General features: G+C 41.3%; 54 protein-coding genes, 1 riboswitch and 1 other annotated feature (2 of these 56 only partly in view). Of the genes, 30 read left to right on the top strand and 24 right to left on the bottom strand.

Going from position 1 to position 57671, the window contains the following annotated elements; all coding sequences use genetic code 11:
• From H605_RS0105970 to H605_RS0105955, 4 genes are all read left to right on the top strand, one after another.
• A protein-coding gene (locus H605_RS0105970; protein WP_029053389.1) for an SDR family oxidoreductase crosses the window boundary here: on the top strand, nucleotides 1-222 show its end. It extends 546 nt beyond the left edge of the window; the window shows 222 of its 768 coding nt (coding positions 547-768); the start codon falls outside the window, past its left edge; the stop codon is at nucleotides 220-222.
• A 390-nt stretch (nucleotides 223-612) separates the two neighbouring features.
• Nucleotides 613-849: a DNA-binding protein gene (locus H605_RS17420; protein WP_335695460.1), complete on the top strand. Its 237-nt coding sequence runs from the start codon at nucleotides 613-615 to the stop codon at nucleotides 847-849.
• A gap of 175 nt (nucleotides 850-1024) precedes the next feature.
• Nucleotides 1025-1429, top strand: a complete 405-nt coding sequence (locus H605_RS0105960) for a hypothetical protein (RefSeq protein WP_029053388.1) — start codon at nucleotides 1025-1027, stop codon at nucleotides 1427-1429.
• A gap of 102 nt (nucleotides 1430-1531) precedes the next feature.
• A complete protein-coding gene (locus H605_RS0105955; RefSeq protein ID WP_029053387.1) occupies nucleotides 1532-2017 on the top strand; it encodes a hypothetical protein in 486 nt (161 codons plus the stop codon).
• Between the two features lie 114 nt (nucleotides 2018-2131).
• On the opposite strand, the gene ahpF is transcribed toward H605_RS0105955, so the two are convergent.
• From ahpF to H605_RS0105900, 9 genes are all read right to left on the bottom strand, one after another.
• Nucleotides 2132-3670 (bottom strand): alkyl hydroperoxide reductase subunit F, encoded by a 1539-nt coding sequence (gene ahpF, locus H605_RS0105950; RefSeq protein WP_029053386.1) that lies wholly within the window; start codon nucleotides 3668-3670, stop codon nucleotides 2132-2134.
• A gap of 13 nt (nucleotides 3671-3683) precedes the next feature.
• The gene (gene ahpC, locus H605_RS0105945) at nucleotides 3684-4253 is read right to left on the bottom strand and encodes an alkyl hydroperoxide reductase subunit C (RefSeq protein ID WP_029053385.1); all 570 of its coding nucleotides are present in this window, start codon (nucleotides 4251-4253) and stop codon (nucleotides 3684-3686) included.
• Nucleotides 4254-4667: 414 nt separating this feature from the next.
• A riboswitch (guanidine-I (ykkC/yxkD leader) is annotated at nucleotides 4668-4765 on the top strand.
• A gap of 642 nt (nucleotides 4766-5407) precedes the next feature.
• Nucleotides 5408-6391 carry a GMP reductase gene (guaC, locus tag H605_RS0105935; protein WP_029053383.1) on the bottom strand — a complete coding sequence of 328 codons (984 nt, stop codon included), beginning with the start codon at nucleotides 6389-6391 and terminating at the stop codon, nucleotides 5408-5410.
• Between the two features lie 95 nt (nucleotides 6392-6486).
• Nucleotides 6487-7251, bottom strand: coding sequence for an ABC transporter permease (locus tag H605_RS0105930; RefSeq protein WP_029053382.1), 765 nt, complete (start codon nucleotides 7249-7251; stop codon nucleotides 6487-6489).
• Nucleotides 7248-8144, bottom strand: coding sequence for an ABC transporter ATP-binding protein (locus H605_RS0105925; RefSeq protein WP_029053381.1), 897 nt, complete (start codon nucleotides 8142-8144; stop codon nucleotides 7248-7250). The genes H605_RS0105930 and H605_RS0105925 overlap by 4 nt, the downstream gene beginning before the upstream one ends.
• Nucleotides 8128-8355 (bottom strand): PLDc N-terminal domain-containing protein, encoded by a 228-nt coding sequence (locus H605_RS0105920; RefSeq protein WP_029053380.1) that lies wholly within the window; start codon nucleotides 8353-8355, stop codon nucleotides 8128-8130. The genes H605_RS0105925 and H605_RS0105920 overlap by 17 nt, the downstream gene beginning before the upstream one ends.
• Entirely contained in the window at nucleotides 8352-9452 is a 1101-nt protein-coding gene (locus tag H605_RS0105915) for a helix-turn-helix domain-containing protein (RefSeq protein WP_029053379.1), read from the bottom strand. The genes H605_RS0105920 and H605_RS0105915 overlap by 4 nt, the downstream gene beginning before the upstream one ends.
• 149 nt (nucleotides 9453-9601) lie before the next feature.
• A complete protein-coding gene (locus H605_RS0105910) occupies nucleotides 9602-10198 on the bottom strand; it encodes an N-acetyltransferase (protein WP_029053378.1) in 597 nt (198 codons plus the stop codon).
• A 408-nt stretch (nucleotides 10199-10606) separates the two neighbouring features.
• Nucleotides 10607-11221, bottom strand: coding sequence for a DUF421 domain-containing protein (locus H605_RS0105900; protein ID WP_037561645.1), 615 nt, complete (start codon nucleotides 11219-11221; stop codon nucleotides 10607-10609).
• 118 nt (nucleotides 11222-11339) lie between these two features.
• Here H605_RS0105900 and H605_RS0105895 point away from each other — a divergent pair, with 118 nt between their 5' ends.
• Nucleotides 11340-12290 carry a hypothetical protein gene (locus H605_RS0105895; RefSeq protein ID WP_029053376.1) on the top strand — a complete coding sequence of 317 codons (951 nt, stop codon included), beginning with the start codon at nucleotides 11340-11342 and terminating at the stop codon, nucleotides 12288-12290.
• Nucleotides 12291-12296: 6 nt separating this feature from the next.
• On the opposite strand, the gene nhaC is transcribed toward H605_RS0105895, so the two are convergent.
• Nucleotides 12297-13715 carry a Na+/H+ antiporter NhaC gene (nhaC, locus tag H605_RS0105890; protein ID WP_335695461.1) on the bottom strand — a complete coding sequence of 473 codons (1419 nt, stop codon included), beginning with the start codon at nucleotides 13713-13715 and terminating at the stop codon, nucleotides 12297-12299.
• Nucleotides 13716-13958: 243 nt separating this feature from the next.
• Here nhaC and H605_RS0105885 point away from each other — a divergent pair, with 243 nt between their 5' ends.
• Both H605_RS0105885 and H605_RS0105880 read left to right on the top strand, forming a co-directional pair.
• The gene (locus H605_RS0105885) at nucleotides 13959-15200 is read left to right on the top strand and encodes a cytochrome P450 (RefSeq protein ID WP_232321186.1); all 1242 of its coding nucleotides are present in this window, start codon (nucleotides 13959-13961) and stop codon (nucleotides 15198-15200) included.
• Between the two features lie 316 nt (nucleotides 15201-15516).
• On the top strand, nucleotides 15517-16962 hold the full coding sequence (locus H605_RS0105880; protein WP_037561660.1) for a DASS family sodium-coupled anion symporter: 1446 nt from the start codon (nucleotides 15517-15519) through the stop codon (nucleotides 16960-16962).
• Between the two features lie 107 nt (nucleotides 16963-17069).
• On the opposite strand, the gene H605_RS0105875 is transcribed toward H605_RS0105880, so the two are convergent.
• Nucleotides 17070-18581, bottom strand: a complete 1512-nt coding sequence (locus tag H605_RS0105875; protein ID WP_029053372.1) for an APC family permease — start codon at nucleotides 18579-18581, stop codon at nucleotides 17070-17072.
• A 235-nt stretch (nucleotides 18582-18816) separates the two neighbouring features.
• On the opposite strand from H605_RS0105875, the gene H605_RS0105870 reads away from it, so the two are divergent.
• From H605_RS0105870 to H605_RS0105860, 3 genes are read left to right on the top strand one after another with little or no spacing between them, the layout of a single operon-like run.
• On the top strand, nucleotides 18817-19638 hold the full coding sequence (locus tag H605_RS0105870) for an amino acid ABC transporter substrate-binding protein (RefSeq protein ID WP_029053371.1): 822 nt from the start codon (nucleotides 18817-18819) through the stop codon (nucleotides 19636-19638).
• A complete protein-coding gene (locus H605_RS0105865; RefSeq protein WP_029053370.1) occupies nucleotides 19628-20344 on the top strand; it encodes an amino acid ABC transporter permease in 717 nt (238 codons plus the stop codon). Before H605_RS0105870 ends, H605_RS0105865 begins: the two co-directional genes overlap by 11 nt.
• Nucleotides 20341-21078 (top strand): amino acid ABC transporter ATP-binding protein, encoded by a 738-nt coding sequence (locus H605_RS0105860; protein WP_029053369.1) that lies wholly within the window; start codon nucleotides 20341-20343, stop codon nucleotides 21076-21078. The genes H605_RS0105865 and H605_RS0105860 overlap by 4 nt, the downstream gene beginning before the upstream one ends.
• 400 nt (nucleotides 21079-21478) lie before the next feature.
• Here H605_RS0105860 and H605_RS0105855 read toward each other — a convergent pair whose 3' ends face one another.
• Complete coding sequence (locus tag H605_RS0105855) at nucleotides 21479-21793, bottom strand: MGMT family protein (protein WP_029053368.1); 315 nt, start codon at nucleotides 21791-21793, stop codon at nucleotides 21479-21481.
• Nucleotides 21794-21916: 123 nt separating this feature from the next.
• On the opposite strand from H605_RS0105855, the gene kynU reads away from it, so the two are divergent.
• From kynU to H605_RS0105835, 4 genes are all read left to right on the top strand, one after another.
• On the top strand, nucleotides 21917-23188 hold the full coding sequence (gene kynU, locus H605_RS0105850) for a kynureninase (RefSeq protein ID WP_029053367.1): 1272 nt from the start codon (nucleotides 21917-21919) through the stop codon (nucleotides 23186-23188).
• Nucleotides 23185-23817: an arylformamidase gene (gene kynB / locus H605_RS0105845; protein WP_029053366.1), complete on the top strand. Its 633-nt coding sequence runs from the start codon at nucleotides 23185-23187 to the stop codon at nucleotides 23815-23817. Before kynU ends, kynB begins: the two co-directional genes overlap by 4 nt.
• A complete protein-coding gene (gene kynA, locus H605_RS0105840) occupies nucleotides 23814-24632 on the top strand; it encodes a tryptophan 2,3-dioxygenase (RefSeq protein WP_029053365.1) in 819 nt (272 codons plus the stop codon). Before kynB ends, kynA begins: the two co-directional genes overlap by 4 nt.
• 65 nt (nucleotides 24633-24697) lie before the next feature.
• Nucleotides 24698-26338, top strand: a complete 1641-nt coding sequence (locus H605_RS0105835; RefSeq protein WP_037561643.1) for an S-layer homology domain-containing protein — start codon at nucleotides 24698-24700, stop codon at nucleotides 26336-26338.
• 101 nt (nucleotides 26339-26439) lie between these two features.
• On the opposite strand, the gene H605_RS0105830 is transcribed toward H605_RS0105835, so the two are convergent.
• The gene (locus H605_RS0105830; RefSeq protein ID WP_232321187.1) at nucleotides 26440-27672 is read right to left on the bottom strand and encodes a dicarboxylate/amino acid:cation symporter; all 1233 of its coding nucleotides are present in this window, start codon (nucleotides 27670-27672) and stop codon (nucleotides 26440-26442) included.
• Between the two features lie 186 nt (nucleotides 27673-27858).
• Between H605_RS0105830 and H605_RS0105825 the strand changes: the two genes are divergently transcribed.
• Both H605_RS0105825 and H605_RS0105820 read left to right on the top strand, forming a co-directional pair.
• A complete protein-coding gene (locus H605_RS0105825) occupies nucleotides 27859-28278 on the top strand; it encodes a MarR family winged helix-turn-helix transcriptional regulator (protein ID WP_029053362.1) in 420 nt (139 codons plus the stop codon).
• Between the two features lie 12 nt (nucleotides 28279-28290).
• Nucleotides 28291-29475 (top strand): MFS transporter, encoded by a 1185-nt coding sequence (locus tag H605_RS0105820; protein ID WP_029053361.1) that lies wholly within the window; start codon nucleotides 28291-28293, stop codon nucleotides 29473-29475.
• Between the two features lie 50 nt (nucleotides 29476-29525).
• Here H605_RS0105820 and H605_RS0105815 read toward each other — a convergent pair whose 3' ends face one another.
• From H605_RS0105815 to H605_RS0105805, 3 genes are all read right to left on the bottom strand, one after another.
• The gene (locus H605_RS0105815) at nucleotides 29526-30470 is read right to left on the bottom strand and encodes a GGDEF domain-containing protein (RefSeq protein ID WP_029053360.1); all 945 of its coding nucleotides are present in this window, start codon (nucleotides 30468-30470) and stop codon (nucleotides 29526-29528) included.
• A 3-nt stretch (nucleotides 30471-30473) separates the two neighbouring features.
• Complete coding sequence (locus H605_RS0105810; protein WP_029053359.1) at nucleotides 30474-31286, bottom strand: alpha/beta fold hydrolase; 813 nt, start codon at nucleotides 31284-31286, stop codon at nucleotides 30474-30476.
• A 127-nt stretch (nucleotides 31287-31413) separates the two neighbouring features.
• Entirely contained in the window at nucleotides 31414-32604 is a 1191-nt protein-coding gene (locus H605_RS0105805) for a coenzyme F420-0:L-glutamate ligase (protein WP_029053358.1), read from the bottom strand.
• Between the two features lie 112 nt (nucleotides 32605-32716).
• Here H605_RS0105805 and H605_RS0105800 point away from each other — a divergent pair, with 112 nt between their 5' ends.
• A complete protein-coding gene (locus H605_RS0105800; protein ID WP_029053357.1) occupies nucleotides 32717-33601 on the top strand; it encodes a LysR family transcriptional regulator in 885 nt (294 codons plus the stop codon).
• A 382-nt stretch (nucleotides 33602-33983) separates the two neighbouring features.
• On the opposite strand, the gene H605_RS0105795 is transcribed toward H605_RS0105800, so the two are convergent.
• The 5 genes from H605_RS0105795 to H605_RS0105775 form a co-directional block, all read right to left on the bottom strand.
• Entirely contained in the window at nucleotides 33984-36041 is a 2058-nt protein-coding gene (locus H605_RS0105795; RefSeq protein WP_029053356.1) for a catalase, read from the bottom strand.
• 70 nt (nucleotides 36042-36111) lie between these two features.
• Nucleotides 36112-37788 (bottom strand): ABC1 kinase family protein, encoded by a 1677-nt coding sequence (locus H605_RS0105790; protein ID WP_248681198.1) that lies wholly within the window; start codon nucleotides 37786-37788, stop codon nucleotides 36112-36114.
• A 105-nt stretch (nucleotides 37789-37893) separates the two neighbouring features.
• A complete protein-coding gene (locus tag H605_RS0105785) occupies nucleotides 37894-38463 on the bottom strand; it encodes a manganese catalase family protein (RefSeq protein ID WP_029053354.1) in 570 nt (189 codons plus the stop codon).
• Nucleotides 38464-38499: 36 nt separating this feature from the next.
• Nucleotides 38500-38763 (bottom strand): spore coat protein CotJB, encoded by a 264-nt coding sequence (locus tag H605_RS0105780; RefSeq protein WP_029053353.1) that lies wholly within the window; start codon nucleotides 38761-38763, stop codon nucleotides 38500-38502.
• The gene (locus H605_RS0105775) at nucleotides 38763-38978 is read right to left on the bottom strand and encodes a spore coat associated protein CotJA (protein ID WP_029053352.1); all 216 of its coding nucleotides are present in this window, start codon (nucleotides 38976-38978) and stop codon (nucleotides 38763-38765) included. Before H605_RS0105775 ends, H605_RS0105780 begins: the two co-directional genes overlap by 1 nt.
• Before the next feature lie 250 nt (nucleotides 38979-39228).
• Between H605_RS0105775 and H605_RS0105770 the strand changes: the two genes are divergently transcribed.
• The 8 genes from H605_RS0105770 to H605_RS0105740 all read left to right on the top strand — a co-directional run bounded on the left by H605_RS0105770 (nucleotide 39229) and on the right by H605_RS0105740 (nucleotide 47857).
• Complete coding sequence (locus H605_RS0105770; RefSeq protein ID WP_029053351.1) at nucleotides 39229-40476, top strand: EAL and HDOD domain-containing protein; 1248 nt, start codon at nucleotides 39229-39231, stop codon at nucleotides 40474-40476.
• 185 nt (nucleotides 40477-40661) lie between these two features.
• Complete coding sequence (locus H605_RS0105765) at nucleotides 40662-42347, top strand: BCCT family transporter (protein WP_029053350.1); 1686 nt, start codon at nucleotides 40662-40664, stop codon at nucleotides 42345-42347.
• Between the two features lie 64 nt (nucleotides 42348-42411).
• Nucleotides 42412-43188 carry an ABC transporter ATP-binding protein gene (locus H605_RS0105760; protein ID WP_029053349.1) on the top strand — a complete coding sequence of 259 codons (777 nt, stop codon included), beginning with the start codon at nucleotides 42412-42414 and terminating at the stop codon, nucleotides 43186-43188.
• A 123-nt stretch (nucleotides 43189-43311) separates the two neighbouring features.
• Nucleotides 43312-44757, top strand: coding sequence for a phospholipase D family protein (locus H605_RS0105755; RefSeq protein WP_232321290.1), 1446 nt, complete (start codon nucleotides 43312-43314; stop codon nucleotides 44755-44757).
• A 111-nt stretch (nucleotides 44758-44868) separates the two neighbouring features.
• Nucleotides 44869-45486: an NAD(P)-dependent oxidoreductase gene (locus H605_RS0105750; RefSeq protein WP_029053347.1), complete on the top strand. Its 618-nt coding sequence runs from the start codon at nucleotides 44869-44871 to the stop codon at nucleotides 45484-45486.
• Between the two features lie 139 nt (nucleotides 45487-45625).
• Complete coding sequence (locus H605_RS19365) at nucleotides 45626-46645, top strand: cache domain-containing protein (RefSeq protein ID WP_232321188.1); 1020 nt, start codon at nucleotides 45626-45628, stop codon at nucleotides 46643-46645.
• On the top strand, nucleotides 46603-47196 hold the full coding sequence (locus H605_RS19360) for a GGDEF domain-containing protein (RefSeq protein WP_051210475.1): 594 nt from the start codon (nucleotides 46603-46605) through the stop codon (nucleotides 47194-47196). Before H605_RS19365 ends, H605_RS19360 begins: the two co-directional genes overlap by 43 nt.
• A gap of 49 nt (nucleotides 47197-47245) precedes the next feature.
• A complete protein-coding gene (locus H605_RS0105740) occupies nucleotides 47246-47857 on the top strand; it encodes a hypothetical protein (RefSeq protein ID WP_029053346.1) in 612 nt (203 codons plus the stop codon).
• 27 nt (nucleotides 47858-47884) lie between these two features.
• Here the strand turns inward: H605_RS0105740 and H605_RS0105735 are convergent, their stop codons facing one another.
• From H605_RS0105735 to H605_RS0105725, 3 genes are all read right to left on the bottom strand, one after another.
• Nucleotides 47885-49186 carry a uracil/xanthine transporter gene (locus H605_RS0105735; RefSeq protein ID WP_029053345.1) on the bottom strand — a complete coding sequence of 434 codons (1302 nt, stop codon included), beginning with the start codon at nucleotides 49184-49186 and terminating at the stop codon, nucleotides 47885-47887.
• Between the two features lie 186 nt (nucleotides 49187-49372).
• Nucleotides 49373-51784 carry a bifunctional diguanylate cyclase/phosphodiesterase gene (locus tag H605_RS0105730; RefSeq protein WP_029053344.1) on the bottom strand — a complete coding sequence of 804 codons (2412 nt, stop codon included), beginning with the start codon at nucleotides 51782-51784 and terminating at the stop codon, nucleotides 49373-49375.
• A gap of 256 nt (nucleotides 51785-52040) precedes the next feature.
• Entirely contained in the window at nucleotides 52041-52745 is a 705-nt protein-coding gene (locus H605_RS0105725; RefSeq protein WP_029053343.1) for a pseudouridine synthase, read from the bottom strand.
• A gap of 174 nt (nucleotides 52746-52919) precedes the next feature.
• Nucleotides 52920-53139 (top strand) — a binding site (T-box leader).
• An 88-nt stretch (nucleotides 53140-53227) separates the two neighbouring features.
• On the opposite strand from H605_RS0105725, the gene H605_RS0105720 reads away from it, so the two are divergent.
• The 5 genes from H605_RS0105720 to trpB all read left to right on the top strand — a co-directional run.
• Entirely contained in the window at nucleotides 53228-54610 is a 1383-nt protein-coding gene (locus tag H605_RS0105720) for an anthranilate synthase component I family protein (protein WP_029053342.1), read from the top strand.
• Between the two features lie 65 nt (nucleotides 54611-54675).
• Nucleotides 54676-55707, top strand: coding sequence for an anthranilate phosphoribosyltransferase (gene trpD / locus H605_RS0105715; RefSeq protein ID WP_029053341.1), 1032 nt, complete (start codon nucleotides 54676-54678; stop codon nucleotides 55705-55707).
• Nucleotides 55704-56492, top strand: a complete 789-nt coding sequence (gene trpC, locus H605_RS0105710) for an indole-3-glycerol phosphate synthase TrpC (RefSeq protein WP_029053340.1) — start codon at nucleotides 55704-55706, stop codon at nucleotides 56490-56492. The genes trpD and trpC overlap by 4 nt, the downstream gene beginning before the upstream one ends.
• On the top strand, nucleotides 56489-57121 hold the full coding sequence (locus tag H605_RS0105705) for a phosphoribosylanthranilate isomerase (protein ID WP_029053339.1): 633 nt from the start codon (nucleotides 56489-56491) through the stop codon (nucleotides 57119-57121). The genes trpC and H605_RS0105705 overlap by 4 nt, the downstream gene beginning before the upstream one ends.
• Nucleotides 57105-57671: the beginning of a tryptophan synthase subunit beta gene (gene trpB / locus H605_RS0105700; protein ID WP_029053338.1), read on the top strand. 624 nt of this gene lie beyond the right edge of the window; the window shows 567 of its 1191 coding nt (coding positions 1-567); the start codon lies at nucleotides 57105-57107; its stop codon lies off the right edge, out of view. The genes H605_RS0105705 and trpB overlap by 17 nt, the downstream gene beginning before the upstream one ends.

Below are 57671 nucleotides of genomic sequence, written 5' to 3'. Positions count from 1 at the left end.
GGCATTCGCGTGAATAGTGTTGCGCCTGGGCTGGTATACCCGACAGATGCAAGTAAGAATACGAAGGAAGACGTAAAAGAGATGATTATCTCGCAGACACCTTTGGGGCGAATCGCCATGCCGACTGATATTGTGGGTCCCGTCTTATTTCTCGCTTCCGAATGGGCCGAATTCGTCACTGGACAAACAATCTATGTGGATGGTGGATTTGTGATGAATTGATAAGTTTTCTTAACTGAGATGTAATGAAACAAAAATATGCGTCAATTTGTAAAAGAATAAGAACAACAAAAAGCACATTTTAAGAAAGATGTGCTTTTTATGTTAGTTTTTCAAGAGATTTTGTCATTGTAACGACTATAATTTTAATTTCATTTGGATTATGGATGAATTCCTCCCGGCTGATTTCATACCCAATGGCATGGGCGGTTATCAAAACAAAAAACTTTGGGCAGGACGGGTGTCTCACCAAGTCTCGGATGTTCTAATCGATTCCAGTATTCATTAATTTTATATTAACAAACTGAATGCAGATTTTTCATATTTACATAGGTGTTCTGTTACTATTGAACGCTTTAATTGATTTTAAAAAACAATGAGGATGGTATCAATATGGGATTTGATTTAATTTTGGTTGCTTTAGGAATTGCAGCTGCAGGGTATTTTATAGGCAATGGTCTTAAAAACTTTAAAAACCCGGATGCAAAAGATAGTCTTAGTGAAATCTTTAGCAATGATGATGAACACGAATTGATCAAAGAAAATAATGTCCATTATTTGATGGGGATTTCTAAAGAAGACGCGAAAAGCTTAATTCAAGAATATCCAGCATACCGCACGTCCATATAAATAATAAAATATATTACCCCAAGGCAAAATTGCGTAACTGGTTATCTAATTTAGGAGAGTAAACTGTACTGCGGGTGCATTAACGGAACAAGAACCTACGCCCTTATTACATATTAGAACCATTTACTTGAATAAACCTATCAGTAGAAATAAGGATGGAAATGTGGTGCTCAAAATGTTTAGAAAACAAAGTAGTATTGATTTTAATTATTTTTTTGGACAAAGTGTTATTGAGGTGAATACAGAAAAAAACTTACCATTGGGATTGGGGTTTAGTAGTGGTGGGTTAATAATTGAATGTCCTTGGAGATTACTAGTTGCTAATCAAGTCTTAATTGGGTTTTCAGATTGTACCCAAGCCTCTGATAAATTCACCTATAAGAATGTTGAAAGTATTCTTATGGGTAAAAAGGTTATGAATGTCTATCATTTTGAAGAAATATCTGACTTAGTTTTGGAATTTGAAGATAATACTTTTCTTGAACTGTTTCACGATAGTAGTTTTTTTGAAGGGTGGCAGTTAAGAGGAGATAATGGATTCTATTTATTTACATTACCAGGAGGTTCTTATTCAGACTAAGTAAGCAATTTGCTTATTTCACTAATGGGTGCAATTCTTGAATAAGGATTATGCCGTTAAAGGGCCATTTTGCCACGTAAGTAATTTTAGGAGGGAATACGTATGAAAAAATTTATTTTCATGCTATCACTAGTAGGAGTATTAATTCTAACGGCGTGTAATTCAACAAATCAAGAAGGGCTTGCAGAAGGTGATTATACGGACAGTGAAACAAAGAACATTGAAGCTGCAAAAACAGATTTAAGTGCCTCAGAGTTTGATCAAGCAATTGAGGATTTTAACAAAGCAACTGCGGAATTAAATAATGACGAAGATGTAGATATGCTTAACGGTGCTACTTACGAAGCTTATTTGCTGGTAAGAGCAAATCTATCAGAAGAACATTATGAAGCCGTACAAGAAGAAAAGGTTTTTGCTACCGAAATCACATATGAGGAGTATAAAGGTGTTGCTGATGGATTCAATAACCGTGAAGAATTTGAAAAGACAATGTTAGAGGATGACGAAAAAGAATCTGCCGCTTACGCTTACGGTGCGTATGCTGCCAAGACTACACAATACTTAACTCCCGAGGGATCTATTAATTAAATTCAACTTTAAACAATCGGGGGCGATTGTTGCACAAGGTTTCTGCTAATTCGTAAGAGCAAAATGCAAAAAAAGATGCAGAAGGGCGTATAGCCTTCCTGCATCTTTTCGTTATTAGACTTCCACTTTACTGCGTACGAGATAATCGAACGCGCTGAGGGAAGCGGTTGCGCCGGAGCCCATAGAGATGATGATCTGCTTGTAAGGGCTGTCCGAGCAGTCGCCCGCCGCAAATACGCCGGGTACGTTCGTCGTACCTTTTTTATCGACCACAATCTCGCCGAAGCGGTTGCGTTCAATTGAATCGCCGAGCCAGTCCGTGTTCGGCACGAGCCCGATCTGGATGAATATGCCGTCCAGTTCGATATGATGTTCCTCACCGGAATCACGGTCTGTATACGTGACGCCGTTTACTTTATCAGTGCCGGTGATTTCCTTCGTTTGGACGTTCGTCAACACCTTAGCGTTCGGCAGGCTGTTCAAGCGTTCCTGCAAGACCGCGTCCGCTTTGAGTTCTGATGCAAACTCGAGCACTGTGACATGACTTGCGATACCTGCCAGGTCAATCGCTGCTTCGATACCGGAGTTTCCACCGCCAACTACTGCCACGTCCTTGCCTTCAAACAAAGGGCCGTCGCAGTGCGGACAGTAGGCAACGCCTTTGTTGCGGAATTCGGCTTCGCCTGGCACGCCGATGTTGCGCCAGCGCGCACCCGTCGACAAGATCACAGTCTTGCTCTTGAGAACTGCGCCGTTTTCTAGTTCGATTTCAATGAGATCCTTTTTCTCTAGACGTTTCGCTGTCTGCAGGTTCATGATATCGATATCGTATTCCTTCACGTGTTCTTCAAGGCTTGCCGCAAGCTTCGGTCCTTCCGTGCGATTGACGCTGATGAAGTTCTCAATTGCTGCGGTATCCAAGATCTGACCACCGAAACGATCAGCGACGATGCCTGTGCGAATCCCTTTGCGGGCAGCGTAGATTGCTGCGCTTGCGCCGGCTGGTCCTCCACCGACAACGAGCACGTCAAATGGGTCTTTGTCTTCGAAGTCGGATGCATCCAGGCCGCTTCCCATTTCCGCAAGGATCTCCTCGATTGTTTTGCGGCCGTTCGTGAATGGTTCGCCGTTTAAGTACACGGTCGGAACCGCCATGATGTTTTTGCTTTCCACTTCATCCTTAAAGGCTGCTCCGTCGATCATCGTATGCGTGATATTCGGATTCAGTACGCTCATGATGTTTAGCGCCTGTACGACTTCCGGACAGTTCTGACAGCTCAAGCTGATATAGGATTCGAAATGATGCACACCTTCAATGTTCTTCACTTGCTCGATCACCTGATCATTGACTTTAGGCGCTCTGCCGCTCACATGGAGCAAAGCTAGGACGAGAGAGGTGAATTCGTGACCAAGCGGAATACCGGCAAATACAATGCCGGTATCTTCGCCAGGGCGGTTGATGCTGAAACTTGGAGTTCTTTCCAATTCTGCTTTTTCTACTTTGATGAGAGAAGACATGGAAGCCAGTTCATCCACTAGCTCTTGCATGTCCTGTGCTACTTTGTCGGAGCCCACGCTGATCTTTAGCTGGACTTCCTTTTCCATCATCTCGAGATATTGGGCTAACTGCGCTTTAATATTCGCATCTAACATATAAACCGTCTCCTTAAATTTTACCTACAAGATCCAGGCTTGGCTTCAGTGTTTCGCTGCCTTCCTGCCATTTAGCCGGACATACTTCGCCCGGATTGTTGCGGACATATTGTGCTGCTTTGATTTTATTGACTAAAACGCTTGCGTCACGGCCGATTCCGTCTGCGTTGATTTCTGCTGCCTGCACGACGCCGTCCGGATCGATGATAAATGTACCGCGCTGTGCAAGACCTGCTTCTTCGTCTAGCACGTCGAAAATACGAGAGATTTTCTGTGAAGGGTCACCGACCATGATGTAGCGTAAGCTGCTAATGGCATCTGAGTGGTCGTGCCATGCTTTGTGTGTGAAGTGTGTGTCCGTTGAAACGGAGTATACTTCTGTATCGAGGCCTTTCAATGTTTCGTATTGGTTCTGAAGGTCTTCGAGTTCAGTAGGGCAGACAAATGTGAAGTCAGCTGGGTAGAAGCAAACTACGCTCCATTTTCCCTTAAAGTTTTCTTGGGTTATTTCGATGAATTCCCCGTTACCACTGTTGTACGCATTTGCTGTAAACTCTTCGATTTGTTTTCCGATCATTGACATGAATGATTCCTCCTAAAGTGTTTTTGATGACTAATGCAGTCATCTGTTTAAGTTATAGAATATAATAATTCTAATTACGTAATCATTATTATATAAACCTGAAGAGTTGTCAACCATATTGATTTCGTCTAGTAAAATGTCATTATATATTATCCGGGGAGATGATAGTATACGACCCGCATTCTCCTTTATTCTCAATTAAATTGAATGATTACCAGTTGGCTCGAAAGCAGTGGAAGGGATTAAACTAAGCAATTGATGGATAAACCAAATTGGAAAAGTCAAATTGAGGGTGAAGAACTAATCTGTACAACTGCGGGGCGTGTTAATGTAAGAGACTTTGTGCGGGATCCAGACCAGATCATTGTGGAAATATGTTACATTTTACTGTAACGTAGTGATTAAATTGAATGACTAAATGCTATCTAGGGTTCCGCAGCAAATTGTTGGACTGGTCCTAGAGAAAACTCATAGATCTTTCTATGTCACGGAAGGATAAGAGCCTGGAATATACTATTAAACAGTGTTCTCCTAAGCTTTATAATTTACAACTGATTGTGAAGGGTCATTACATGAATCGAAATTGAATTAAAGGTTTTATAGCGGCTTTTTTAGGTGATTGGATTAACACACGCTTATGATTTTTGGACATGGGCTGGAACGATGATTTTGATCATAGTGAGCAACTATTTAATGATTACGGCGGCACATGTGCTTCCGGTTGCAGCGCAGACCAAAGGGTTCCAACCACTATCCCGTTACAAATACTATCTGGTGTAAATGATCCTCGCCTATGCATTCAGAGAAACAGGCTGTTAAGTTAAAAGTTATCAGAAAGGAGCAAACGCAATGGATGTATGGTTTGTGATTAAAGAGCGATACATGCTTCTTTCTATTTTTTTAATCATTCTATTAGTCAACATGTTTTTACTTATAGCTATTTGGAAAAACCGTTCTGATATGCCCAAAAGCTTAACCTTGGTCATAACGATAATCTGTTCAATTATCATTGTCTTATCCATATTTGCGTTCGTGTTTGCAGTTTCGTTTGGATATAATTCTTAAAAACACCTCAATGACCTCTATGTTCAATATAAATACACTACAACGTAAAAAAAACGGTTAGAGACTAATCTCTAACCGGTTATACTTCATTAAAATACTTTATCACCATTAAAAATCGAGTTCTTCACAATAACATAATCTACATTGCGTATGGAACTCAGTGTCTTGCCGCCGGAATAAGAAATAGCAGACTGAAGATCTTGTTCCATTTCAATCAACGTATCTTTCAATGGACCTTTATATTCCACAAACATTTTCTTGCCCTCTACATTCTTCTTTTCACCTTTTTGGAATTCAGAAGCTGAACCGAAGTATTCTTTATACAATTGACCATCTTGTTCTACAGTCTGTCCAGGAGATTCTTCGTGACCGGCGAATAATGAGCCGACCATGACCATACTTGCACCAAAACGTACAGATTTTGCGATGTCGCCATGTGTACGGATTCCGCCGTCTGCAATGATTGGTTTGGAAGCAGCTTTCGCACATAAGCGAACAGCCGCAAGTTGCCAGCCACCTGTTCCGAATCCTGTTTTGATCTTCGTGATACAAACTTTACCTGGCCCGATACCTACTTTTGTCGCGTCAGCACCGGCGTTTTCGAGCTCACGGACAGCTTCAGGTGTACCTACATTGCCTGCAATGACAAAGCTCATTGGCAAATGCTTTTTGATGTGCTGGATCATGCGAATGACTTGATTCGAATGACCGTGCGCAATATCGATCGTGATGAATTCAGGAACATGTGCGTTAATCGCAAGTTGCTCAACGAATCCATACTCCTCTTCTTTCACGCCAACACTTATTGAAGCAATTAAACCGCGGGCGTGCATATCTTTAATAAAATCTACACGCGTTTCAGGTTTGAAACGGTGCATAATATAGAAATAGCCATCTTCTGCTAATTGAATCGCAATCTTTTCATCGATAATCGTCTGCATATTGGCAGGAACGACTGGTAAACGGAACGTATGACCACCTAACATAACGGATGTATCACATTCAGAGCGGCTCTCTACCACACATTTTGCTGGAACTAGCTGAATATCTTCATAGTCAAATACGGTTTCCATTACAATCACCTCTATAAACGAATGTTTTCATATAAAACAACTGGATTGTTCGTCCTTTTGTAATTTACATGATTTTTTATTCGTTGTCAACGCTTTCAAAGTAGTTTTCTTTTGAAATGGGACATAGTCAGTAGTACGACTAAAATTGCGGCAAACAACGTGATAGTATAAGGACCCCATAAGTCTAAAGGTGTTAGTTCACCGGTTAATAGCTGAGTGGTAGCCGTCAGTAATTCAAGGGGATTCCAATTGGCGGACGTAGGAAATATAGCCGCAATAAATAATGTAATGACGACTAATAAGGTGACCAGTGTTCCGCCATAGGGTGTAGCGAATAAGGTATTTCCCCATAATGTAACCGCTAGTAATAGTATGCCGAACACATACAGGCAACTGGCTGCAAATAGTAAATGTTGCAGTTGGCTTTGATCCCAATAATAAGCAGTGTAAGCATAGGTGATGGTGAATGATAGCGTGATGGCCAGTGTCCAATAGCAGAGAGCCATAAAGAATTTTGTCGTAATTACGGTACTGCGACGTAAGCCTTTCGTTAGCAAAATCACAAGCGTACCTTTTTCCAATTCCTTAGACATCAGCGTACTGAATAATAGAATAAACACGATTAATCCCATCTGTGGGACGTTTTTATAGAACTGTAGCCAAGAATCGAGTGCGGTAGGTTCAGGTAGATTGACGAGTGCACCTTCAGGCATGAATTGCTCGAATAACACCGGAGAGATTTTTGCTGTGAATGGATTTAATATACCGAGAATCGAGAATATGACTAGGACAAGCAATAACTTATACGTCTTCACACTTTCGAACCATTCCTTCTTCAAAAAACCAAGCCACTGATTCATCCAAGCACCTCCAAGACTAGTTGCTCGAGCAAACGAGTTTTGGGATGCATCGACTGTATAAGGATTTTCTGAGTAGTGAGTTCTTGCATGAAAGCCAATTGCGTACTTTCATTAGGTAAACTTACAACTAATTGCTTGCTGTCAATTTTCATTTCGAATGGGGTATGTCGCAATCGTTCGTGTGCTTCTGCTACAGGTATTGTAAATGTGAAAATGAATTGACCCGTAATTTGATGTTTAAGATTCACCAGTTCATCTTGGAATATAATAGTCCCTTCATGCAACATCGCGACATGATCACAGATTTGTTCAGCGTCCGAAACGATATGTGTGGAGAAGAAAACAGTTGTTTCTTCTTTTACCTTGTGTAAAATGGAAAGAATCTGTGCACGGCCGGCCGGGTCCAAAGCAGAAGTAGGCTCATCACAAATCAACAATTTAGGGCGATTTAGCAGTGCTTGTGCAATTCCGAGTCGCTGTTTCATTCCTCGAGAATACGTACTAATTAAGGAAGTGGTGCTAGCCAGTCCGACCAATTCAAGTAATTCTGCTATTCTTCTTTGACGTTCTTTTTGGGGTATATTTGTAATGACTGCACATAACTCCAAATACTGTATTGCATTATAGAAGGGATAAAAATCTGGAACGTCGGGCAAGTAGCCGACATATTGATTGGACTTTGTCTCGCCAAACGTTACGGGTTCACCTGCAATTGTAATGGATCCTGCATTAAGTGGTAATAACCCTAGAATACATTTCATCAGTGTCGTTTTGCCGGAACCGTTAGCACCAACAAATCCGAAAACAGTATGCTCAGGAATATCCAGGTGTATATCTTTCAGCACTTCATGATCTCCGAAACGCTTCGAAATACCATTAATTTGTACGACCATTGTGATCACCTCTTCCAAACACGAAATAGATTAATGGCCCGATAAATTGGATCAATAAAACAATTAACAGCCACATGACTTGATTGCCGAAGCGGTAGTGAGGATGGCGAATGACATGTATCGCCGAGAAAATAGCCAATCCCAGTTGCAAAATAATGAGCGGAATTAAAAATGGTAGATATTCCATAAATAAAGCCATGTCGTTATTCATGAACGTCCCTCCAGTCCAAAGCGTAGTCGTTGCCGTAACTCTTGCATCTCATCTTCTTGTTTAAATGGTTCAAAGAAATCGGCATCCATCGATTCAATGATCGATCGCTTAATGATCTCTGTATTGCGCAGTGCATTGGCACCTAAATCCAGTTGTTCTAACCAATCTTCTAGTAAATTGAAGTATTCGTCTCCGCGTAAGGAAAAGGGGAGTAAATCATGAACACATATATCCACGTATTTATTAAGATACGGGTAAAGTAACTCACGGTTAACAGAAAGAGCTGCACATTGCGCTACGCTGAAATAAAATTGCAGACACATATTCGGATGAAGAGTACGCAATGCATATAGCTCGATCAATCCATTCATCCGATGAATGGTGTCATCAAACGCTTGTTGATTAGAAGCGGAAAGTCGTAAATAGAGCGGGCTGCTACCGACAAGTTGAATGATGTTTTGATACATCATGACTTGAATGACGCGCATCGCTTCCTCTTGATCACCAAGTTGTTCATGAGCAGTTGCCAGCAAAATCTCGTCTCCGATACTCGGCTTGATGACTCCGTCTAATAATTCCAATGTAGTGTTTGGATTTGACTGCATGAGCGAAATCGTTGCCTGTAAGGAGTTTGCTTGACGTAAGACCCATACATCTTCACTTACTTTTCGAATTCGCTCTAACCAGCGATTAGTTTTCTGTAAAACAGAGGAACTATCACTACTCAACATATGATGATTGAGTAGTAATATACTCATCTGCAGTAAGAATGCAGAATCGTGGTAGTACAATTTAACTTGTTCTTCTATGTCAATGAAAACCGATTCAAAAGATTCTTTACCAAAACGGGATGCGAATTCATAATAGTGATGTTGGATGGCTTCTTTAGAAAGTTGTCGTTCATAGCCAAGCAATTCATCAACGGTCAATTCAAAATACGAAGCTATTTTCGGCAACAGTGTGATATCCGGATAGCTTAATCCTTTTTCCCATTTCGATACAGAAGCTTTCGATACTTGGCAATAAGAAGCTAGTGTATCTTGTGTAATTTGAAGTCGCTTTCGTTGTTGTAGAATCACAGTACCTATTTGCAGCATATCCTCCCACCTTTCTCTTTTATTCAGTGTAAGGTTAAACACTTGTTGATTCAATCAACTGTTAGGTGATTATTTAGAAGGGGAGTCAACTAACAAGATAGTATGTATCAGTACACAAAAAAGCCGGTCTATGAAAGACCGGCTTCTGATCACACGCTCACTGTTGTGAAAGGTTCTAAAATATTCTTTTTTGGTTTCGCTTGATATTGCAGAACTTTATCAGTGGAATCGTATGAATCTCCATAGAAATCTTGGTCTTTGTAGGTGTGAATTTCTTCGTAGGTTGTTTTCATCGCGTTGAATACATCTTGTTCATCCGCTTGTGATGACTGCGGGGGTGCCCAGTATAGAATTTCGAGGATGGTTTGTTCGCCAGTGGCTAATGAACGGCGATTATAGCCGATTTTCTGTGCGTGCATGAACTCTTCACGTGCATAGAACTTCAGTCGTTTCTCAGTATCTGGTTCGGCTTCGTCTACTGGTTCCACTTCCAGTAAGATCGGTTTTTTCTTGGTTTTCAACGAATCCAGCAGTTTTTTTCCTAACCCTTCACCACGTGCGGCTGAAGATACGAAAAGATAGTCTACGAAAACGAAGTCCTCCGTTTCTACGTACATCAATACGTGCTTTGGCCCTTCTTCCTTATAGTAGACATTGCCTTTATCATTCAGTAATGTCTCCATATGTTCCTGCGACTTCATCTCTTCGATTGGAAAATACTCTTTCAATTTGTTGTACCAATGCATGTGTTAAATTCTCCTCCATAGGTAATGAATGTACCTGGAGCTTTTTGTTTGGGGATCAAACAATGTGAGGAAAAAAGAGGTCAGAAAAAAATCCTCATACTTAGTATACTCTTTTCTTGGTAATAAATAAAGGTGTTTTATAGAATAAGTTTTACTTTTTCATTATAATAAATCAAAACCGATACCAAAGAATTAGTTGGCATCGATTTTGATTGAGCTTTACCTACGACCTTTACTACTTGAATACGCCTCTTTTTTCTTCTTTTCATTCATGACGGTTTTTGCGACAGGATATAACACCATTCCCCATTTTATTAATTTTTTTATTACTCTTATCATATATGCTTCTTCCTCTCGATTTTGGAGTTGTTATAAGTACCTTCCCCCTTTCCCTTGCTCATTAAACTTTTATTCAAGCGTTTTAGGAACGGAGGTAGGGTGTTCTATTTCTGTGAATAGATTGGAACTTTCAATGACAGGCGTAGATTTAGGTGTGGAAGGAATAGTAAGTTCAAGTTGCTTGCTCATATCTTCTAATAGCAGCTGAAGTCTTGCAATGTCTTCTTTCGTTGCGTATTGCTTGCGGTCGATCAAGACATAACCAAGCTGTCCACTCATTTCAATAGTCGCCCATTTCACATCATCAATTCTTTCAATTCCATTTTGCCGCAAATGCATTTCCAATTCATCCACGGTTAAGCGGAGTTTTTTCATAGTGGATTTTTTGAGGATGCCATTTTCTATTACAATTTTTGATCTTCCTCGTAAAATTCCTTCAAAGAAATTCCACTTCAATGCGAATAATTCAAAGAAAAAAAGTGTTAGCACTAAAATAAATGAAAGGAATAGCGTTTGCCATAAATTTTTGTTTGCTACAGGCTGAATCAATAATGTGCCGACCGCAATCATCAATACGGTTTGGCCGACTGTCATTTGTGAAATGGACTTGCGGCCAGAAATATGTAAAAGAACAATGCCTGCCACAATAATGAGTACCGCTTTCCAAATTGAATCGAACTCCATTATGCTCACGTCTTTTCATGCGTTTATCTTTAGTGTGAGAAGATCTTTAAATAGTATGCATGAAAATGATGAATCCTTACATGATACAACTCCGTATAAGAAGAAAGGAGTGATCAACATGCGGCAAGATATTCAGATGCGACAAAATAGTCTACAGGAAAAACGAGTAAATCAACGGCGCTTGAGGAAACGCTTAGAGCAGACAAGCGAAAAGCTACTCATAATGAAACAAAAACGTGATCAACTTCACCGCCAGTTGACGAAAGAACAGCAGGATGTTGTGAAGCTTGGTAAGTTTTCATTTGCGAACAAAATTAGTGAATGGACAGGTAGATGGGACGAAAAGATGAAAAAGGAGATCGAAGAAGCAGCAGAAGTGGAGTTAAAATATAATGAAGCAGAAAAAGACGTACTAGATCTGACTGCAGAAGTAGAAGATTTGCGTAATGAATTAGAGAAACCGGACTTCATGCATATTGACGAAGACTGGGAAGACCTCTTGAAGGAAAAAGAGTCATGGATCCGTTTGAATGATTCTGTTGCCAATCAAACTCTCCAGAAGATTTCAGACGATCGTGTGCGTGTCTATTCTATGTTGCGTGAAATTGGTGAAGCGTTTGAAGCGGGGGAAAAGGCGGAACGAGCTTTGGCAGGTGCAATGAAGAAGTTGGATTCTGCGGAAGGGATATCAATGTGGGATACATTTTTAGGAGGAGGAATTTTTGTCTCGGCATTAAAGTATTCCGAAATCAACAGCTCGGATGATCATGTTCATCAAGCACAACGGGCACTACGTCTTTATGAGACGGAATTGATGGATGTGCAAGATGCTGCGACAGATTCTTTCCAAGTAAATAAAAACGATATCTTTACATTTACAGATGTGTTTTTCGATAATATATTCTCCGACTGGATGGTCCATACACGAATTACTGACGGCAAAAAGAAGCTACACGCAGTATCGCAAGATGTCCGTCGCATACAGGACCGACTTGCAAGAAAACGTGCAGCTTTAGAAGAAGAAATCCGGCGGCTTGATCAGCAGCAAGATGATATTATCATGTCGTAATGTAAATTAAATGCGTGTTAGGGTCTTCCCTAAATAGCCAAATAGTACTGTTAAAATCGGGCTCAATAAACAGAAGAACGCAAATGGTAAATAAGCAATCGTTGGTACATCAAGCACGGTCGTGATGAAAATACCTGCTACACTCCATGGTACAAGAGGATTAATGACGGTCCCGGCGTCTTCCATGACACGGCTCAAGTTTTTATTTGCCAGTCCAACCTTTTCGTAGCTGGATTGGAAGGCTTGGCCCGTCAATAGGATAGATAAATACTGTTCACCGATTAAAACGTTGATGCCGATTGCAGTAAGCGCAGAAGTCAAAATTACTGATGACACTTTACGTAGCGCACTTTCAATTTTTGCAAGCAAGCACTGTACAATACCTAACGTAAATAGCATGCCGCCCATACTAAGTGCAAGCAACACAAGCGAAATCGTGAACATCATACCTTCCATTCCATCACTGCGAGATAATAATTCATCCACGACTGCGACGCCTGTGGACCCTTCATAGCCACTAAATAAAATACTCAAAACTTCGGAAGCGCCATAAAATGTATGGATATATGCAACGATAATGGCGGATAATGCACTGACAGCCAGCGTCAGGATAGCTGGGACTTTAACGAATGTCAAAATGATCAGCACAGCGACAGGAACTAACGTATACCAATGTATCAAGTTTGTACCGATTAGTGCATCACTGTATTTTTCAATTGTCGAAAAATCGCTAGACGTCACATTGGGTGATAACACACCAAATAAGATAAGTGAGATGAAGAACGCGGGAAATGTTGTCCATCCCATATTGCGTATATGTTCAAATAAGTCTACGCCAACAATCGAAGAGGCTAAGTTGGTTGTATCAGACAACGGTGACATCTTATCGCCAAAAAATGCGCCCGAGACAATCGCACCTGCCGCAATAGGCAAAGAAAGCTCTAAAATATGTGCCATACTAATGAACGCTACACCAATCGTAGCAACAGTTGTCAATGAACTACCGACCGATAAGCCGATAATTGCTGTGACGATGAATACGATGGCGTAGAAAAACGTTGGCGTAATGATTTGGAGTCCAGCATAGATCAAGGTAGGAATCGTTCCGCCCATCATCCAGCTACTCACGAGAACTCCGATAAAGAAGAACAAAAACACCGCGCTCATTCCAGAACTTGCACCTTCAACTAACCCACGTTCCAACTCTTTGTATGAAATCTTCTTCCATAATCCATAGCCAAATAATAAAAGAATAGCAAATAAAATGGGTACATGTGGTACAGAATCAAATACGATGATGCTGGCACTGATCATCGCCACAATTAGCACGGTCAGTATGACTGATGCTTTAACGGTTGGCGTATGAATCGCCTTAATTGGGAACATACTTATGACCTCCTGTAAATATAGAAAAACTCCTGTCATCCCCTTAAAGGACGAAGGAGTATCTGATCAGTCTCCTGCAGTTGCGAATAAAAGTATAGAAGACATAGATTCATTATATAATAGATCGCTCTGTACATGTATAGAAAGTTATCGTTTTGAATTTTATCATGTCAGAAAGATTTGTCAATAGAGGAATGGACCGATTACTCGCACGCTGAACAGGGTAAAGCATATAGAAAGTATTCGAAAAGGAAGTGATTATTCATGCAGGAAAGTAGACCAATGCCAAAATTAGAAAGGAAAAATCAGACAGCTAGTATGATTCGTGAAGGTTATCAGTTTTTAGGTAATCGCAGAAGAGGGTTGCAATCCAATATATTTGAAGCACATATACTTGGAGAAAAAGTCATTTGCCTGTCGGGAGAACAAGCTGCAGCACTCTTTTATGATACGGAGAAGTTTATTCGAAAAGGAGCCATGCCAAAGCGCTTCCAAGAAACGTTAACAGGTGAAGGTGGCGTGCAATCACTCGACGGGGTCGCGCATCGCCATCGTAAAGAAGCTTTTATGTCGCTTATGTCTGCGGAAAAAATCAACCAGTTGAAAGAAATGTTGAAAGATCAATGGGAGCGGAAGTTAAATGATTTTGAAAAACAACAGGAAGTAAATGTTTATAGCGAAGCGCAGGAATTACTTCTTCGCTTAGCTTGTCAATGGGCAGGCGTCCCGTTAAAAGAAAAAGAAGTGCAAGAGAAAAAGGAAGCGATCATTCAGCTTTTCGAATCACCGGTGACACTTGGTTATAAGCAGTGGAAGGCGAAGAAGGCACGACAGGAGTTGGAGACATGGATCGGTGGTCTTATTAAATCGGTTCGAAAAGGTGACTTGATTCCTTTTGAAGGCACGGCTATGAAAGTTTTTGCCTTTCATCGAGATGAACAGGACGAGTTGCTGAATGAAAAAATAGCAGCTGTAGAAGTATTGAACATCATTCGCCCAATTGTGGCGATCTCTATTTATATTGCATTTGAAGTACACGCGATGATTCAGCATCCCGAACATCAAAAGAGATTGGCTTCAGAAGATGAAAAAGATTTGCAAGACTTCGTTCAGGAAGTACGCAGACTCTATCCTTTTTTCCCGTTTAACGCTGCACGCGTGAAAGAAGACTTTAAATGGGAAGGCTATGCGTTCAAAAAAGGGACGCTAACGATGCTTGATTTCTATGGAACGAATCATGATCCTACCATATGGAATAATCCCGAAGTGTTTGATCCGACGCGATTCAAGGATGAACCAATTACCCCATACAATCTCATTCCACAAGGTGGTGGAGAATTCATACTTAACCACCGCTGTGCTGGAGAGTGGGTGACAATCGAAGTGATGAAAGTGAGCTTGGATTACTTTGCGAATCGTATGACATTTGATGTGCCAAAACAGGATTTGAGCTACAGCCTTGTCAATATCCCAAGCATCCCGAAAAGTAAAATCATTTTAAAGAACGTGAGACGAAAAGACTGACAAGCAGTAGACTTTCTAAAAGAGTTCTACTTCTTGAGAGAGCTTTTTATATAAAGCTCTCTTGATGCGTTAAATGAATATTTTGTATGAAAGATCTAATTGACTTACCGGGGAACTCTTGAACACTTCCTACTATAATATGTTGCAACGAAGCTACAACATGTTTTTGCAGTAATGCATTCAACATATATCAAGAATGTAGTTATTTATAAAATGTTGAGGGTGCTATTAGGATATAACTTTATATAGAAAGGAATGAATACTTGTGACAACAACACAAGAAGTTGCTCCTCAGCCAGAGAAGCAGAAACGTAATCTGAAGGGGTTATGGATACTCTTGGCATTCGCTGTACTCATAACTATCGTTTTACTTCCCAACCCTGCAGATCTACCTGTAGTCGGTCAAAGATCACTGGCCATCTTAGCATTCGCTGTGATCTTATGGGTGACTGAAGCCGTACCGTATCCTGTCAGCGCAGCCATGATTCTTGGGTTAGCTGCGGTACTGCTCGGCCTCGCGCCGAACATGGAAAATCCTGAAGAATTGTTAGGAACGAAAAACGCCTTAAGAATGGCATTGGCCGGATTCTCAAGTCCTGCAGTAGCACTAGTAGCGGCAGCATTGTTCCTCGCTACCGCCATGCAGACGACCAACTTACATAAACGGTTGGCGCTTTATATTCTATCGAAAGTAGGCGTCAAAACCGGAGCTATTATCTTTGGTTCCATCGTCGTATCGATCGTCTTGGCATTCTTCGTACCGAGTGCAACGGCACGTGCTGGAGCTGTCGTTCCGATCTTGCTTGGTATGGTCGCTGCATTCGGATTGCCGACAAACAGTCGATTAGGAGCTTTGCTCGTTATCACGGCCGTTCAATCCGTTTCGATCTGGAATGTTGGTATTAAAACGGGTGCTGCACAGAATATGGTCGCCCTTGGCTTTATTGAGAAGGAATTCGGTGTATCCGTCGCGTGGAGTTCTTGGTTCTTGTATGCAGCTCCATGGTCTATTCTCATGTCAATCGCTTTATTCTTCATCATGAAATTGGTTATTAAGCCCGAAACACAAGTAGTTGAAGGCGGTAAGGAATTGATTCAGGGCCAATTAAAAGAACTCGGCAAAATCAAAGCTTCCGAACTCCGCTTGATTGTCGTTGCAGTCACTTTACTCTTCTTATGGGCAACAGAAGAAAAACTGCACCCATTTGATACAACGACTGTCACTATTGTCGCTATTGCAATTTTACTCACACCAAAGATCGGTGTATTCGATTGGAAAACCGTTCAGCAAATGATTCCGTGGGGAACGATCGTCGTCTTCGCAGTAGGTATCTCAATGGGTACACTATTACTAGATACAACAGGTGCACAGTGGCTGTCTGATAAAGTGTTCGGCGCAATTGGTTTGGATACTATGCCGTTGCTCGCAACTATTGCTTTACTGTCACTGTTTAATATTTTAATTCACCTCGGGTTTGCGAGTGCGACGAGTTTGTCCTCGGCATTAATCCCGATATTTATCGCATTGGCAACGACGATTTCACTTGATGTCAATGAAGTCGGATTTGTTTTAATTCAGCAGTTCGTCATCAGTTTCGGGTTCTTGCTGCCTGTCAGTGCTCCGCAGAACATGTTGGCATATGGAACCGGTGCTTTCTCAGTGAAAGACTTCTTGAAGACAGGTGTCCCGCTTACGATTATTGGTTACTTGTTAATCTTACTCTTCAGTGCGACTTACTGGCAGTGGATTGGACTTCTATAAGACTAGATGTAATGAAAGCGGAGACCTTTATGGTCTCTGCTTTTCTACTGTAAGGAAAGGACCGCCACAAGAAGTGTAGACTTGTGGCGGTCCTTTATTTAGTATGCTTATGAACGAGTAGCTTCTGGAACAGGAAGATCGGTATCGTGTTCTACAGTTGCTGCATCCATCACTTCTGAGTCAATGGATTTCCCTAATATGTAATACTCCGTCTCATCTTGTGTCAGGCTATTGTAACGCTTGCGGATCACCGTATAGAAGATTACACCTACGACTGTCCAAGCGAGTAATAATAAGTAAGAGGGTGTTGTGAGTGCCGCTGGAGAGTTTGGCACAAGTAGTAATGCTAAGAATGATCCACTTGCAACCATACCCAGTAATGCTAAAAACTTTTTCAATGGTGCAATTTCACGTCCTATTTCCTCTTTGCCCCACGCTAGTACTTTAAATGCTGCGAGACATGTGAAGAAGTAGGCAACAGATACGCCCGTTGAAGACATATCAACGATCCATGTCAATGCTTGGCGACCAAACCATGGTGTCGGCAAAGTAATTAATGCCACGAACCAGATCCCCCACTTAGGTGTTTGGTTTGCCGTCATCTCACGGAAGAAGTTAGGTAATGCACGTGCACGCGCCATAGAAAATAATAGACGACTTGAGGACATGAAGAAACCGTTCAAACCAGTGAAGATTCCCATGACAATCGCTACTGCCATAATACCTAGTCCTCCGATTCCTAGTGCGGAACGAACAACTTCGCCTGTTGCCCATAAGTCACCGTTTCCGATGTTAGCCGTTGCAGGGTATGTCCAGCTAGTCAGGCCAATCATGATCGCATAGATTACGAAAGATGTGAAAAGAGAAGCTACAATTAGCATAGTTGCTTTACGAGGGGAAAAGTTGAATTCTTCTGCAGCTTGCGGCACATTATCGAATCCGACGTATGCCCATGGTGCAATTGCCAATACTACAAGTATAGAAGTAATAATTGACTGATTCCCTTTGAACAATGGCTGCAAATTGGCAAGCGGTTGTTCGGCTCCAGCGAATGTGAAGATACCGAGTACTATGACACCGGCAACAAGCAAGACGCTGAAATAAAATTGAATCTGACCTGAAATACTTGTGCCTGTCGTGTTAATAAATGCGAATGCTAAAATCAGCAAACTGGCAACGATGATTTCAGGTATGTATACGTCCCATCCTGCGACGCTATATAGAAACCCTTGTTTCATAAATCCGGGAGCTAAAAATTTCAGTAATAAAGTGAGTGCAGAAGCATTTAATGCGACGATCGATATATAACCGAGTGACAAGAACCAGCCGCAAATAAACGCCCATACTTTCCCTGCCGCCACAAAAGCGTATGTAAATCCGCCCCCGGAAACCGGAAACTTCTTGATCATTACACCATAACTGGAGGCGATGATCATCATCACGAGTGCGCCAATTCCTAATCCAATGACTGCGCCTAGTGGTCCGGAAGATTGAATCCAATCCCCTGGTAAGATGAACGCTCCCCAACCGACAGATGAGCCGAGTGCGATAGCAAACACCCATGATGGCTTTAATGTTTTATTTAATTTCCTTCGTGCATTCTCAGATCCTTGATCCATGTGATCCAACCCCTAAGTTAGTAGTATAGCGATTGTATGCCCCTTCTTTAGGGAATTAAAACGTGTTAGGCATCATATTATTATTTTACTTTCGTAAGACAGAAGTATTTAGTTTTGCCAACGAATTCTGTATAGTGTAATAACGTATGATGCAAGCTTTACATGTTGACAGAGTCTACTCAATCTTTTATGATTCTAAACAACAAATACTTATAAGAATAGTGGGGTTTTATAGATGAAGAAAGTACTTCTACCATTTATGATCGTTTTATTGGCTGCTGTTTTGGTAGCATGTGGTGGTAAAGAAGAAAGTAAGCCCAATGATTCCGCTGAAAAACCGGCAGAGCAAGACGGTCTGCTAGAAGAAGTTCTCGCAAACGGTGTGCTCAATGTAGGAACGGAAGGAACATACGCACCTTTCTCTTTTCACGATGAATCTGGAAAGCTCACAGGCTATGATGTGGAAGTTACACAAGAAGTTGCGAAACGTTTAGGCGTGGAAGCAAAGTTTTTTGAAACACAGTGGGATGCTGTTTTTGCAGGTTTAGATGCGAAACGATTTGACATGATTGCCAATCAAGTTGGTGTAAATGAAGAGCGCAAAGCAAAGTATGAATTCTCTCAAGCCTATACGCACTCGAACTCTGTCTTGGTCGTTCGTGAAGACGCGGATATTGCGTTTGATGGAATGGAAGGAAAGAAAGCTGCGCAGACATTGACAAGTAACTATGGCGAACTAGCAAAAGCTAATGGTGCGGAAATCATCAAAATCGACGGATTCAACCAAGGAGTCGACTTAGTCGTTTCAAAACGAGTAGATGGCACGTATAATGATAAACTTTCTGCACTTGATTACTTAAAACAAAAACCTGATGCGCCGATTAAAGTTGTTGAGGAAGAAGAAATCTCTGAAGAGAATCAATCAGAGAGCGCCTTTTTATTCAGACAAGGCAATGAAGACTTAATAGAAGAAGTAAACAAAGCGTTGGATGCGATGCGTGAAGATGGTACATTGAAGACGATCTCCGAAAAATGGTTCGGCGAAGATGTATCTTAATACGATTGCACTAAGTCCCGAACGTATACAAAGATTCCAAGAAATCGCATCAACATCTATCGGGCCATTGATTGAAGGGGCTATTAAGTATACCATCCCCTTGGCAATCATCGCATTTAGTATTGGATTGATCATTGCAATCTTTACGGCATTAGCGAGAATTTCATCTAATAAATTATTGCGAGCAATAGCGCGGGTGTATGTATCAATTATCCGAGGAACGCCTTTGCTTGTACAATTATTTATCATATTCTACGGGTTGCCGACAATTGGCATCACCATTGATCCCTTCCCGTCGGCCATCATAGGCTTTTCATTGAATGTCGGTGCCTATGCCTCGGAAATCATTCGAGCAGCTATACTGTCCATTCCTAAAGGACAGTGGGAAGCAGCATATTCTATCGGTATGAATTACTTGCAGGCATTGCGGAAGATTGTTTTGCCGCAAGCTGCTAGAGTTTCCGTACCACCGCTTTCGAATTCCTTTATTGGACTGGTGAAAGATACGTCGCTTGCAGCTACTATTTTAGTAGCTGAGACATTTAGGCGGGCGCAAGAAATTGCCTCTATGAACTATGAGTTTTTATTCGTCTATATTATGGCGGCTCTAGTATATTGGGTAATTTGTTTCATCTTGTCGATCATCCAAGGTAGAATTGAAATACGCCTGGATCGAGTTGTCGGTAAGTCAGGGGGATTATCATGATTTCTATACAAGGACTGAAAAAGTCTTTCGGATCGCAAGAAGTAATAAAAAATGTAGACTTGGAAATCGAGCAGGGAAAAGTGGTCGTGATTATCGGTCCTTCAGGTTCTGGTAAATCTACGTTGTTACGTTGTCTGAATGTGCTCGAAACACCGAATGGTGGCGTGCTGTCTATAGATGGACAGAAGCTAGACTTTAATACATCGGTCTCGAAAAAATCTATCAGTGCATTTCGTCGTTTGACAGGAATGGTATTTCAGAGCTATAACCTGTTTCCGCACCTGACAACGACAGGTAATGTGACGGAAGGACTCACTACAGTCAAAGGGCTATCGCATAAAGAAGCCGTGAAGAAGGCTGAACTGCTACTAGATAAAGTAGGATTGGCTGATCATAAGGACAAGCATCCCTTCCAACTTTCAGGCGGTCAGCAACAGCGTGTTGCAATTGCACGAGCACTTGCGATGGATCCGAAAGTCATGTTGTTTGATGAGCCGACATCCGCTCTCGACCCTGAACTTGTCGGTGAAGTACTTCGAGTCATGAAGGACTTAGCACATGAAGGGATGACGATGGCTGTCGTAACACATGAAATGAGGTTCGCTAAGGAAGTGGCCGATGAGGTAATCTTTATAGATGATGGTGTCATTGTAGAACGCGGTGCACCAGCTGAGATCTTCAACCATCCAAAGCATGAGCGAACTAAGAAATTTTTGAGTTTATTACAAGTATAGATAGACAAAACGCTTGGCACATAAGATGCCAAGCGTTTTTCTGTGTTGATATAAGTGGAAATTAGCGTTTTCGCTCATTAATTTGTATAAGTGACATAGTTCATGCTTAACCGCTCAAAGCAACCGAGCAACCGCTCTAACACTCTCCGTAAGCGCTCAATCATCTTGCTTAAGCGCTCATAGTTCGTCCTTATCCGCTCAAAGCAACCTCACAACCGCTCTAACAATCTCCGTGAGCGCTCAAACAGCTTGCTCAAGCGCTCATAGTTCGTCTTTAACCGCTCAAAGCAACCTCACAACCGCTCTAACAATCTCTATGAGCGCTCAAACACCTGGCTCAACCGCTCATAGCGACGTCGTAACCGCTCAATCTCAACAACCCAAACTACATACTTCCCATTCAGTCCGGATGCCAACGATATGTATCGAGTGAGACACGGTCGTTTGCGTTGAATTGAACACCTTCCGCGAGCAATCGCTCACGTTGTGTCTCGCCGTTACCTTCTGCGTTTTCCGGAGTCGAGATTCCACCTTGTGCATTGATGATACGATGCCAAGGCAATTCATATTTAGCACTCATCGAATGTAAAATACGTGAAATTTGTCTTGCGCCGCGAGGATTTCCTGCTTCCGCAGCTACTTGTCCATAGGTCATCACACGACCTGGAGGAATGGCTTGAATGATTGCCACGGCTTGTTCTGTAAATTTTTCCATAGTGGTGCAACCTCCTTTTTTGTAAAGTCTAGCATAGATTATCGAGACGTGTTATGCCATTATTCAGACGATATTGAATGCCAATATGGTATTATTTATGTACAGATAGAAAGGAGAATGTATATGAGCTCCAATACACTAGAGTTTGCAAAAGTACTAGATCAGCAAGATTCATTTGCGCCTTACAGAGAGGAATTTTATTTACCGCTAGAGAAAATCTATATGGATGGAAATTCACTTGGATTATTATCGAAGCGTGCAGAAACGAAGTTATTCGAACTGGTAGACACATGGAAAACACTTGCAATCGATGGCTGGACGGAAGGAATGCATCCGTGGTATTACATGGCAGAACAAATAGGGGATAGAATGGCACCATTAGTTGGCGGGAAGAAATCTGAAGTGATTGCAACAGGTTCTACTACGACCAATTTACATCAAATGGTTTCCACATTTTATCGACCTTTGGGAAAACGAACGAAATTACTAGCGGATGAATTGAATTTCCCGTCAGATATATATGCGTTGCAAAGTCAGATTCGTGTACAGGGGCTTGATCCGGAAGAGCATCTGATACGTGTGAAAAGTGAAGATGGACTTACGCTTGATGAAAAGCGAATCATTGAGGCAATGACGGAAGACGTCGCGTTAATTGTACTGCCGTCAGTTCTATATCGCAGTGGTCAGGTGCTAGACATGAAAACGCTTACGCAAGCCGCAAAAGAAAGAGATATCATAATTGGATTCGATTTATCACATTCGGTTGGATCCGTACCACATGCACTTCATGAATGGGACGTAGATTTCGCTTTTTGGTGTACATATAAACACTTGAATGGCGGACCTGGTTCCGTTGGTGGTTTATTCGTCAATGAACGACATTTCGGTAAAAAGGCAGGTCTTGCAGGATGGTTTGGCTCTGATAAAACCAAGCAATTTGATATGAATCATACGATGACAGCTGCAACAGATGCAGGCGCATACCAAATCGGCACGCCGCATATATTGAGCCTGGCTCCGCTACTCGGTTCACTCGAAATGTTCGAGGAACTTGGAATGGAGAGAATCCGTGAGAAGTCATTGAAACTCACAAGCTTTATGTTGAGTTGTATAGATAATGAATTGGGTGAGTATTCATTTGGTATCGGGAACCCGCTGGACGATTCACGTGGGGGCCACTTATTACTGCAGCACAAGGAAGCCGCAAGAATATGTCAAGCATTGAAAGCACAAGGTGTCGTTCCGGACTTCCGTGCGCCTGACGGTATTCGTTTAGCACCTGTTGCACTGTATAATTCATTTGAAGACGTCTGGCAAACGGTACAAATTCTCAAAAAGATTATGCAAGAAGATGTTTATAAACAATTTTCGAATGAACGCGGGGTGGTGGCATGACGAAACAATGGATCGATATTACACAACCATTGAATCAGCGTATTGCGGAGTGGCCTGGGGATACACCGTTTGCCTATGAAGTAGCCGTATCGAAAGAGCAGTCCGGTTCGGTAAACATAGGTAAATTAACGATGAGTACGCATATCGGCACACATACGGATGCCCCTTTTCATTATGATGATGGTGGATTAAAAATCTTGGATTTACCAGTGGATTTGTATATAGGCAAAGCTTGTTTAGTAGACGTGACAGGAGTTAGCTGTGTGACACGGGCAGATTTGGAAGCATTTGATTTCGACGGTGCAGAACGACTTTTAGTGAAAACGGGAAGTCACCCAACTCCAACGAAATTTCCTGAGAACTTCACTGTCATTGGGGAAGATGTCGGGCCACTGTTGAAGGAGCGAGGTGTACGCCTAATCGGCGTAGATACACCATCCGTTGATTCGGAGACTAGCAAAGATCTACTTGGTCATCATTCGTTATATCGCAATGATGTGATTATCATCGAGAATTTAGTATTACATTCATTGGAAGTGGGGAATTATGAGTTGATTGCATTGCCTTTAGCATTGGAAGATGCGGATGGAAGTCCTGTCCGTGCAGTCGTCAGGAGGTTACAGTCATGAAGGAAAAAGGGATTCATACCGATTTTAGGGATTCGATGACGTACAGCGAGTATTTGCATTTAGATCAGGTACTATCGAGCCAGAAGCGTCTATCGGGACATCATGACGAAATGCTTTTTATCATTATTCATCAAGTAAATGAACTATGGATGAAGCTGATTTTACATGAGCTAGAAACAGCGATCGAATTGATTCAGCAAGGTGAATTGCCCGAAGCGTTCAAAATGTTAGCTCGCGTCTCAAAGGTTCAGACTCAGATTATTCAGGCATGGGATGTCTTGGCTACATTGACGCCTGCCGAGTACATGGAGTTTCGCGATAGTTTAGGAAAGGCTTCAGGATTCCAATCCTATCAAAATCGTTTGATTGAGTTTGCTTTAGGTTATAAACAACCACAAATTATTAAAATCTATGAAAAGGATAACGAGCTGTCAAAGAGGTTGGCGAAAGCGTATGAGGCACCGGGAATTTATGATGTAGCCATTCAAGCTTTGGCACGTGCAGGTTTTGATATCAAGGCAGACTTACTCACACGTGATTTTTCAATTACTTATAAAGGAGATCCGAGTGTAGCGGCTGCATGGCTTGAAGTGTATCGGGATGTAGATCGATATTGGGATTTATATCAATTAGCGGAAAAGCTAGTCGATATCGAAGACAGTCATCAGCAATGGCGCTTTAGGCATATGAAAACAGTGGAGCGTATTATCGGCTTTAAGCAAGGCACAGGTGGCTCTTCGGGTGTTCACTATCTAAAATCTGTACTTGATCATCGCTTCTTTCCGGAACTCTGGGATGTCCGAACTAAAATTTGACAAACTGGCAAGCTAGCAACTATCATTAAATTTACAATAATCTGAAAAGAGAGGTGGTATGTATAATGACCAAGAAGTCGATTAGCTATGTTGTGATGGCATTTGCCTTAGTAGTTCAAATTGCAGTCATGCCGTTACAAGCGTCTGCTGCAGATCCTGAAAAAGCACCTACGTGGATATCTCCTATTAATTATTTAGCGCTAGGGGATTCGTTAGCAGCTGGTGTCACACCAAATAACGAACTCGGTAAAGGCTATACAGACTTTTTAGCGGAGGAACTGGCTAAAAGTGAAGATTTGCAGGCCAGCAATAAAGGATTTTCATACCCAGGCTATAAAACGGATGATGTCTTGAGGGATTTTGAGATGGACGTCACGAAGCCGATCGTAGGGATCGGACATTCCGACAAAACAGCTACTCTTCATCAATCTGTGAAAGAAGCACATCTCATTACGTTAACAATCGGTGCAAATGACGTGTTGCCAAAGTTTACGTTTGATGACAAAGGTACACCGCAATTCAACTCGGAAGAATTACAGGCGGCTATTATGAAAGTCGGGATGAATACGCAAAAAATATTGGATAAAATATATCAACTGAATCCGAATGCACAAGTATATATAATGGGCTATTACAATCCATTCCCTTACTTGAGTCCACAGAATCAACCATTAGTAAATCAGCTTGTCGTAACGTTAAATGATGCGATTAAACAAGGCATGACAGGCACTACGGCACAGTTTGTAGACACATCAAAGCAAATCGCTGAAGATCCTTATACGTACTTGCCTAATCCTGAAAATATTCATTTAAGTCAAGCAGGCTACAAAGTAGTCATGGAGGCTTTCCGCAAATCATTGATGGAGAACTATTCATGGTTTGCAAAAGATGTGCTTACTGTCACAGCCAAAGATTCGACTACAGTAGAACTCAACTGGAAACCGGTCATTGATACGGGAATGGTCTCCATGTATCAAGTCTATACTGGTGATAAAATGGTAGGCGAAGTGATGTCACCTGTCTTATCATATGAAATTACAGATCTCGAGCCGAATAAAGAGTATCATTTCTCTGTTCACGCCGTTAATCAGAATGGCAAAAAGAGCATGCAACACTTGAATACTAAATACACAATAGATCAAGAGCCGGTTGAGCCAACAGTGATGTTTACAGATATCACAAATCATTGGGCTAAAGATGTAATTGAAGTGGCAGCAATGAAAGGTATTGTTAGTGGCTATGCAGATCACACTTTCCGACCGGACACGTCACTCACACGTGCACAAGCCATGTCAATCATCGTTCGCGCGCTGGATTTAAAATCTAAAAGCACGAAATCGGCATTTACTGATTTAGCAGACTACGCGGACAGCACGAAGAGGGATATTCAAGCTGCTTATGACTATGGTTTAGTAAGTGGAGTGAATGGTCACTTCATGCCAAACAAGCCTATCACTCGTGCGCAGTTAGCATTAGTATTGAGTCGAACGTATGAAATAGCAACTGGAAAGCCATTCACGCCAACAGTAGCAGCACCGTTTACAGATATTAAGAAGTTCTCAAAAGACACGCAGTGGGCAATAGCAGGTCTTTACCAAATGAATATTGCAACAGGGGATAATGGCAAGTTCATGCCAAACGATTCCACAACGCGAGCACATGCTGCAAAGATGATCGTGCATTCAATGGAAGCCATTGCACAATAATAAAGTAAACATCAAAAGGCAAGCCTCACATTGAGGTTTGCCTTTTGATGTTGTTCAATTGTAGATAACGATACTTGTTAAACGTTGACCAACGGTGTGGTTTATGCAAATTTCTTACGTGGCGTTTTCTTATCCACCACAGCGGCACCCACAATATCCCCCATGACATTGGAAGCGGTACCCGCCATACCAATTAATGCATCAACTCCGGCGATCAGAGCGACAATCTCCAGCGGTAATCCGAACATAGTAAGTACTGCAGATAGCGTAACCAATCCGGCAGCAGGAACACCAGCTGTTCCAATAGAAAGTAAGGTTCCAATTGCGATGATGACGATAAAATCTACAGCAGATAAGTTCAAGTTCGTGATATTCGCTGCGAAGACAAGGGAAATACCCATGCGCAATGCGCCGCCGTCGGAATTGAAGACTGCGCCGAGTGGTAAAGCGAAGTTCGCTGTATTCTCGGAGACACCCGCTTTTTTAGCAGATTCAATTGCAATGGGCAACGTAGCAATACTACTAGAAGTGAAGAATGCAGTTGTATAGGCATCTTTTGTATTACGATAAAAAGGCAATACTGGATTACCAAAAAACTTCAAGAATCCGCTATAGACAAATAACCAGAGGATTAAAACGCCAAGATAGAATACACCGACGAATGATAGTAATCCAAGTAATGTTTCCCATCCTTGCTCACCAAAAGCAGTGGCACTGATTGCGAAAACTCCAATGGGTGCATATAATAACACGCCTTCAAGAATTTTATAGAACATCGTATTTAATGCGTTAAAGAAACGATCAAGAAAATCGCCCATTTCAACGAGTTTCGTATCTTTGGAAAATTTCATGGAAGACATGGCCATGCCGATGATGATTGCGACGAATAGAATGGCCATCAGATCACCAGATGTGAAGGCTTCGAAGATATTCTTTGGTACAATTTGTAATAAAATTTCTGAAAATCCAGGTGCATGTGGAGGTTCCACTACTGCGTCAGTAGGTAAAGTTAAATGTCTACCTGGCTTGAGCCACATGGCCAATGAGAGTCCGATTAAAACGGCGGCCGCTGTAGTTGCCGTATAATAGAGTATTAACTTACCACCCATTTTCCCAAGTTGGGCTAAGTTCATTTGATTAACAGCTAATACAACTGTCAGGAAGATGACAGGAATGGCGATCAGGCTGAGCAAATTTAATAATAATGTTCCAAATGGTTTCAGGAAAGTAGTGTATTCGTTAAAAAAGATTCCAAGTAAGGTGCCCGCAATAAATCCAATCGTAATTTTAGCGACAAAAGGTGTGTTCTTATACTTATTCCAAATGGGTATCACTCTCCTGTTCGTTCCTTATTCCCGCAGCTAGTGAATTACGGTGTGAGAATATTATTTCATCATATCATATCTGTACAAATAGATTGCGTTAAGTACCTTGCTATTGCTTTACTTTCCGTAAAAAAAGATTTAAAATAAAATAAATGGTTAGCTAGACTAACTAAACAAATAAGAGGTGTAAATTTTATGCAGCAAACACAACAGTTTTTCCCGGAATATGTTCAACTCTATCGTCCATTGTTAAATCGATTAAATAATTTGTTGGCACCGTATCAATTATTTCACTCACAATGGGGAATACTAAAGTTGTTATGGTTAGATGGTGAAATGACATCAGCAGAAATTGCTTTACGTAGACAAGTGGAAAAGCCGAGTGTCACTAAAATTGTCCAGCGTCTATTGGAAATGGGTTTAGTGAGCATTCGGCCAGGAACAGATCGCAGAGAGAAATGGATAGGATTGACCGAACAAGGACAAGCTACAGTAGTAAATGTTATGGCTGACTTGGAAGTATTTTATGACAATTTACTTGAAGGTGCTACAGTGGAAGATCTAGAAGCAGGAATTCGTGTGTTAAAAATAGCAAATAAAAATCTTCATAAATAAGAGAGTGGTTGAATGAATAATAGCAAAATTTGGACAAAGGACTTTATTGTTACATCAGTCATTAACTTCTTTTTAATGTTAGTCATGTATTTACTTATAGTTACGATTGCGCCTTACGCAGTGAAGGAGTATGGCGTATCAACAAGTGTTGCAGGTCTTGTGTCAGGTATTTTCATCATTGGAACATTAATTGCACGCCTTGCTGTAGGTGGGTTAATAGAAAAAGTCGGCAGCCGAAATATCCTATTGATTGGATTATTGGTCACTGTATTGGCATCCGTTTTTTATTTTGGCGCAGTAAACTTACCGTTATTAATGGCGAACCGATTCTTCCATGGTGTTGGACTTGGCATTTCTTCTACCGCGACAGGTACAATGGTAGCTCAAATGCTTCCACCTTCACGTAGAGGTGAAGGCATTGGGTATTTCAGTTTAAGTACAGTTCTCGCTACAGCGATTGGACCATTTTTCGGTATTTTCTTAAGTCAGCACTATCATTTCAATATACTCTTTATGTTTTGTCTGGTACTCAGTATTAGTTGTGCGGCCATGTTCTTTTTCGTTGAGAGAAAGCCAACAGTCCTGCCTAAAAAGAATGTACAGACGACAACAAAGAAATTCGGAGTTCACGGATTATTAGAAGTGCGGGCATTACCGATTGCGTTTGTGACGTTGTTAGCAGCTATCGCTTATTCTGGTGTGCTATCATTCATTTCGTTCTACGCTGAGGAAATCAACTTGGTAAGTGCAGCCAGCTTCTTCTTTTTAGTATACGCCATTGCTGTACTGCTCTCGAGACCATATACCGGTAGGTTATTGGATGTAAAGGGTAATAAGTTTGTTGTTTATCCTTCGTTGTTATTATTTGCAGCTGGATTATTGTTGTTAAGTGGGGCAAATGCAGGTTGGATGCTACTTCTAGCGGGCGGTGTTCTTGGGCTCGGGTTTGGTAACTTCCAATCATCTGCACAAGCGATTGCGTTGCAAGGTGTGAAACCTGAGCGTTTAGGTGTTGCTACGTCAACGTTCTTTATTTTCTTAGACTTTGGTTTCGGCTTTGGCCCGTATGTACTCGGTTTACTTGTACCGATCATCGGCTATCAGCATCTGTATTTGGTTCTTATGGTTATAGTGCTGTTCGCGCTCGGCTTTTTCATGTTATTCAGTCGGACGCGCCAACGTCTTATTGTAGAATAAGAGTGATAAACTATGCAAAAAGACACTACCGTTCTGTATGTAGTGTCTTTTCATATGCGTGTTAAACAATTTCGACCATTACGTTTGGAAGCATACTGGGCATCATCAGCTCTGCCATAAATATGGCTCGATTGATCGCCTTTGCGGAAATTCGTGATGCCCATACTGACGGTTATCCCGATGCTATTCCATTCAGACTTTTCTATATAGCATCGAAGTTCTTCTGCTCTTTCACAGTTCTTTTGATGATTGGGATCATCAAATAGTACCGCAAATTCTTCTCCGCCAATCCGTGCTACTAAGTGTGGAGAATAAATTTTGTACTTCAACTTGCGAGCTACTTCTCTCAACACATCATCACCTACTAAATGGCCATGTGTATCATTCACAGTTTTGAAATGGTCGATATCAAACATTAATAAAGAGAATGAACGCGTCATAAAGAGTTCTGCACGATTGATCGCAGCATCTAAATTTCTCCGGAATACACGACGATTATAGAGTCCTGTCAATTCATCCCGCGTAGCTAGTTCTTGAAGTTCTCCATTCAAATCCTGAAGTTGCTGTTGCTTGTATTCCACTTCTTCAAGCAATCCGAGTAATTTATTGTACGCTTCATCCGTCTGTTGTTGAATTTTCTCTGCTTCTTTTTTTGATTTTAGTAACTGGTTCTCATATTCATCACGTACTGTAATCGGAACTACAATACCTTCATATAATCCATTGCGTTTACTGACATTCATCAATACAGGGAGGGTACGATTAACTACTTTAAAGTTTAAATACATTTCCCGTATTTCTTGGTGCATAGAAATAGACGGCACGAAGTAGGTTTGGAAATAAACTTTAGATGGGACTGTTAGTACGTCATGCATATGTCGCGGCATTTTGTCTAGACGTAATATCTCTCGCATCGTCTTATTCATTTCAACAAACTCCCATTCACTTGTTAAGACGAAATATCCGCAAGGCAATAAGTCCATCTGCTCATCCATGATTTATACGCTCCTGTCCTCTTCGATAAAACGTGTAATCTCATCAATTGTTTCTGTAGGATGACTGATATGTGGATTATGTCCTTTTGCTTTCATGATGACCAGTTCACTGTCCGAAATGTGCTCCTTTATATAGTGTCCTACTTCCATAGGTACGATAGAGTCTTCGGTCGGTTGTAAAATAAGTGTTCTCGTGGGAACCTTAGGTAATTCCTCACGAACATCTGACATGAATGTTGCTTCTGCAAAGCGGCGTGCAATGCCAGGATCATTCGTACACAACATAGACTCGAACTCTTCAGATAGATGTGGTCGATCTTCATTTTTCATCGCTATGGGTGCTAAGTATTTCGTGAACTCTTTATAGTTCATCTCCATCATATCGAGTAATTCATCAATATCTTCACGTTCAAATCCACCATGGTAATCGGTTTCATTTAAGTAATGGGGGGAAGGGCCGATCATGATTAGCTTTTCCATTAAGTCAGGTCTTTGGATAGAAGCGAGCACACCAATCATTCCACTTACTGAGTGACCAACATAGATAATATCTTTTAGTTCTAGCGCCTCACATACCTCGATTACGTCTTGTGCATAGCCAGGCAATGATGCATAGCGCTCTGCTGAGTAGGCTGTCTTATCACTTTGACCAGAGCCTACGTAATCAAATGTCACAATCCGATACTGCTTTTCAAATGCGGGAACGACGTGATTCCATACCGTTTGATCACAGCCAAAACCGTGTGCAAAAACTATGGTTTGTTCACCAGAACCTGTTATATGTACAGCGTTTCTTTTTTTTATATCTATTGTCATAAACTCAATTCCCCTCTTCTGAACACCACATAAATTATTACAATTGTAGCATAGAAAAAAGATCCGTTTATAATACTTGGGCGATAAAATAAAAAACACCTGTGAGTATTCTCACAAGTGTAATATCTTAGTTTGTGAAGTTATCGAAATATCCTTGAATAAAGACAATAGGTGTACCTTTGTCACCACTACCTGAAGTCAGGTCGGATAATGAACCGATTAAATCTGTTAGCTTACGAGGAGTTGTTCCTTGTGAAGCCATGGATCCCATTAAATTAGTATCTTTATTCTCAATAAAATTAGAAACAGCATTCTTTAATTCCTCTCCGCGCAATTCAGAGAAATCATTATCAGCTAAGTATTTTAGCTTTACTTCATTTGGGATGCCATCAAGTCCATCTGTATAAGCGGGGGATACGACTGGATCGGCCAGTTCCCAAATCTTACCTACAGGGTCTTTGAACGCGCCATCTCCGTAGATCATCACTTCTATATGTTTGCCCGTTTCTTTTTTCAACATGGCCTGAATGTTATCTACTATAGGCTGACAGCTATGAGGAAACAGTTTGATGCTGTCTTCTTGGGCTTTGTTCGCGCCAAGTAAGCCGAACTGTTCGTTGTAGCCACTGCCATCGATAGAAGTTGCCAAAATGTCATCCAAACCATAAATTTTTTCGGCACCGTTTGCTTCTAAAATACGCTTTGTTCTGAAACGTGTATGGATATCGCAAGTCAGTACAGTTTTCGTATAATCTAAAATCGTTCTCGCATTATTGGAGAAAATGACCTCATGCTCTACACCGAACTCGTCCATCAATGATTTATAATATTCAATATAATCAACGCCTGTGAATGGGTGTTTGTTCTCGCCGAAGTGTTCGCGGAACTCAACTTCAGTCAATACATCAGTCCAAGGGTTAACTCCCTTTTCATCTAGACGATCCAGTTCAACTAAGTGGTTACCGACTTCATCGGAAGGATAGCTAAGCATTAAAACGATTTTCTTCGCGCCTTTTGCGACACCGCGTAAGCAGTTTCCAAAACGGTTACGACTAAGAATAGGGAAAATGACACCGATTGTATCATCACCGAATTTCGCTTCGATATCTTTTGCGATATCATCAATTGTTGCATAGTTTCCTTGAGCACGCGCTACAATTGATTCCGTGATGGATACGATATCTTTATCTTGAAATGTAATATTCTCTTTTTCTGAAGCTTCTAATACACTATCTACTACGATTTGATCAATATTGTCACCTTCATTTATAATCGGGCAACGTAATCCTCTAACAACCGTTCCTACAACTCTTCCCAAAACAATCGCTCCTTAGTGAAACTCAATTTGATCACTCTTCTTTGTATTATAACGTTCATTTATGGTATAAGTAAAATTAATATACTTAATAGGGGATATAAGGAGGGGTTATATGTCAATCAACTTAGAGTGGTATAAAGTCTTCCGAACAGTTGTTCATAATGAAAGTTTCTCAAAAGCCGCTCGAAGTTTATTTATGACACAGCCTGCCGTTAGTCAAATAATATCGCAGTTGGAAGGAGCTTTGGACACACGTCTGTTTAATCGTACATCCAAAGGGGTGACATTGACCGATGAAGGCTCCTTGCTATACGAGTATGCCAATTCGGCACTGAATTTAATCGAGGCAGGCAATGAAAAGTTACAGGAGTTGAAGAATCTATCATCAGGTGAATTGAAAATAGGTGTAGGGGATACGATTTCCCGTTATTATCTGCTACCTTACCTGGAAGCTTTCCATACAAGTTTTCCGGGCATCCGATTCAAAATTACAAATGGCACAACTTTAGAGCTAATCGCTGCGCTGAAATCAGGCGAAGTGGATATTGCCATTTGTAACTTTCCAATTGAAGATGATTCGTTGGAGAAGCATGCGTGTTTCGACGTACAAGACACGTTCGTATACGGAGAACGATTTCGAAAACTTTTCTTGAAACCCGTGCCTCTGCAGGAGCTTGCAAGATTACCGTTAATTTTATTGGAGTCGAAATCCAATTCACGTCAGTATGTAGAAGACTTTCTATTGAAGGAAGGTGTAAAGATTTACCCTGAATTTGAACTAGGTTCTCATGAGTTGTTGTTGGAATTTGCCCAAATCAATTTGGGCATTGCATGTGTGGTCAAGGAGTTTTCGGAAGAGTACTTGGAACGTGGCATGCTGCAGGAAGTAGAGTTTTTAAAACCCATACCTAAGCGCAGCATCGGTGTGTGCTATTTAAAAGGAGTGTCGCTATCACCAGCGGCTTCGAAGTTTATAGGGATATTGGAGAAGAATTAGATAGGCCGACAGCAATTTTGGGGTGCATATACCCATTGGGAAAATGTGCTCCAAACGCTTTGCTTATGTTCAAATCCCAACAGAGCAACTGGGGGATAATTAGGGTTGTATATTATAATTAGAGTATTATTCAATTTTGACTTAAATCTATAGTTGAACATAAATAGGTTTAAAAGCAACAATAATTCATGCATTATCGTCAGTAAGTGATCTGATTTCTACCACTATAAAGGCAGGGATTGAAGCGGAAGCTGGAGCTTCAATTCGCTCGCACTCATTCATTCACTCTCCATTCATTCGAGTTTATGAGACTTAAACTTAAAACTACCCATAAAAAAGGCTGACGCAAGAAGTGGATCTTCTTGCGTCAGCCTTGGTTTGATTATGCGTAAATATTACGATCCCAGAAGCGGTGGTGTGCAACAGCCTCTACCCATTGCTCGCCTTCACCTGAAACCTTCAAATCCATCAAAATGCCAGGACCTGGTTTTACTTTGGTCTTCTCCATCAACCCTTCAGCTGCTGGAGCAGAGCCGATCGGTTTGAAATGCATATACGCTTCATTGACGAAGTCAGCAACATCGGCATCGAACTTCTGTTGTTGCTTCGCTTGTCCACCTACAACATACAACGCATCGTATAGGACGGAGTGAACTGTCAACAATGTTTCGTCTACATCAACTGTAGCCCCATTCTTACCCGTCAGCTTGCCGAACTTCTCGCTCACAATATTAACCGTCATACCTGCATCCAATGAAGCCTTCAAGAATGGTTCAAGCGCTTCATCGTCGAACTGGTCCGCGATTAACACAGCTACTGTACGCGTATCGGGCACTTTTGCCGTGTTCTCCTGACTGAGGGCAGGGGATGACTTAGATTCGCTAGACTGTGTGACATCTGTTGGTGCCTCGACACCGACTGCGTCAGCGACTTGAGTCGCCATATTCATATCGACATTAGCAAACATATCCACTGCTTGTTTTCTTACATTCATATCATTCACTTTTCCAATTTCAAAGCTAAACGCTGCAATAATATGCTCTTTCTCTGCGTCAGACATACTGTTCCAGAATAGACGGGCCTGTGAGAAGTGGTCTTTGAACGAATCACTTCGGGCTTGTACTTTGCGGCCTTCTACCTTCTCTTGGTAATGTACGTAGCCGCCATCTTCCTCGGGAGCCGTGTCCGGTTTATTGTTGGATAATGAATTGTTATGATAGTGAGTTTGTCCGACGTTGATGGTCTGTCTGCCGTATCCGTCACGCTGGTTATTGTGGAACGGACAGACCGGTCGGTTAATAGGCAACTCATGGAAGTTAGGTCCGCCCAGACGGATTAATTGTGTATCTGTATAGGAGAACAATCTTCCTTGCAATAGTGGATCATTCGAGAAATCAATTCCGGGTACCACGCTGCCTGGGTGGAATGCAACTTGCTCCATTTCAGCAAATACATTGTCTACGTTGCGATTTAAAGTCATTTTCCCAATGATTTTTACCGGAATATCTTCTTCAGGCCATAGCTTAGTAGGATCTAAAATATCAAAATCAAATTTAAATTCATCTTTTTCCTCTAGTAATTGTACGCCAAGTTCAAATTCCACGAAGTTTCCGTTTTCAATCGACTCCCATAAATCACGACGGTGGAAATCAGGATCTTTTCCGTTAATTTTCTGCGCTTCATCCCAAACTAAGGAGTGGGCACCGAGCTTTGGTTTCCAATGGAATTTCACAAAGTGCGCTTCACCTTGGTCGTTTACAAAGCGATACGTGTGTACACCGAACCCTTCCATCATACGGAAGCTCCTTGGAATAGCACGGTCGGACATTTGCCACATGACCATATGTGCAGATTCTTGATTGTTCGCAACAAAGTCCCAGAATGTATCATGTGCAGATGCAGCCTGTGGCATTTCGTTATGTGGCTCAGGCTTCACAGCATGTATTAAGTCAGGAAATTTAATAGCATCTTGAATAAAGAATACCGGTATATTATTTCCTACTAGGTCATAGTTACCTTCTTGTGTATAAAACTTCACGGCAAAACCTCGTGCATCACGTACGGTTTCAGCAGAACCTTTACTACCTGCTACACTAGAGAATCTGGTGAATACAGGAGTTTTGGTGCCTGGCTCCTGTAAAAATCCTGCTTTTGTATATTTCTTCATGGACTCATACACTTCGAATTCGCCATGCGCTGCAAAGCCCCGTGCGTGAACTACCCGCTCTGGAATTCGTTCATGGTCAAAGTGCGTCATTTTCTCTCGGAAATGGAAATCCTCCATTAGCGTTGGACCGCGTGTTCCTGCTTTTAGTGAATGTTCATCTTCTGAAATCTTCAATCCTTGATTTGTTGTCATAGAATGTTCGTAGTCACGCGCGCGGAATGTCTCCAATTGTTTATTTTTACTCTCTTCGTTTACTTGATGATCTTTCTTCACATAAAATCCTCCCATCGAAAATAGTAGTCTGCTTTTCTTATTCCCCAATTGTGTAGGGATAAACAGAACATTATATTCGTCCGGAACGTAAGATGGAAAATAGCAGGTAAATAAACATTAGAGTTGCGATGACCGCACCGACTTCAATGAGCGGCAACTTTAAGAAGAGCGCGGTTTGTCCGGCAATGGCAGAACCGATAATTAGGCCGACCATTAGAATACTGAATGCCAACAACACGATACTTAAAGAAAGGCGGTTAGCGATTTTATCAAGTCGGCGGAAAATAATGTTTGTTTGCTTCAAGCCGACGTCTAATTCCACTTTCCCTTTTTGTATGGTTTTGATAGCTTTTTTCATATCGTTAGGTAATTCGGACAGAATTTCGGCATTCTTAACAAAAGTATGCCAGCCATTCTCCAGTAAGTAGCGTGGATCGAATTGTTTAAACACCATCTTTTTACCATACGGTTCGATGGCTTTCATAATACTGAATGAAGGATCCAATTTTCCGAGTACACCTTCGAGTGTCAGAATCACCTTTACAAGAATAGCAATTTCATTCGGTAAACGTATGCGGTGGCGATAAGCGATTGAGAAAATCTCCATAAATACATCGCCTAACCTTAAATCTGTAAGGGGTGTCTCATAATATTTTCGTTGAATAATCTGCAAATCACGATATAGAGCATCCGTTTTAGTATGCTCATGTAAAATATTCATAGCTTCGAATACATCGATTAATCGAGCAATATTTCCTTTTTGCAAGGCAACGAGCAATGAAATGAAATGATACGTCATTTCCTTACTCAGTTGACCGACCATACCGAAATCCAAATAATGAATAACGTTTCCAGGCGCAATGAAGATGTTACCAGGATGAGGATCACCGTGGAAAAAACCGTTTTCCATTACTTGAGACAGCATGGAATCTGCAATTCTTTCTGCAATCAACTTGCGGTCATATCTTTCGCGGTCCAGTTGTCCGATATTGCTCACTTTAATACCGGTGACCAGTCCTGTCGTTAGCACAACACGTGTAGTGTATTCATCGTAAACAACCGGAACTTGGATGGTAGGCTTTTTCGCAAATTGATGCGAGATTCGTTCTGCGTTACGGCCTTCTAGTTGATAGTCCAATTCTTCACGTAGAGAATGAGAGAACTCATAGATTAAATCTTTTATATGATACGCTTTCGCCCAGTCCATATTCTTCTCGAGAAATCCGGCCAAGTCGTGCAAGATAGCGAGGTCAGTATTCACTTGTTGTTGGATATTAGGGCGTTGGATTTTCACCGCTACGTGTTCACCGTTAGGCAACCGAGCTGTATGCACTTGACCTATAGAAGCTGATGCGAGTGGTTTTTCATTGAATTCTAAAAAGAGTTCTTCAATCGTTCCCCCTAATTGATACTCGATTATTTCCCTGACTACTTCAAATGGGAAAGACTCCACATGGTCTTGTAGTTTTTCAAGCTCTGAAGCGATTTCCTCTGGGACTAAATCGCGCCGGCCACTGGCAATTTGTCCAAGCTTAACGAAAGTTGGTCCGAGTTGTTCTAATGCAGTTCGTAATTTTTTACCGACATGATATAAATTCAAATCGATTTGTTCATCCGCAGAAGTAAACTTTCGATCCGTCAGTCCAAGACGAAATAAGACATGACTGAATCCATTTCTTAAAAAGACATTTATGATTTCCTGTGAACGTTGTGCATTTTTCATTCTTCGTTTTAACAAAAAGAACACCTCCGTATATCTCCTTTCTACAAAAGATACCATTGAATCCTTGTGATTAAACACTAAAAAGGTCTCCTTCTCTTTGTTGAAAAGAGAAAAGGAGACCCATTCATGTTAGAAGATTTTTTTCCTGTCGCGTTCTTCCTTCAAGACTTCGACCGCTTCACGAAAACGCAGTGAATGGACGTTTTCTCTTTCTCTTAGAAATTTAAGAGAATCATTAATCCATGCATCGTCTGAGATATCGATGATCCATTGATACGTAGCGCGTGCTTTTTCTTCCGCTGCTATATCTTCGTACAAATCAGCTATCGGATCTCCCTTTGCTTGAAAGTACGTAGTCGTAAAGGGTACACCAGCCGCATTTTCATAAAACAACGCATGGCCGTGATTGACGTAATGTGCACCAAGTCCGGCTTCTTCAAGTTGTTCGGGGGTCGCATCTTTCGTTAATTTATAAATCATGGTAGCAAGCATTTCTAAATGAGAAAACTCTTCGGTCGCAATATCATTCAGTACACCGATGACTTTATCAGGAACGGTGTAGCGCTGATTCATATAGCGTAATGCAGCAGCCAGCTCGCCATCTGCACCGCCATATTGCTCCGCAATGTACCTCGCAAGTTTTGGGTTACACTCTTTGACCTCTACCGGATACAATAATTTTTTCTCATAGACCCACATCAATATTCCCTCCAGTAAACTAGTATATAGTTGAGACTACATTTGCCATGGCCAAGGTGCTTGGTTCCAGCGCCAACCCGTATCAATGGCTTGTTCAGACGGTATGGAATGTAAGGAAAGCGGTCCGAAACGCTTTTCGTACATTTTCCTTAGTCTGGCTGCTTCTTTTATAGCAAGTCGCCATTGCGTAAGTGCTTCCTGGTCATTAGGATGCGTGTTGGTGTAGAGTGTCAGTTCGACTACCACAAAATCAGCTTCCTGCACATTCTTCAACATGTCTCTTCGTTCAGCTGCATCCATCAGGAGATCCCCTCCCTTTTTGAATAGCCGTCGACTAGTGCCGGCCACAGTGTCCCGTGTTGTAAAGCTTCAGCAGGTGAAAATTGTGGAAGTGACGTGGGCTGGAAATTCATAAAAAGCTGAGGCGGCAAGGAAAACGTTTTGACTTTGATAGGTGGACACGGATCCCACGGAGAAATATATGGTTCATAACTTCCTCTGAACGTATAATCCATTCGTTATCAACTCCTCTACGCAAGATATGTAAATCTCTCACGCTATATGACCGAATCCAATCGTTCTCCATAGCAAATAAATTAATTTCGCTATTATAGGTCCCTTGGAATAGAATGGTTATATCTAATTAAAATATTTATTAATAACTTGTATTCTAGTACAATGGAAGGAGTACGTGGCTTTAGTAGTTCCGAAGGAAGAATACATACAATGAAGGAGACGTTCAAATGAAACGTGGAGATGGTATAAATGGATGATTACTCCATATTTATCGGTAGGCAGCCGATCCTGAGCCGCTCAGGTGAGATTTATGCATATGAACTACTATACCGAAATAGCGAAGAGAACTGTTTTCCTGATATAAATCCTGAACAGGCTACAATCGGACTATTAATCAATACTTTTCTCACCGTTGGAATAGATCAGGTAACAAGTGGTGTGCGTTCATTTATAAATTTTTCAGGTGAACTGCTAGCGCAAGACGTATTTATGAGTCTGAATCCTGATCAAGTAGTGATCGAGATTTTGGAGGATGTGGAAATAACACCTGCTCTTTTGCGTCGGCTGCGAATGTTTAAGGAAGCGGGATTTACGCTAGCGTTAGATGATTTTATTTTACAAGATCAATACATAACCTATTCTCAGTTATTTGAGCTGGTGGATATTATTAAAGTGGATTTCATCCAAACAAGCATAACGGAGAAACATCGCATCAACACATTTTTGAAAAGATATCCAACGATTATTTTATTGGCGGAAAAGGTGGAGACAGAGGCAGATTACCAGCTCGCATTAAAGAGTGGCTATGATTTGTTTCAAGGCTATTTTTTCGCAAAACCTGACATTATTCAAAGTGCTGAAATTCCATCTAATACATTAATTCATCTACAGATTATTGATTATTTCCAACAGGAATCCCAGTCTATTGATCAACTATCCAATCTAATTATGCAGGATGTATCGATATCCTATAAATTGTTACGCTTTATCAACTCATTAGCCTTTGACATACCGCGTCAAATCAGCTCTATTAAGCAAGCAATTATGATGATCGGGCTAAATGAAACGAAGAAGTGGCTACAAGTTCTAATGTTGCATGAATTAGGTCAAGATCTACAAGATGGTCGTGTGAAAGCGCTTATTGAATTATCACTTCGTCGTGCACGAGCATGTGAGCTGTTAGCGAAGTATAAAAGAAAACCAAATAAGGACGAGTACTTTCTTACAGGTATGTTTTCGTTGATTGATGCAGTGATGCAGCGGAAATGGGAAGATATTTTGCCATTACTTTCTTTGTCTGATGTCATTATGGATACGTTAAATGGGAAGCAAACTGAAATGAGCTCATACATGGAGCTAATAAAATCGGTAGAGCGTTTTGATTGGGAAACAGTAGAGCGACTTTCACGTGAACTCGCAATCCCCCGAAAAGAGTTAAGCCATATTTTTCTACAAGCCTTACGCTGGTCTCAGGGAATAGAGGATGAAATGAACTGAATATATACTGAAAAAGACATTTGCACTTGAAGATGTCTTTTTTGATGTGTAATATTGACAGTTATAATCTATTTGGTAACTTCTTATTCTGTAATTGATATGGGCAGAAGTACGTTATATTTCTTGTAATTGGGGTAAGGAGTGTAGTAAGAGAGTTACCAAATGAACACTAGGAGTCGATAGGTTTGGATAAAAAGTTCTGGAAAAATCCCGTGTTCTCTATTTCTGCCGTATTTATTTTTGTGCTCGTCGTACTAGGAGCGACCATACCTGTACCGTTTGGCGTGGTTTCTGAAAGGCTCTACCATTTTACGACAGATAATTTTGGATGGTTTTATTTACTAGCCGTATTTATTGTCATTATATTTTTAGTAGGATTGGCAATTAGTAAATTCGGAGCCATTCGTTTGGGTGGAGATACAGAACGTCCGGAATATCCATTTTTTACGTGGATTGGTATGCTCTTTTCTGCCGGTTTCGGTGTAGGATTGGTGTTCTGGGGTGTGGCGGAGCCAATGAGTCACTACTTTAAGTCACCTATTGCTGGTGCTGAAGCCCAGACAGAAGAGGCGGCACGTGTGGCAATGGGGTATTCATTCTTCCACTGGGGTATTTCTCAATGGGCAATATTTGGCATAGTAGGGCTAGTTATTGGGTTTCTTCAGTTCCGGAAGAAGAAGGATGGTTTGATTTCAACGGCGCTCGAGCCGTTGATTGGAAGTAATCGATACGTTAAGACCGGAATCGATTCATTTGCAGTCATAGCAACTGTCATGGGAATTGCTACTTCGTTAGGTATGGGTGTCTTACAGATGAGTGGTGGTATGGAGTATGTCTTTAATATTAAGAGTACGTTTACGATTCAACTGCTGATCATTGCTGTAGTGTTCGTTGCCTACATGACATCTGCTTCAACAGGCTTGAGTAAAGGTATTGCCTATCTAGGTAATTTTAACTTGGGTATGGCAATTGCATTATTGCTATTTTTCTTTATAGTAGGACCAAAAGTATTTATATTGGAAACCTTTACGCTGGCGATTGGAGATTATATTAATAACTTCATTACGTACAGTTTGCGTCTACAACCTTATCAAGGTGGCACTTGGGTAAAGGATTGGACCATTTTCTACTGGGCTTGGACTATCGCTTGGTCACCTTTCGTCGGTGCATTCGTGGCACGTGTATCGAAAGGACGAACAATCCGAGAGTTCATCATGGGTGTCATGGTCATACCACCAGCATTTTCTTGTATGTGGATTGCCACGCTCGGTGGAACTGCACTATACAGCGACTTGCGTAATGGTACACAAATTGCACAAGAAGTAGACAAAGATGTGACGTCAGCTATTTTTGCGACACTTCAACATTTACCAATGACAGGGATCGTATCGTTCCTAGCTATTGTGCTAATCTTTACATTCTTGATCACGTCAGCTGACTCAGCAACGTATATTCTAGCGAGTATGACAACGCGTGGTAGTTTGTTCCCTCCGTTAATTGTGAAATTCGTCTGGGGATTCCTAATGACTGCAATCGCGGCTGTATTATTATATGCAGGCGGATTAGAAGCTTTGCAGTCAGCATCACTCGTATCTGCCCTGCCGTTTACCTTACTACTTCTATTACTGATCTTCTCGTTGGCCAAACTATTAGCCAGAGAACCGATTACAGTCAGACCGACAGATATTCGCCAGTTTGAACATGTAGAAGGCGAAGTCAAAAAGAGACGTAAACGGAAAGAAAGTGAAAAAGAGAAGAGAGCACGCAGAGAAGCAGAAAAGGCTAGAAAAATAAAAGAGAAAAACGATAGAAAGTATCAAGAGCTTGAAAAGAAAAAGTATCGAGAAGTGGAGAAAGAAAAGAACGAATAGAAGAAAAGACCGGTTCGTAGCATTTAGCGCGAATCGGTCTTTTATCATAGAGAGGAGAATGTATGTGGCCATTGTAAAAGTTGAAGACATTCAGTTTACAAGAGACGATAATCAAATCCTGCAAGATATAACTTGGGATATTGAGAAAGGGCAGCAGTGGGGTATGCTTGGATTGAATGGTTCTGGTAAGACTACGTTATTATCTATTATTTCTACATATGAAATTCCTTCTAGTGGTGAAGTGGAGGTACTTGGCAAACGGTTTGGAAGTGCATACTTACCTGAATTACGTAAGAAAATCGGCTTTGTCAGTAGTTCTCTAGAGAAGTTCTCGGACTATTTCTGGAATGAATCGATTGAGCGGATCATCATTAGTGGTAAATTTGCGAGCTTTGGTATTTACGATGAAATTATAGCTGAAGACTGGATACGTGCCGATTATTTAGTGAAGGAATTTCGTTTGGAAGACGTCAAAGGCAAGAAATTCAGATTACTCTCTGAAGGAGAAAAACGTCGTGTATTGATTGCACGAGCATTGATGGGTAATCCAGATTTATTGATTTTGGATGAGCCGTGTTCTGGATTGGATATTTTGGCAAGAGAACAATTTCTTGAAGCGCTTAAAATTGCTACGGAAAATAATGTGCACCTCGTTTATGTCACACATCATATAGAAGAACTCGTTCCCGAAATCACTCACGTACTATTATTAAAAGAAGGAAAAATTGTAGCGAGTGGTCCTAAAACAGAAGTTTTGACGGACGAACTGCTATCCGAAACGTATCAGGTACCTGTAACTATTGAGTGGCATGCAGAACGACCTTATCTTTCAATGAAATAATGCAGATCCATACAGTTTATTGCTAGATAGAGAGGGAATAGTATAAAAAACATAATATCGCCATACGATGTGTGCAGGAAGGAGTATATCAAATGAACTAAGGAAAGGGGGAAAGAGCTTTTGGTGAATCATAAACGTAAAATGACTAAAAAGCGCATAGCCTCCTACCTACTGCTTTTTGTTGCATTGCTTTACGCGGGTGTCATGCTTTGGCAAACGTATAAGCCATTGCCACCCGGTATTTCATATAAAGGAGAACTTCATCAAGTAGAAGACGTAGAGTTCATTTATGATTTAACGTACTCTAAGACGAAGTCAAAAGATCACTACAAATCAGAACTTCGTATATTCAATGAGGTTTTTCGAATGATTGAAGAAGCGCAAGAGTTTGTCGTGCTCGACTTCTTCTTAATGGATGATTACTATGATGAAAAAGAAGACTTTCCTCAAATTGCGGATCAACTTACAGAAGTACTTGTGAAGAAGAGGAAAGAGTTTCCTGACATGCCGATCGTATACATAACGGATCCAGTGAATACAGGATATGAATCCTATGAGTCGGAATGGTTTAAAGCATTGGAAAAAGCAGGTGTGCAAGTAGTGTACACAGACTTGGAGCCATTGCGTGATTCAATGCCCTTATACTCTGGGTTTTACCGCATCTTCCTACAGTGGTTTGATTTTAACGGGGAAAATCAATTCCCCAACTTCTTGGCTAGTGATGCGCCTGAAGTGAAGTTCTCATCTTATTTGAAATTATTGAACGTTAAAGCGAATCATCGAAAAACTCTTGTGACAGAACAAGCGGCATTAGTTACGTCTTCTAATCCTCACGCAGCTAGTGGTCGACACGGTAATGTGGGATTCAAAGTGAAAGGCCCAATTCAGAACGATATATTGGAATCGGAAGAAGCTGTGCTTCAGTATTCATCAGGCGGAACGTTACCGCGTATCGAAACGGAAGAACAAGAAGGACCCTACCAGGCCCAGTACTTAACAGAGAGCAAGATAATGGATGCATTAGTGAGCGATATTAAAAAAGCAAAAAAAGATGATGTAATCCGTATGGGCATGTTTTATCTTTCTGAGCAGGAAGTAATCCGACCTTTAGAAGATGCAGCCAATCGTGGTGTACATGTAGAGATTATCCTAGATCCGAACGCAAACTCATTCGGTAGTAAAAAGTCAGGTTTGCCTAATCGCCCCGTCGTCCAAGAAATAAGAGAGAATACAGAAGATAAAATTAAAGTACGTTGGTACAATACCGTAATCGGTCAATATCACACCAAGCTAGTAACGGTACAGACTGCGGACGAGACGTATATTACAAACGGATCTGCCAATATAACGGAGCGTACGTTACGTGATTATAATCTGGAAGCAAATCTGCGTATTATAGCACCAACAAACAGCAAGCTGACAGATGAGATCAACGCGTATTTCGATCGGATATGGAATAATGAAGACGCGCTATACACTCTGGACGTAGAAGAATACCAAAACCACCTGACATTCTTCCAACGAGGAATTTACGCACTGCAACGCTGGGCGAAGCTTACATCATATTAAAATAAAAAACACCGTTTATTGTTGCCAGTGCTTCACTCATATTTAACGCATAGCACGAATGTAAAACATGAAGAGTATCTAACAATAAATTGAACATAGGAGATGTAGTAGATGAAGATTGTAATATTTGGAGCAACAGGCCGTACAGGAAGTGAGATTGTTCGTCGTGCACTAACTGACGGTAATGAGGTAACGGCAGTCGTTCGATCGCCTGAGAAGTGCAAATCTCAAGAAAAGCTGACGATCATTGCAGGTGACGTACGTGATCAGGATGCAGTTAAAAAAGCATTATCGGGGGCGGACGCAGTCGTAAGTGCTCTTGGCACTGACAAAACAACCACACTGACAGAAGCGATGCCGGCTATTATTGAAGGAATGAAAGAACACGGAATCGAAAGAATCGTAACAATTGGAACGGCTGGCATATTAAATAGTAGAACAGAACCGTCCAAGTTACGTTATCAATCGAATGAATCCCATCGTAAGTTGACATTTGCGGCAGAGGAGCACCATAAAGTATTTACGATGTTGCAAGATTCCGGTCTAGACTGGACGATCGTGTGCCCAACCTATTTACCTGATGGAGAAGCGGTCGGCAATTATCGGACGGAAAGAGAGTACTTACCGATTGATGGCGCCAAGATTTCTACCGGTGATACTGCTGCGTTCGCGTATGATGAATTATCTAAACAAGATTATAAAGGATATAGAGTAGGAATTTCCTATTAAAAAATGTTAATCAAGGTGAGAACACATTTAAAATATTGGTATATTCTGTATTGAATATTGAAAAAGTCTCATAAAATCTCTTTGCTCTATGATATAATAGGAGGATAGAACCACAGGGAAAAGGAGAATGGGGAAACAGATGAGATGGTCCTTGAAGAACTTAATTCAAGTCGTGGCAATACTGGCAATTGCGCTGACCTTTCTAACGAGTACTACGGTGGCATATCAAGTGCATAAACAATCATTAATACATTCTACTCTAGAAGCTAACTACGCATATGTCCAAAAGTTGACGTCCACTACAGATACTTATTTACGGGAAATATTAAACACATTAGAAGTTAATGCGGAAGTAGTCCTATCTCTCCTTGATGACCCTTCCTCACAAACACAAATGAATGCGTTAGCCGAGCGGATTAGAACAGAAACGAATACATTTGATTCTGTTGCGGTCGCCTCTACAGAAGGTGTCATACTAGGTGCATCCTCTCCGAGCCGTGAGTTGGTTGGGGAAGAGTTGACATCGATTGGAGCAATGCAAGCTATTAAGGAAAAGAGGAAAATAATCTCTCACCCTTATGTTGGAATTGAAGGAGAACCAATTATATTTATTAGTGTTCCACTTTTTGAAAACGGTGAGTATAAAGGGTTTTTGGGAGGAGCCATTTATCTCGATCAGCCTAATATATTAGAGAAGCTCCTAGGGAACCATTACTATGAAAATGGTTCGTATGTTTATGTAGTAGACTATGCAGGGAAACTAATTTATCATCAAGAAAAAGAACGTTTGAAAGAGGATGTCTCGAGCAACCCGGTGGTCCAAAAATTAATTACAGGGGAAAGCGGCCATAAACAGCTAATTAACACAAAGGGAATACCTATGTTGGCGGGATATGCCTATGTACCCATTGCTGAATGGGGAATCGTAGTACAAAGACAACTAGATATTTCTGTTGCTCCCGCAAAAGAAATGGTGCTGGAGATGGCGTTAAAGTCTCTCCCGTTACTACTTCTTTCGTTCTTCTTGGTTAGGTATCTGTCGAGAAAGATTGCTCTGCCACTTCAAAAATTGGCATATTATACGGAAAACAGTGTAGAGTCTGATCAAAAAGAAAAATGGAAGCCATCTCTGACTGGTACTATGAAGCTAAACAATTAAAAGGAGCTATGGTACATAGTTTGGATTACTTCAAAAATGAGATGAACTATTTCATTCACCAATCAACGATCGATCCGTTGACGAAACTAACAAATCGTCGAATGATGGATAGTTACATGAAGCAATGGGTGGACGATGGAACACCATTTGCTCTAATTATTTTTGATATAGACAAGTTTAAACGTGTCAATGATCGCTATGGTCATGCAGTCGGCGATGAAGTTCTGATCTACTTGGCAGATTGGATGCAACGAACAGTTCGCAAGCAAGATATATGTTGCCGCTACGGTGGAGAAGAATTTGTCATCTTATTACCGAAATCGGATAAAGTAACTGCTTACCTGACAGCAGAACGCCTTCGTGAAAAAATGGAGGACACAGTCAGTCCTTGCGGTGAAGTCATTACAATTTCATCTGGAGTAGGTGCTTATCCACTTCACGCAAACCACCCGGCGCGACTTATCGAATTAGCCGATCAAAGTCTGTATGAAGCAAAACGTACAGGACGTAATAAGACCATCGTTGTTTCTGATGAACCTCGGCAGAAGTAATATGCCGGGGTTTTCTTTAGTAGTAGATTAACAGAAAGGAGATGGAGAAGTGCCAGAGCAATCTATGGATAAACGCTTGCACATCAAAACCCAGGGTGTTAGAGAGTGGATTCATCAATCATCTCATTATAATCGTTATGAAGCGACACCTTACGAGATGCTAAATTATTTATTTGGCGAACATGACCTCCTAAAAGAGGGGAGCTTGATTGACTTTGGCTGCGGAAAAGGAAGAGTTCCTTTTTATGTAAATCATCTTTTTTGTCTGGACACAATAGGTATAGAAATGAATAGTGTGTTACATCAAAATGCAATGACTAACTTATTGGATTATCGACAAGCCTTTCCGAAGAGACCTGGATCTATTTCATTTGAATGCTGTATAGCGGAGAGTTACATCATTCCTGCAGATGCCGTGACGTTCTACTTCTTTAATCCATTTTCTTTGGACATTTTTCGATCTGTAGTTCAACGGATTCTAAAGTCAGCAGAAAACTCCCCCCGCACATTGGAAATCATTCTATATTATCCGACTGATGAATACGTTTATTTCTTGCATCATCACCCATTATTTGAGAAAGTAGCGGAGATACCGATTGCACATTTGCAAATCCATGACAAAGCAGAGCGCTTCTTAGTCTATACGTACAAACAGCCCTGATCCTATAGATCAGGGCTGTATTTATATTCATGCAGAATAACTGAATCGCTTTCCTATCCAGAATATGAATTCCATCAAGAGTGCAGCTAAGATCCCTACTAACAACCCGCTTGATAATAGAGGTTGAACTAGCTCCGGGAGTGAAGAAAACACTGTGGCTGGCAAAGTCATAATCGATAACCCGAGAAGTGCAGGTAATGCGACTCGGTAAATAGTTTTAGGTTCGAAAGTTAATCCTTCCACATTGCGCAAGGCAGACCGGAATAACTGTAAATAGGCTACAAATAATACCGTGTTTCCGACGCTTTGAGGAATAGTGGAAAAAAACGCACTTAATGACGGTACGAGCCCAAGGATTATGAACAGTAGTGAACCGATAAAGAAGGGAGCTCTGTCCTTTATTCCGCTGGACTGAAGAAAACCGATAGATGAAGCATAAGGTGCATACGGAACGAGGCCTAGCGCACCTGCACCGACATTCAATCCCCCTGTTATAAGGAACGAAGTTTTATACTGACTTTTAGTAGTTTCTTTTTCATATATATCTTCTGCGCCTTTTAGAGTAGCAATTGTGTTCGTTGTATTCAATAAACCTGTAATGACGACTGTAAACACGATACCGATTTCAAGTGTCGGCTCCCCCCAAGGAAACCATTGAATAAATGGCGTAGTTTTAATTGTTTCAGTGGCTGCTTGCGGAAAAATCAGCACAGCACTAATCCAACCGACTGTCATTCCGATGAGTAAGTTCAAGCTGCTGATGATTCCTTTTCCTTTCACATGAACCAAAATTGTCAGACCCGCTAGAGCGAATGAGAATATAGTCTTCGATAGACTGATGAATTCACCGTCATTGAGACCAATCATTCCCTTTAAGAAGATAGTAATCAACTGATTAGCCAACAGTAGTAAAAACACGAACATGACAGTAGGTGTAAACCACTTTTTAAGAATTTCACCCATACCGAGCATACCGAGAGTAGCAACCAGTACACCAGAAATCATGGCGCCTATTGCAATACTGCCTCCAACTGTAGCTAAACTTAAGCCCATGGCGCTCGCAGTTCCGGCCAAGCTGAGTACAACACCCCACCACAAACCTGACTGACCTTCCATTAATGCCAATCGGTGTCCAAGTGCTCCTTGAAGTAAACAAGCGATTCCCGTAAAGATAAATGAGCGTTGTATGGCTGAAACGATTTCAATCTGCTCAAGCTCAAAAGCAGTACCGACCGAAATAGGGATAACAACTGTATTAGCGAACATAAAGAATAGCCATTGAAATCCGGCTAACGCGGTAATTGAATACCGCATTTGTGTAGTGCCCATTCACATCTCTCCCTGTAAATAGTTATCTATGTATGTCGAAAAAATTGAAATATAAAGAAAACTATAGCACAAAATTAATAGGAAGAATAATGTTTCTAGTATTATCTCGATGAAATAGTAATTCATTGGCAATCACATATAATAGTAATAGCCAGCAGACGTTCGTCTGCTGGCTACCTATTACAGTTATATAGTAGTAAATAACTGTAAAAGTTCGTTGGGAGGCACGGGTCTAGAATACAAAAAACCTTGTGCTTCATCACAATCAAGCTTCTTGAGAAATTCGGCCTGTTCGTGAGTCTCAACCCCTTCAGCAATCACTCGTAAGTGTAAGTTCTTAGCCAAGTCAATAATAGCTTTGACAATAACCGAATTTGAATTCAGTTCTCTAACAAAAGATTGATCGATCTTAAGGTGAGTTAGAGGAAACTTAGTTAAATAACTTAATGAGGAATAACCTGTTCCGAAATCATCAATACTAATTTTAATGCCGATCTCACGAAGTTCTTGTAAAATGTTTTGGCAATAGTCCACGTCAGAGGTCATACTTTCTGTAATTTCGATATTCAAATAGTGTGGTAGCAGACCGGTTTTATGTAGTGTGTCTTTGACATCGGTCACAAAACTACTACTTTTAAACTGACGTAAGGAGACGTTGACGCTCATTAATAATGAAGTGTGGCCCAAGTCTTGCCACTCTTTCGCCTGTCTACAAGCAGTTTCTAGCACCCACAAACCAATGGCAAGTATCATTCCAGTTTCTTCTGCTATCGGTATGAATTGCCCGGGTGGAATCATGCCTCGGGAAGGATGTTGCCAGCGTACCAAAGCTTCTACGCCAATCATATTTCCTGTATTAAATTCATATTGCGGCTGGTAATGTAGAGATAATTCCTCTTTGTGAAGTACTTGACGCAATTCCATCTCAATTAAAGTTCGTTCCATTAAGTCTTTATAAAGTTCTTCAGTGAAAAATTGATACGTGCTTTTACCTGATTGTTTTGCTAAATACATAGCAGAGTCCGCATTACGAAGAAGCGTATCGTACTGTGCACCATCGTCTGGGAACATGCTGATACCGATGCTTGGAGCGATAAATATTTCCAAGTAATCGATGAGGAATGATTTTGATACTTCATCGACAATTCGTTTGGCGACCATTTGTGCACCTTGTTTGGTCGTAGAAGAACACAGAATAAGAAACTCGTCTCCGCTAAGTCGGCCAACCAAGTCATTTTGCCTAACGAGCGTTTGTAATCTTGCACCAACCGCTTTAAGCAATTGATCACCTACATAATGACCCATGGAATCATTAATATTTTTAAAACGATCCAAATCCATATAAAGCAGAGCGAAAGGTTCCCGGTTGTTTAAACGGGTCTCAATCAAGTCTTCTACTGTCTGCTTCAGTAACCTTCTATTTGGCAATCCAGTTAGATGGTCGTGAAATGCCATATGTTCGACTAAACGTTCAGCTTCTTTACGATCTGTGATATCACTGGCGGTACCAACAACTTCGACAACATTTTCACCTTCAAAAATAGGAGAGAGGTAAACTAGAAAAGTTCTTGATTGATAGTCAATTTCGAACTGCCCTACACGACCAAGTAGTGCACCAAGAAGCTGTCGCTTAAATGTAGACAATGTGAAGCCTTTATTCGATGCGAGCTGATTAAGTGTATCCGCAGTGATTCCAAGTTGTTCGGCAACTTTTCCTTCTAGTAACGTAATATGAATTTGATCGTTTTCGTCCAAGGAATATTTAAAAATAGCATTTTGGAGATTTTTCACAGTCGTAGAAAAATCATTTTTTAATGCCAATTCTAATGATTTTTCCGCTTCCATCTGAGATGTTACATCCTGTCTTATGGAAATATATTGGAACGGCTTCCCATCTGAACCGATAAACGGAACGATAGTAGTATGGACCCAATAAAAATTTCCAGACTTAGACTTATTACGGATCACGTCTCTCCATACTTGACCAGACTGAATCGTATTCCACATATCTGCGAAAAAACTTTTAGGATGTGTACCTGAGTTGACTACCCGATGTGTCTTGCCGATCAGTTCTTGACGCGAATATTCCGAAAGGGTACAGAAGCGATTATTGACATACGTAATTACGCCTTTTGGATTGGTGATGACAACTACTGCTGATTCATCCAGTGCATATTTAAAATTCTGCAGGTCAATACGTGTTTTGGCATACTCGTTTGAGACCATTTTTGAGCCGGTTACATCAATGTCGAGTGAGAGATAACCCGTTAAGTCTCCGATCGTATCATAAATAGGTACAATGGCGATATCTAGCCAGTGTACTGAACCAGACTTAGAGTGAATTTGTATGGCTTCTTGATAGACGGTTTCATGTACAAAATGCCTTTTAAGTATATAAAGCGTCTCTTCAATAGAGAATTCTCTATTTAACTTCCCCCATGTTCTACCTATTAGCTCATCTTCGCTATAACCTGTCAGCACGCAAAAATTCTGGTTTACATAGGTGAGATGACCGCTTAAGTCGATAAGTGATATGCAAAACTTTTCATCAAGTAGTGTAGATAGGTGTGAAGAAATACTAGGAGCATGTAACGGCATAAAGGCACATCCTTTCTTTAGAAATCGTTATGGGGAAGTAGAATAGTCCTTGCTTTGAAAGTATAAAAGTTATGAAATTATATAAAAATGTCTAATAGATTGAAGAATAGATTTAATCTGTCTGATTATAACATGAATGAGAGAGTTTTGAACTAGTTATTGAAGAAAAAATATATAGGTTATTAGAAGTGTAGGAATAGGAGAGCATTACATAACAAAAAAATCATGAAAGCTTTGTAAAGCCTTCATGATTTTTTCATCTTTTCGGTTTGTAATGAAGTGTTTTGAATAGCTTATTACGCTCTGCATCTGTTAGTTCACGCCATTCACCAATTGGAAGATCACCCAATTCAATAGTAAGTATCCGAACACGCTGCAAGCGACGTATGTGATAGCCGAGCGCTGCACACATTCTGCGGATTTGACGATTTAAACCTTGTGTCAATATAATAGAAAAGGTTTTAGGGCCGAGTTTTGTTACCGTACAAGGTTTTGTGACAGTATCAAGAATCTTCACCCCTTTTTCCATCTGTGAAATAAACGAAGCGGTTAGGGGACTATCCACTGTCACGATGTATTCTTTTTCATGTCCATGTTCTTCCCGTAGGATTTCATTGACGATGTCACCGTCGTTCGTTAATAGTAATAAGCCATCAGAATCTTTGTCTAAACGTCCAATGTGGAAGATTCGCAATGGGTGATTAACAAAGTCCACCACATTACCTTCTATATGGCGTTCTGTTGTACTAGTGATTCCTACTGGTTTATTAAGCGCGATATATACTAACTGTTCTTCTTGTTCGACTAGCTTGCCGTCAACTTCTACTTGATCACCTGATTCGACTTTACTGCCGAGTTCCGCGAGTTGACCATTGATTTTCACGCGACCGTCAGCAATCCACTGATCTGCACCCCGTCTGGATACAATACCTGCACTACTTAAAAATTTATTAATTCGCATAAAGATTCTCCTTCCGCACTCGTTACAATAAGCTAATTATAGCATTTTTCCCGTAAGAAATTGTTGACATTAAAGATTCTGCATATTAAGATAAATATAATAACTAGATGGACAGAAGGTTTCGATAGCGGAATCGTCCCGGTAGATGAGATGAGTTAGCAGAGAAGAGAATAGCGAAAAGATATGAATAAGAAGAGTAGCGATCGCATGTGCTTTCTAGAGAGTCAGTGGCTGGTGAAAACTGATACACATTGTTCGTGAATGGACTTATGGCAGCTGTTTTGATGAAAAACAGACGTTTGCCCGCGTTAAGGGCAGTGTGAAAACACATAAAGTGGGAGTACTTCGGTACTTCAATTTGAGGTGGCAACGCGGTTATATAATCGTCCTCTGCAACAGGCTAACTGGCTCTGTTTGCAGAGGGCTTTTTCTATTTAATCATATGAATTATACGACAGTCCATAAAGCAGAGGAGAATGAACATGATGACAGAGCAGAAGAACTTACGGGTCACGACGAGAAAGATTGAAGGAGATTCCTTAACTCCCATTTTGATATTTAGAAGATTGAAAGGGAATCATAAGTTCCTGTTGGAGAGCTCATCGCAAGCAGGTGGGTCTGGGCGTTATTCATTTATTGGACTGAATCCTCAAAAAGCGTATCGTGGTCGGGATGGTGTAGTAGAAGAGATCGTCTACTCAACGAATAGGACGTATACGCATGAAGGAGATCTCTATACGTTATTGAAGCGTCTCATGCCGCGTATTACGGAAGATGCGGGATTCCCGTTTACAGGCGGTGCGGTTGGTTATGTAGGGTATGGAGCAGCAAGAAATGGTGAACAACGAACAGCTGATGACCTCCAGATGCCGGATGTCTACTTTAATATTTACGACACTATCGTGATCTATGACCATCAATTACACGAAGTGACGTTGCTGCATACAGAAATCAATCCAGTATACGAAGCGCCTGACTTAGACGCCATCGAGGATATGATTGTTAATGGTTCAGTCGATAAAGAAGATAGTGTTTCTCTATCTGATTATCGTTGTGCCATTTCCAAAGAAGAGTTTGAGCGTCGTGTCCAGATTGTTATTGATGCGATTAAAGAAGGGCAGGCGGAACAAGTCGTTCTATCACGTCGCTTTGAAGCAGATATTACGGGTGATCCGTTTGCGTTGTATCGTAAACTGCGTCGCCGCAATCCATCTCCATATATGTACTACATGGAGTTTGAAGATCATACAGTCATCGGAACGTCACCTGAAAGTCTCGTGCGTGTCACCGGAGATAAAGTATTAACCAATCCAATTGCGGGCACTCGCAGAAGAGGGCGAGATCAAGCGGAAGATGAAGCGCTTGAAATCGAATTACGCAATGATCCGAAAGAGCTGGCCGAACACGATATGCTTTTGGAAGTAAGCAAGAAAGAACTGCAACAAATCTGTCGTCCCGAAACGATTGAAGTTGCAAATTACTTGGAAACAGTTCGCTATGAACATGTTATGCACTTAGTTTCCGAAGTGACAGGTGACCTTGCTCCAGGTTTGCATGCACTGGATGCACTGAAAGCGACAATGCCAGCAGGAACTGTTACGGGTTCCCCGAAACCAATCGCTATGGACATGATTGATGAACTGGAAGATCAACATCGTGGGATTTACGGAGGCGCTATCGGATATATTGGTCTTAACGGTAATATCGACTTCGCATTGACAATCCGTACAATGCTCGTAAAAGAAGGCAAAGCGTATGTTCAGGCAGGTGCGGGGATAGTAGGAGCTTCTGTTCCTTCATTAGAATATAAAGAGACATCCAATAAAGCCCGTTCCTTACTAGAAGCAACAGAAATGACAAAGTGATTGCCAAGGCCTAAGCCTTGCTGAAAGATTGCGTAAACGTCTAGACGAGAAGGGGAGAGATAAGTATGAAGAGGTTTTTGAGCATAGTAGAGAAGCAACGCAACCTTATGTACGAAGAGATGAGAGAAGCCGCCGAGCTAATGTTCAATGACGCGACAGATGAAGATCTAATTACACAATTTTTGATCGCGTTATCGAAAAAAGGTGAAACATCACATGAAGTAGCGGCATTAGCGGCTGTTATGAAGTCATATGCGAACGACCTGACGCCTACAGAGGCACGTTATCTAGATAACTGTGGAACGGGTGGAGATGGAGTCAATACATTCAATATTAGTACGACGGCTGCATTCGTGCTGGCGGGTGCCGGGGTCCGGGTTGCGAAACATGGTAATCGTAAAATCTCTAGTGCATCGGGTAGCCAGGATGTTTTGGATGCACTTGGTATTCATTCTGATTTCCAGATACCTGATATGCAGAACTTATTGGAACAACAAGGGATTGCATTCTTATTTGCCCCGTCTATTCATCCGAAAATGAAGAGGATCGGCGCTATACGGAACAAAATTGGTAAGACGACGATCTTCAACTTAGTTGGGCCCTTGACGAATCCTGTATCACTTGAAACACAGTTTACCGGTATTAACCGTCCAGATTTCATCATGGAATATGCATCAGTACTCAGAATGCTGGGGCGGGAAAGAGCGATTGTCGTGAGTGGAGCAGGGGGAATGGATGAAGCGTCTCTTGCAGGCCAGAATGAATTTGTATTACTCGATCATGGTGATTTAATACCATTTTCATTGACTGCAGATGACGTGGGGCTTGAATATGCACCGTTATCCGCAATAAAAGGTGGAGACGCAATAGAAAATGCCGCGACTACTCGATCGATCTTAGGTGGAGAACGTGGACCAAAGTTTGATACGGTCGTGTTGAATGCAGGTATTGGTTTATTTGCAAATGGGCATGTTTCTACAATTCAAGAAGGCGTGAAAGTAGCTACTGAAAGTATTTTGTCAGGCAAGGCGTTAGCAAAACTAGATGCCGTTGTCGCATTTAGCGAAAAGATTCGGCAGAAGGCGGTTATCCAATGACGATTTTAGAAAAAATTATTGCACAGAAGAAAATAGAAGTAGATCAATTGCTAGCGAGTAACGTGACGTTTCCGGAACGGGAGATCACACGTCCGTCACTCTATCAAACATTAAGGAAAGCGAAACAACTGCAAGTCATCTCTGAAATGAAACGTGCATCACCTTCTAAAGGATTAATTGCAGATGGTGCCAATCCGGTTAAACAGGCAACTGCTTATTATGAAGCAGGTGCTGCGTGTATCTCAGTATTGACTGATAAAGAATTTTTCAAGGGATCATTTGAAGACTTGTCTGCAGTAGCGGATGCTGTGCCCATCGCATTGTTGTGTAAAGATTTTATGATCCATAAAATTCAGATTGACCAAGCGAAAAGCGCAGGTGCATCCGTCATTTTACTAATTGTGGCAGCACTCGATGATGAAACACTTGGAAGTCTATATACGTATGCCAACGAAGAAGGTTTGGATGTGCTAGTAGAAGTGCATAACGTCGAAGAGTTGCAACGCGCATTGTCAATCGATGCAAGAATTATCGGTGTCAATAACCGCGATCTGCATACATTTGAAGTAGACTTAGCACAGACAGAACTGATCGCGTCACACTTCCCGTTTGATGAAGAGCGTGTGTTCATCAGTGAAAGCGGGATCTGGGGACCTGAGGATGCAGAACGTGCAGCTAAAGCTGGAGCAAGTGCAGTACTTGTCGGAGAATCATTGATGCGCAGTGATTCAGTAAAAGAAGCTCTGCAAGCATTGCAAGTAGAAAAGCACGTGGATCGTCCATGACAAAAGTAAAGATTTGCGGACTGATGAAACCAGAACACGTACAAGCAGCCGTGGATGCAGGCGCTGATGCTATAGGGTTTGTATTTGCACCAAGCCGTAGGGAAGTGACGGTAGAGCGGGCACATGAACTGGCGAAACTCATTCCACCGTCCGTATTAAAAATCGGAGTCTTTGTGGATGAAGCAAAAGAGCAGTTACACAAGATATTTAAAGAAGTGCCCTTGGATTATATCCAATACCATGGAGAAGAGACTCCCGCCTTCATTCAACAAGTGGGATTACCTTCTATTAAAGCCCTTGCTATTGAAACGGAAGACGATGTGAAACTCGCTGCCACATATAAGGTGGATTATTATTTATTCGATACACCAGGTGTTGAATACAAAGGCGGTAGTGGTAATACGTTCGATTGGTCGTTACTTGAACATGCGGGTGTATCAAAAGAGCAAATTATCTTAGCTGGTGGACTGCATGCAGGCAATGTGCAGGAAGCGTTGAGGCAAGTGAATCCCTATATGGTGGATGTATCAAGTGGAGTGGAGATAGAGAAGCAAAAAGACACGGAACGCATTCAAACGTTTATTCATACAGCGAAGGGTAGGAGAGATCGTCATGACAACAGAAACTAAAGGACGCTACGGGAAATTCGGAGGTCAGTTCGTTCCGGAAACATTGATGACTGCATTGCAGGAGTTAGAAACTGCTTACGAAGAAGCACAGCAAGATCCTGCGTTTTCAAAGGAATTGGATTATTATTTGAAAGAGTTTGTAGGTCGTGAAACCCCTTTGTTTTTTGCAGAGCGTTTGACGAAGCATGCAGGTGGCGCGAAAATTTATTTAAAGCGCGAAGATTTGAATCATACAGGTGCTCATAAGATTAATAACTCTCTTGGTCAAGCATTGCTTGCGATTCGTATGGGCAAGAAGAAAATCGTAGCGGAAACAGGAGCAGGACAACATGGTGTGGCAACAGCTACTGCTTGTGCGTTACTCGGTCTCGAATGCGTTGTATTCATGGGCAAGGAAGATATCCGTCGTCAAGAACTGAACGTTTTTCGCATGGAACTGCTCGGTACGAATGTGGTTTCCGTTGATAAAGGTTCAGGTACTTTGAAGGATGCGGTCAATGAAGCCTTACGCTACTGGGTTTCCAATGTAGAAGACACACATTATATTTTA

Origin of the sequence: Sporosarcina ureae DSM 2281, from assembly GCF_000425545.1 — a bacterium.
Lineage (GTDB): Bacteria > Bacillota > Bacilli > Bacillales_A > Planococcaceae > Sporosarcina > Sporosarcina ureae.
The sequence above is the reverse complement of the archived record's forward strand: the minus strand, read 5'-3'. Positions and strand labels throughout refer to the sequence as shown.

Excerpts from the sequence above, each read along its gene's own strand:
- H605_RS17420 (WP_335695460.1), top strand. The coding sequence starts at position 613 with ATGGGATTTGATTTAATTTTGGTTGCTTTAGGAATTGCAGCTGCAGGG.
- H605_RS0105960 (WP_029053388.1), top strand. The coding sequence starts at position 1,025 with ATGTTTAGAAAACAAAGTAGTATTGATTTTAATTATTTTTTTGGACAA.
- H605_RS0105955 (WP_029053387.1), top strand. The coding sequence starts at position 1,532 with ATGAAAAAATTTATTTTCATGCTATCACTAGTAGGAGTATTAATTCTA.
- ahpF (WP_029053386.1), bottom strand. The coding sequence starts at position 3,670 with ATGTTAGATGCGAATATTAAAGCGCAGTTAGCCCAATATCTCGAGATG.
- ahpC (WP_029053385.1), bottom strand. The coding sequence starts at position 4,253 with ATGTCAATGATCGGAAAACAAATCGAAGAGTTTACAGCAAATGCGTAC.
- guaC (WP_029053383.1), bottom strand. The coding sequence starts at position 6,391 with ATGGAAACCGTATTTGACTATGAAGATATTCAGCTAGTTCCAGCAAAA.
- H605_RS0105930 (WP_029053382.1), bottom strand. The coding sequence starts at position 7,251 with ATGAATCAGTGGCTTGGTTTTTTGAAGAAGGAATGGTTCGAAAGTGTG.
- H605_RS0105925 (WP_029053381.1), bottom strand. The coding sequence starts at position 8,144 with ATGGTCGTACAAATTAATGGTATTTCGAAGCGTTTCGGAGATCATGAA.
- H605_RS0105920 (WP_029053380.1), bottom strand. The coding sequence starts at position 8,355 with ATGAATAACGACATGGCTTTATTTATGGAATATCTACCATTTTTAATT.
- H605_RS0105915 (WP_029053379.1), bottom strand. The coding sequence starts at position 9,452 with ATGCTGCAAATAGGTACTGTGATTCTACAACAACGAAAGCGACTTCAA.
- H605_RS0105910 (WP_029053378.1), bottom strand. The coding sequence starts at position 10,198 with ATGCATTGGTACAACAAATTGAAAGAGTATTTTCCAATCGAAGAGATG.
- H605_RS0105900 (WP_037561645.1), bottom strand. The coding sequence starts at position 11,221 with ATGGAGTTCGATTCAATTTGGAAAGCGGTACTCATTATTGTGGCAGGC.
- H605_RS0105895 (WP_029053376.1), top strand. The coding sequence starts at position 11,340 with ATGCGGCAAGATATTCAGATGCGACAAAATAGTCTACAGGAAAAACGA.
- nhaC (WP_335695461.1), bottom strand. The coding sequence starts at position 13,715 with ATGACAGGAGTTTTTCTATATTTACAGGAGGTCATAAGTATGTTCCCA.
- H605_RS0105885 (WP_232321186.1), top strand. The coding sequence starts at position 13,959 with ATGCCAAAATTAGAAAGGAAAAATCAGACAGCTAGTATGATTCGTGAA.
- H605_RS0105875 (WP_029053372.1), bottom strand. The coding sequence starts at position 18,581 with ATGGATCAAGGATCTGAGAATGCACGAAGGAAATTAAATAAAACATTA.
- H605_RS0105870 (WP_029053371.1), top strand. The coding sequence starts at position 18,817 with ATGAAGAAAGTACTTCTACCATTTATGATCGTTTTATTGGCTGCTGTT.
- H605_RS0105865 (WP_029053370.1), top strand. The coding sequence starts at position 19,628 with ATGTATCTTAATACGATTGCACTAAGTCCCGAACGTATACAAAGATTC.
- H605_RS0105860 (WP_029053369.1), top strand. The coding sequence starts at position 20,341 with ATGATTTCTATACAAGGACTGAAAAAGTCTTTCGGATCGCAAGAAGTA.
- H605_RS0105855 (WP_029053368.1), bottom strand. The coding sequence starts at position 21,793 with ATGGAAAAATTTACAGAACAAGCCGTGGCAATCATTCAAGCCATTCCT.
- kynU (WP_029053367.1), top strand. The coding sequence starts at position 21,917 with ATGAGCTCCAATACACTAGAGTTTGCAAAAGTACTAGATCAGCAAGAT.
- kynB (WP_029053366.1), top strand. The coding sequence starts at position 23,185 with ATGACGAAACAATGGATCGATATTACACAACCATTGAATCAGCGTATT.
- kynA (WP_029053365.1), top strand. The coding sequence starts at position 23,814 with ATGAAGGAAAAAGGGATTCATACCGATTTTAGGGATTCGATGACGTAC.
- H605_RS0105835 (WP_037561643.1), top strand. The coding sequence starts at position 24,698 with ATGACCAAGAAGTCGATTAGCTATGTTGTGATGGCATTTGCCTTAGTA.
- H605_RS0105825 (WP_029053362.1), top strand. The coding sequence starts at position 27,859 with ATGCAGCAAACACAACAGTTTTTCCCGGAATATGTTCAACTCTATCGT.
- H605_RS0105820 (WP_029053361.1), top strand. The coding sequence starts at position 28,291 with ATGAATAATAGCAAAATTTGGACAAAGGACTTTATTGTTACATCAGTC.
- H605_RS0105815 (WP_029053360.1), bottom strand. The coding sequence starts at position 30,470 with ATGGATGAGCAGATGGACTTATTGCCTTGCGGATATTTCGTCTTAACA.
- H605_RS0105810 (WP_029053359.1), bottom strand. The coding sequence starts at position 31,286 with ATGACAATAGATATAAAAAAAAGAAACGCTGTACATATAACAGGTTCT.
- H605_RS0105800 (WP_029053357.1), top strand. The coding sequence starts at position 32,717 with ATGTCAATCAACTTAGAGTGGTATAAAGTCTTCCGAACAGTTGTTCAT.
- H605_RS0105785 (WP_029053354.1), bottom strand. The coding sequence starts at position 38,463 with ATGTGGGTCTATGAGAAAAAATTATTGTATCCGGTAGAGGTCAAAGAG.
- H605_RS0105780 (WP_029053353.1), bottom strand. The coding sequence starts at position 38,763 with ATGGATGCAGCTGAACGAAGAGACATGTTGAAGAATGTGCAGGAAGCT.
- H605_RS0105775 (WP_029053352.1), bottom strand. The coding sequence starts at position 38,978 with ATGGATTATACGTTCAGAGGAAGTTATGAACCATATATTTCTCCGTGG.
- H605_RS0105770 (WP_029053351.1), top strand. The coding sequence starts at position 39,229 with ATGGATGATTACTCCATATTTATCGGTAGGCAGCCGATCCTGAGCCGC.
- H605_RS0105750 (WP_029053347.1), top strand. The coding sequence starts at position 44,869 with ATGAAGATTGTAATATTTGGAGCAACAGGCCGTACAGGAAGTGAGATT.
- H605_RS19365 (WP_232321188.1), top strand. The coding sequence starts at position 45,626 with ATGAGATGGTCCTTGAAGAACTTAATTCAAGTCGTGGCAATACTGGCA.
- H605_RS19360 (WP_051210475.1), top strand. The coding sequence starts at position 46,603 with ATGGAAGCCATCTCTGACTGGTACTATGAAGCTAAACAATTAAAAGGA.
- H605_RS0105735 (WP_029053345.1), bottom strand. The coding sequence starts at position 49,186 with ATGGGCACTACACAAATGCGGTATTCAATTACCGCGTTAGCCGGATTT.
- H605_RS0105730 (WP_029053344.1), bottom strand. The coding sequence starts at position 51,784 with ATGCCGTTACATGCTCCTAGTATTTCTTCACACCTATCTACACTACTT.
- H605_RS0105725 (WP_029053343.1), bottom strand. The coding sequence starts at position 52,745 with ATGCGAATTAATAAATTTTTAAGTAGTGCAGGTATTGTATCCAGACGG.
- H605_RS0105720 (WP_029053342.1), top strand. The coding sequence starts at position 53,228 with ATGATGACAGAGCAGAAGAACTTACGGGTCACGACGAGAAAGATTGAA.
- trpD (WP_029053341.1), top strand. The coding sequence starts at position 54,676 with ATGAAGAGGTTTTTGAGCATAGTAGAGAAGCAACGCAACCTTATGTAC.
- trpC (WP_029053340.1), top strand. The coding sequence starts at position 55,704 with ATGACGATTTTAGAAAAAATTATTGCACAGAAGAAAATAGAAGTAGAT.
- H605_RS0105705 (WP_029053339.1), top strand. The coding sequence starts at position 56,489 with ATGACAAAAGTAAAGATTTGCGGACTGATGAAACCAGAACACGTACAA.